Genomic DNA, 57,671 nt, shown 5'->3' on the forward strand with positions numbered 1-57,671 from the left:
CGCTGAGCAGGATCATCGAGCTGATGGCATAGCCGACGTTCAAGGTCATCGACAACAAGTCCCCGGCGGTTTCGCCAAGGGTGGTCGCACAGATCTTCATAACCCAGAACGCCAGGGTAATCTGAGGAAGTTTGTTCATTGTGCAGAAGGCTCCAGAGTTCAGTCTCGAAAGGCCGACTCATGGGGGGTATCGACCTGGCGTGCAGACTGGCCGCAGCCCTGTGAAAAATAGGTGGGTGATGGATGAAAATTCCATGCGGCACCGCCAATCCGGTGGAAATCCTGCCCTTGGGCCTGCACTATTGCGCTTTTCCCCGCCGCAGGAACCCCCGTCCATGCCTGACGATATCCATTTCTACGAACCCGCCAACGGCCACGGCCTGCCCCATGACCCGTTCAACGCCATCGTCGGCCCACGCCCGATTGGCTGGATTTCGTCCCAGGACCGCGAAGGCCGCCTCAACCTGGCGCCCTACAGTTTTTTCAATGCCTTCAACTACATTCCGCCGATCATTGGTTTTTCCAGCGTCGGGCGTAAAGACAGCCTGAATAACATCGAACAGACCGGCGAATTTGTCTGGAACCTGGCCACGCGCCCGCTGGCCGAGCAGATGAACCAGAGCTGCGCCGCCGTGTCACCAGAGGTCAACGAGTTTGAATTGGCCGGGCTGACGCCGGTGGCCTCCAAAGTGATTGCCGTGCCGCGGGTCGGCGAAAGCCCGGTGTCGTTCGAGTGCAAGGTCACGCAGATCATTCAGCTGCAACGGGCCGACAAGGAACTGGTGCCCAGTTGGCTGGTGCTTGGCGAAGTGGTCGCGGTGCATATCGCCAAATGGTTGCTCAAGGATGGGGTGTACGACACTGCGGCGGCCGAGCCGATTCTGCGGGGCGGCGGCCCGGCGGATTATTTCCAGCTGGGGCCGGAAGCGCTGTTCAAGATGTATCGCCCTGGGGCTACCAAACCCTGATTGGATCGAATGCAATTAAAAATGTGGGAGCGGCTTGTGTGGGAGCGGGCTTGCTCGCGAAAGCGTCGTGTCAGCCAGCCAATTTGGAACTGATCCACCGCTTTCGCGAGCAAGCCCGCTCCCACACAAACCCCGCGCCCACAGTTGGGTCGGTGGTGTTCTTTAGTTTGTTGCGGTTGCCCAGGCCAGTTGGCCCTCTTCGTCGATATCGCTCAAGCGCTCCAGTTGCTGGGCCGCCGCATCGTCGGCGTCGTCGGCAGTCTTGAACAGTTGGCCATCGAGGATCTTGTGAAAGCGCGGTGCGCTCATGCCGTCCAGTGCCTTGACGGCAATGGCGGCGCTATAGCCGCCCTGGTCTTCGCGCACTAGGGCGGAAACAGCTTCGTGGTGGGCAAATTCTTTACGTGCCATGTTGCAGGTCCTGGCCAATGGAAAGTCGGCCATTCTAAACCCTAACCGGCCAGTTGCAGGTACTCGCCATAAGCCTTGTCGGCGCAGGCGTCAGTGAAGGTCTGGAAGTCCATGCTGCGCACGACCCTGTCGTTCAACAACTCGGTAAACAGCACCAGCGCCGGCGAGCTGAAGTAGGCACTCATGGCCTGTTCGCTGCTCCAGAAACCTGAAACCAGCCAGACATCGGGGTCAACCTGGGAATGCTGCAACGAGAATTGCAGGCAACCCTGAGCCTGACGGCCCGGTTCGATCAAACTGCTCAAGCGTGCACCCAGTTCGGTGCTGCACCCGCTGCGGGCGCGGATGAAGGCCAGATGGCTCGCGGGAATGGGGGTGGACATGTTCGACTCTCCCGTTGAGAAGTGATGCTCGGCAAGCACTGTGAGGGCGTGTTGCCACACAATCAAAGATACGGGCGCAGGCCCCTGCGCGGTTAGTCGATTCCTGCCGGCTTATTGCACAATCCTGCCAGAAGCGTAGACACCCGGTTCGGCCCCAGGCTTTATTGCAGGGACAAGCGCCTTGTTTCAGGCAGATGACAGGCCGGGGGGCTTGCCTGATTCCAGACGCGCCGCAGGATCAGGCAAGGATTGTGCAGAATCGACATAACACTGCTTGCAGCGCCACCGCTAAGCTGTGCCCATCAAAGAAGCATGCAGAGGACGCTCCATGTCGTCGCCCGAACAGCAGTCCATTCCCCTCGATGCCGAGATGGAAAAACAGCGCGCCGAACTGGCCAGCATTGTGCACCGGCACACTTGGGAGGACGGTTCCTACGGCACCGCGATCACTTCGCTCTACCTGAACCGCCACAATACGCCGCGCGACTTCATGCCGGTGCTGGTGGAACCTGCCCTGTGCATCCTCGCCAACGGCAGCAAGGAAGTGCGCCTGGCCGACGAAATCTTTGCCTACGACCCCCTCAACTACCTGGTGTTCTCGGTCGCGATGCCGGTGGCCGGGCGAGTCATCGACGCCACGGTCGAAGACCCCAACCTATCGGTGCGCATCAATATCGACCCGGCGCAACTGACCGCCCTGATTGCCGAAGCCGGCCCGATGGGGGTGCCCACGCGCCCGACCGCGCGCGGTATGTATGTCGACCGGATCGACACCCAGTTGCTCGACGCCGTCTTGCGCCTGGCACGCCTGCTGGATACGCCCAAAGATATCGCGATGTTGGCGCCGTTGATCAATCGCGAAATCCTCTACCGCTTGCTGCGTGGGCCACAGGGCTATCGCCTGTACGAAATTGCCGTGGCCAATAGCCAGAGCCATCGGGTCAGCCGCGCAATCACCTGGCTGAACGGCAACTACGAACAACCGCTACGCATTGATGACCTGGCCAAGGAAGTGAATCTCAGCGTGTCGACCCTGCACCACCGCTTCAAGGCCATCACGGCCATGAGTCCGTTGCAGTACCAGAAGCAACTGCGCTTGCAGGAAGCGCGGCGACTGATGATCGCCGAAGGCCTGGAAGCCTCGGCGGCGGGGTATCGGGTGGGGTATGAGAGCCCGTCGCAGTTCAGCCGGGAATACAGCCGATTGTTTGGGGCGCCGCCGCTTAGAGATTTAGCCAGGTTGCGCCAGAGCCTCTGACCTACTGCGGACCGCTGTGGGAGCTGGCTTGCCTGCGATGGCGGTGGGTCAGATGTACCGCTATCGCAGGCAAGCCCTCCCCCACATAGGCTCGGCAGCGCTGCTTAGTCCGGGGTGCGGGGCAGTTGCAAGGTCACCCGCAGGCCACCTTCGCGCAAATTCTGCAAACTCACTTCGCCGCCATGGCTATGGGCGATATTGCGTGCAATCCCCAGCCCCAGGCCATAGCCCTGCTGCTGCCCGGCCAGGCGAAAGTGCGGTTCGAAGACCTGCTCCAGACGCTGCTCCGGTACACCGGGCCCCTCGTCATCCACATGCAGGATGAACTGCGCACCATCGTCCTCGATACGCAGATGGGCGTTCTGCCCGTACTTCAAGGCGTTGTCGATCAGGTTGCCAATGCAGCGCTTGAGCGCCAGCGGCTTGCCCGGATAGGCCGTCAACGCCCGGCCGTGCTGGGTCACCCGGCCATTGCCGTTGGGCGCCAGATACGGCTCCACCAGGCAATCGAGCACATGGTTGAGGTCCACCGGCTCGATGTTCTCGTGGATGTCCGTGTCCTTGACGCACTGCAACGCGCCCTTGACCAGCAGTTCCAGCTCATCCAGGTCACGGCCGAACTTGGCTTGCAGCTTTTCGTCTTCCAGCAGTTCCACCCGCAGCCGCAGGCGTGTGATTGGTGTGCGCAAGTCGTGGGAAATTGCGCTGAACAACTGGCTGCGTTCGGTCAGGTAGCGGCTGATCCGCTCGCGCATGGCATTGAACGCGCGGCCTACCTCCACCACTTCGCTGCCGCCGCCTTCGGCCACCGGCTCCACGTCGGCGCCCAGGGACAGGTCCCGCGCCGCCCGCGCCAGGCGCTTGAGCGGCCGGCTTTGCCAGTGCACCAGCAAGCCGATAAACAGCAACAGAAAGCCGCTGGTCAGCACGATAAACCACACTTGCTGGGACGGCAGGCCCTGTTCTTCGAGGCTGGTGTAGGGCTCGGGCAGCAACGAGGCGATATACAGCCATTCGCCGGCGCCCAACTCGATCTGCGTCACCAGCACCGGCGGGTTGACCGGCTCCAGGGTCAGCGCGTAATGCGCCCAGGAACGTGGCAGCTCATCGAGTTTCAGGCCGGCATTGAAGATGCGCAGGTCTTCGGCACTGACAAACTCCACCGAAAAATGCACGTCACTGCCCAGGGTCTGGCGCAGCACTTCGTCCACCGCGCCGAGCACCGCCTGTTTGCGCGGGGTTTGCGGCAAGATCTGCATATCCAGCGGCTTGTCGTTGAGCGTCACCACAAAGCGCGTGCCGCCCATGCTGCGCAACTGGTCGAGCACCAGCGGGCGATAAGCCACCGGCAGGGAACGGAAATAGCTGACGCTGGCGGTCATCGAATGGGCCAGGCTGCGGGCGCTGGTGACCAGGCCCTCAAGCTGGGTGGCGCGCAGCTGCGAGACCCAGATCACGCTGGATAAAGCCTGGGCAAATAGCACCGCCAACAGGGTCAGCAGCAGCATGCGCCCCAACAAGGAACGCGGGACCGGAATGCGCCGGCGCTCAGTGGGCATTGCTGGCAACCACACTGGCCGCCAGTTGGTAACCGCTGCCGCGCACGGTGCGGATCAGCCGTGGCGGTTTCTCGGTGTCGCGCAGGCGTTGTCGCAGGCGGCTGACGGCCATATCGACAATGCGGTCCAGGGGCATCAGGTCACGGCCACGGGTGGCATTGCCAATGGTGTCGCGATCAAGGATTTGCTGCGGGTGATCGAGGAACAGTTTGAGCAGGGCAAAGTCGGCACCGGAGAGGATGACTTCCTCGCCATCAACGTGAAACAAGCGATGGCTGATCATGTCCAGCCGCCACTCATCAAACACCAGCACATCGCCACCGCTGCGCTCCTGGCCAAACTGGCAGCGGCGCAACAGGGCCTTGATGCGTGCCTGCAGCTCACGGGGGCTGAAGGGTTTGCCGATGTAATCGTCGGCGCCCAGCTCCAGGCCGATGACCCGGTCGGCCTCGTCGGAACTGGCGGTGAGCATGATGATCGGCACCTGAGCCTGGCGCGGGTGCTGACGTACCCAGCGGCAGAGGCTGAAGCCGTCTTCGTCGGGCAGCATGACGTCGAGGATCACCAGGTCGCATGGGGCTTCGTCCATGGCTTGGCGAAACCCTGCGCCATTGGGCACGCCCCGCACCTGGAAGCCGGCGCGACTGAGGTAGGTTTGCAGCAACTCGCGGATTTCCTCGTCGTCATCGACGAGAAGAATGGATTTACTGATTACGCTCACGGGGGCCTCCTTGTTGTTATGGGGTGCTCTCTAGGGCCTCTTCGCGGGCAAGCCCACTCCCACATTTTGATTTGTGAACACAATCAAATGTGGGAGTGGGCTTGCCCGCGATGGGGCCATCACTGCCTACGCAAATGCCTGCTCCAACGCCACACCCGCCCCGGTCAACCCGGAATACGGCGCCGTCACCAACCACACCGGGATCCCTTTGAAGTAGTCGCTCATGCAACCTTTGTCCGCAAAGCTCTTGGCAAAGCCACTATTGATAAAGAACTCGGCAAACCGCGGGATCACCCCGCCCACGATATACACACCACCCCGGGCGCCGGTGGTCAGCACGTTATTGCCGGCCACGCGGCCCAGCCAGATGCTGAACTGGTCGAGGACCTCCATCGCCACCGGATCGCCAGCCAACCCTGCCGCAGTAATCGCCTCCGGGGTTTCCAATACCGCCGGATGGCCGTCCACCGCGCAGATCGCCCGGTACAGGCGTGGCAGACCGCTACCGCTCAGGGCGGTCTCGGCGCTGACATGCCCGATCTCGTTGTAGATGTGCTGCCACAACTGGGTTTCCCGTGGGCTGCTCAGGGGCAGGTCGACATGCCCGCCCTCGCCCGGCAACGCGGCCCAGCGGCCGGCGCCCAGGTCCAGCAAGGTGCCCACGCCCAGCCCTGTGCCTGGGCCGATCACCACGGCCGGGCGCCACGGCTCCGGGGTGCCGGCGCAGACCACGCGGTACTCATCGGGTTGCAGGCGGGTCATGCCCAGGGCCATGGCCGAGAAGTCATTGACCAGCAGCAGCTCGTCCACTTGCAGGGCCTTGCAGAACGCGATCTTGCTCAGGCGCCAATGGTTGTTGGTGAACTTGAACTCATCACCACTTACCGGCCCGGCCACCGACAGGCACACCGCGCCGATGGAACCCGGCGCCAGGCCTTCCTCGGCGAGGTAGACCTTGATCGCCTCTTCAGGGCTGGCGTGATCCGCCGTGGCCAGCACCCGGATCGAATGCAGTGCCTGGTCCCGCCATAACGCAAACCGGGCGTTGGTACCGCCGATGTCACCAACCAGCGCAAGTTTCACTTAAGTGTCTCCAGGGCAGAGGTAAAGGCGCTGGCGCCCTGCTCTGCGGAGCTTGCGGCCAGGCGCATAAATGCAAACAGCTCGCGACCGGCCCCCACGTTATTGCCCAACAGGCCCGTGGCAGGCGCGCGCGCTGCAAATTCTTCGGCGTCCACCTTAAGCTCGAGGGTACCTTTGACGCCATCGACGCGAATGATATCGCCATCCTTGACCCGCGCCAGCGCCCCACCGCACTGGGCTTCGGGGCTGACGTGAATCGCGGCGGGAATCTTACCCGAGGCGCCGGACATGCGCCCGTCTGTCACCAATGCGACTTTGAAACCCCGGTCCTGCAACACACCAAGGAACGGCGTCATCTTGTGCAATTCCGGCATGCCATTGGAGCGCGGGCCCTGGAAGCGCATGACCGCGACAAAATCCTTCTCCAACTGGCCGGCCTTGAACGCGTCCGCCAGGTCCTGCTGGTCCTGGAACACCACGGCCGGCGCTTCGACGATTTGATGCTCGAGGGCCACGGCCGAGACTTTCATCACCCCACGGCCGAGGTTGCCTTCCATCACTCGCAAGCCACCCTCCGGGGAGAAGGCACGGGCCACCGGGCGCAGGATGCTTTCGTCGAGGCTTTCGATCGGGCCTTCACGCCAGACCAGTTCGCCATCCACCAGGAATGGCTCCTGGGTGTAGCGGCTCAGGCCATGGCCGGCCACGGTGTTGACGTCTTCGTGGAGCAGGCCGGCTTCCAGCAACTCGCGGATCAGGAACGACATGCCGCCCGCCGCCTGGAAGTGGTTGATGTCAGCTTTACCGTTCGGGTAGACGTGGGACAGGGTCGGCACCACTTCCGAGAGGTCGGCCATGTCCTGCCAGGTGAGGATGATGCCTGCGGCCATGGCGATGGCCGGCATATGCAGGGTGTGGTTGGTCGAACCGCCGGTGGCGTTGAGAGCGACGATGGAGTTGACCAGGGACTTTTCGTCGACGATCTCGCCGATCGGTGTGAAGTTGCCATTGGCCTTGGTCAGGCGCGTGACCTGGTGCGCGGCCTCGCGGGTCAGTGCATCGCGCAGCGGTGTGTACGGGTTGACGAACGAAGCGCCGGGCAAGTGCAGGCCCATCACTTCCATCAGCAACTGGTTGGTGTTGGCGGTGCCGTAGAAGGTGCAGGTGCCGGGGCTGTGGTAGGACTTCATCTCCGATTCCAGCAGCTCTTCGCGGCTGGCCTTGCCTTCGGCATAGCGCTGGCGCACATCGGCCTTCTGTTTGTTGGAGATCCCCGAGGGCATCGGCCCGCCGGGCACGAAGATCATCGGCAGATGGCCATAACGCAGGGCGCCCATCATCAGGCCCGGGACGATCTTGTCGCAGATCCCCAGCATCAGCGCGGCGTCGAACATGTTGTGGGACAGCGCTACCGCCGTGGACATGGCAATCACTTCGCGGCTGAGCAGGCTCAGCTCCATGCCCGGCTCGCCCTGGGTCACACCATCGCACATGGCCGGGGTGCCGCCGGCGAACTGGCCGACCGAGCCGACTTCGCGCAGGGCTTTTTTGATCTGTTCCGGGAAATGTTCGTACGGCTGGTGCGCCGAGAGCATGTCGTTATATGACGAAACAATTGCCACGTTGGCGGCATTCATCATCCGCAGGCTGTTTTTATCTTCAGTGCCGCACCCGGCCACGCCGTGGGCAAAGTTGGCGCATTGCAGCTTGCCGCGCATCGGCCCGTCGCTGGCCGCGCCGCGAATCAGCGCAAGGTACGCCTCACGGGTTGCCCGGCTGCGGGCGATAAGGCGTTCGGTGACCTCAAGTACGCGGGGATGCATGTGTAGAACTCCAGGCTAACGGATGTGGCGACCTGAGTGTCTATGCTGATCAAACGCCCACCGCTCATGGGATGGCAGGGAGTCGTTTGGATCATCGGACCAGTTGATTCAGGTCACTCGTTGTAGATTGAACAAAATATTGCCACTAAAAAGGCTTGTTTTCTATTTTTATGCGAATAATCTTGTAATTCTTACAACAAATCGACGACAGGCGCTTTCAAATGACTCTTCGGATTGCAATCAATGGTTTTGGCCGTATTGGCCGCAACGTCCTGCGCGCACTTTATACCCAAGGTTACCGCCAGGATTTGCAGATCGTCGCCATCAATGATCTGGGCGACAGTTCGATCAATGCCCACCTGCTCAAATACGACACCGTCCATGGCACTTTCGATGCAGAGGTTGCTCACGATCAGGAAAGCCTGACCGTCAATGGCGACCGGATCGCCGTGAGTGCCATTCGCAACCCCGCCGACCTGCCGTGGGCGGCGCACAAGATCGACGTGGTGTTCGAATGCACCGGTCTGTTCACCGACCGTGACAAGGCCGCGGCCCATATTAGCGCCGGCGCGCGCAAGGTCATTATCTCGGCCCCGGCCAAGGGCGCGGATGCCACCGTGGTCTACGGGGTCAACCATGACATCTTGCGTCAATCCCACCAGATCATCTCCAACGCCTCCTGCACCACCAACTGCCTGGCGCCGGTAGCCCAGGTGCTGCACCGCGAACTGGGTATCGAAAGCGGCCTGATGACCACCATCCATGCCTACACCAATGACCAGAACCTGACCGACGTCTACCACACCGACCCGTACCGCGCCCGCTCGGCCACGCAGAACATGATCCCGAGCAAGACCGGTGCAGCCGAAGCGGTGGGCCTGGTCCTGCCGGAACTGGCGGGCAAGCTGACGGGCATGGCGGTGCGCGTGCCGGTGATCAACGTGTCGCTGGTGGACCTGACCGTGCAACTGAAAAAAGAAGCCACGGCCGATGAGGTCAACGCGCTGCTCAAAGAAGCCAGCCAACACTCGAAAATCCTCGGCTACAACACCCTGCCGCTGGTTTCCAGTGACTTCAACCATAACCCGCTGTCGTCGATCTTCGACGCCAACCACACCAAGTCCAGCGGCAAGCTGCTCAAGGTACTGGCGTGGTACGACAACGAATGGGGCTTCTCCAACCGTATGCTGGATAACTGCCTGGCGCTGTGTAACGCCGAGTAACCCGCTGTGGGAGCGGGCTTGCTCGCGAATGCGGTGGGTCAGTAATGAATGTATTGACTGACCCACCGCATTCGCGAGCAAGCCCGCTCCCACATTTGTCTTGCGTGGGTTCAGAGAAATAGCCACTTGCCATTTGTGTTGATGATAAGCATTATCATTAACTGCCAATTGGTCCGGTATCACTGTGAGCCTATCTCGCTTCAATCAAGTCTTCCTCACCCAACGGGTGGTGCTACTGCGCACCTTGCAGCGGATGGTGAATAACCACAGCACCGCCGAGGACCTGTTGCAGGAAACCTACCTGCGCGTCACCCGGGCGCTCAGCGAGCGACCGATTGATCACCTCGAACCTTTCGTGTTCCAGACCGCACGCAACCTGGCCCTCGACCATCTGCGCGCGCGTCGGATCCAGTCCCGCACCTTGCAGGAAGATGTCCCATTGGATGTCCTGCAAAGCGTCGCCTCCCCGGTCACGACGCCCGAAGATGCCGCCCACGCCGAGCAATTGCTGGAGCACCTGAGTGTCAGCCTCGGACAGTTGAGCGCCCGCCAGCAGCAGATCTTTATCCTCAGCCGCCTGCACGGCTGCAGCTATCAGGAGATTGCCGACCAGTTGCAGGTGTCCTTGAGCACCGTGCAAAAGGAACTGAAATTGATCATGGCCATCTGCATAGGTGTGGCCGAACGACTCGATCACCCTTAAGCTTTGTCGGGACAAGCCGACAGAAATGTCGCAAAAATACGCAAGACACTGAATAAAACGTGGCGAAGACCCGAGGAACACCGTGACGGACCCGAACAAACTGCGCCCCCATGAGCTGGCTCATGAGGTGTTGCAACATGCGGCCATGGACCAAGCCCTCGACTGGCTGATCGCTTTGCAATGCCCGCAGCCAGGCCAGCAGGCCGAGTTCCAGGCCTGGCTCGCCGCCGACCCGAGTCACGCCCAAGCCTTCGCCAAAGCCCAGGCCGCCTGGGGCGGTGCGCCAGTACACAGCGCCGCCGTGGCCCTCAATGCACCGCGCAAGCCCAGCGCTTGGCGGCGCATCAAGCCGCACTGGAAGCCCTTGGCCACGGCGGCGGTGTTGCTGCTCGGGCTGTTCAGCTTCAGCAACCTGCCGGTGCGCCTGCAGGCCGACCATTTGACCGTGGTCGGCGAGCGCCAGCGCCTGCAGCTGGATGACGGCTCCAAGGTGCTGCTCAATACCAATTCGGCGTTTTCCAGCACCATCGACGAACATCAGCGCATCGCCCGCCTATACCAGGGCGAGGCGTTTTTCGAAGTAGCGGCCAACCGTGGCCTGCCCCTGCAAATCGACGCCGGCCCAGTGCGCGCCAGTGTCAGCGATACGGCATTCGCTGTGCGTTATCTCAACGGTGAGGCCCAGGTTCAGGTGCAACGCGGAGACGTTGACCTGAGTACCCCCTTCGGCAACAACCGGGTGCGCCTGAGTGCCGGCGAAAGCATCCGCGTCGGCCCCGAGGGCTTCGGCCAACCCTCCAAGCTCGATGCGACCAAGGAGCTGGCGTGGGTCCAGGGCCGACTGGTCTTTGAAAACTGCCCGATGAGTGAAGTGCTGGCAGAGCTGCGGCGCTATTACCCGGGCTGGATCGTCAACACCAACGAGCAACTGGCCAGCGTCGCGGTGACCGGTAATTACCGCCTGGACCAGCCCCTGGACGTGGTGCGCTCCCTGGCGCATATCACCTCGGCCAGGCTCTCGGAGTTCCCCGCGCTAGTCATTCTCAATTGAGAATAATTATTTTTACTCGATAACCTCTGCTGGTACGTCTCGTCTTAGCCAATGCAACTGATTCCTATTTGATTCAGGCTCGCAACTATAAGACTCGTACCTCGGAGCGCTCTCGATGTCCTCTCGTTTCAACCGCCGGTCCTCTTCGCCCACGCTTTGCCTGCTGGCCGCCGCGATCCTGTTGGCAGGCAGCCCGGTCCTGACGGCCACTGCCGCCGAACCCGCTGCGCGCAGCCACGCCAATTACACCTTCAGCATCGAGCAGCAATCCCTGGTGTCGGCGCTCAACGCCTTTACCGCCGTCACCGGCTGGCAGATCGGCCTGCCCGCCGAACTGGGCCAAGGGGTTTCATCCCCCGGTGCACGGGGCTCACTGACACCGGAAAAGGCCCTGGATCGGCTGTTGGTGGGGACCAACCTGAACTACCGCAAACTGGGTAACAACAACATCGTCCTGGAAAAGCGCACGGCGGGCAGTGCTATCACCCTGCAGCAAATGACCATCAGCGCCACCCGTCAGGAACAAGCGGTAGACAGCGTGCCCAGCACCGTCACCGTGCATGAGCGCGAGGAGCTGGACCGCCAGAACGTCAACACCATCCGCGAACTGGTGCGCTACGAACCGGGCGTCTCGGTCGGTGGCGCGGGCACCCGCTCCGGTAACTCCGGCTACAACATTCGCGGGATCGACGGCGACCGCATCCTCACCCAGGTCGACGGTGTAGAGGTGCCGGACAACTTCTTCAACGGCCCGTACGCCAAGACCCGGCGCAACTATGTCGACCCGGAAATCGTCAAGCGCGTGGAAATCATCCGTGGCCCGGCCTCGGCCATGTACGGCAGCAGCGCCATCGGCGGCGCCGTCAGCTACTTCACCCTCGATCCGGATGACATCATCAAGCCTGGCCAGGATGTGGGCGCGCGGCTGAAGACCGGCTACAGCTCGGCGGACGAAAGCTGGCTGACCTCCGGCACCGTCGCCGGCCGGGTGCAGGACTTCGACGGTTTGCTGCACCTGAGTCAGCGCAACGGCCACGAGATGGAGTCTCATAACGGCAACAACGCCACCGGCCTGGCCCGCACCGGCGCCAACCCGGAAGACGTGCGCACTACCAACGTGCTGGCCAAGCTGGGCTGGAACTACGGCGAAGACAACCGCCTGGGCCTGACCTACGAGAAGTACAAGGACGACCGCGACATCAACCAGAAAAGTGCGGTGGGCGGGATCTTCCTCGAGGGCCAGGGCACGAACATGTACCGTGACCGCCGCGGTAACGACACCATCACCCGCGAACGCTTTGGCCTGGAGAACAAGTTTTCACTCGACTCGCCGATTGCCGATCACATCAAGACCAGCCTCAACTACCAGATCGCCAAAACCGACCAGGCCACCAGCGAAATCTATCAGGCCGGCCGCCGCGTGCTGCGTACCCGCGACACCCTCTACGAAGAAAAGCAGTGGGTGTTCGACGCGCAGTTGGACAAGGCCTTCGTCATCGGCGATACCGATCACCTGCTGACCTACGGCACCACGATCAAGCAGCAGAAAGTCACCGGTTCGCGCGAAGGTGCGGCGACCTGCCTGGCTGTAGGCGCGGGCTGCACTGCCATCGGCGCACCGAGCCCAACCCCTGCCGACAGCGTGAAAAAAGCCAGCGATTTCCCCGATCCGACCATCAACAGCTACGCGCTGTTTGCCCAGGATCAGATCAGTTGGAATGACTGGACCTTCCTGCCCAGCCTGCGCTACGACTACATCCAGCTCAAACCCAAACTGACCGAAGCGTTCCTCAATACCACCGACCCGGACCGCAAGTACCCCCACGACGACTCGAACAAAACCTGGCATCGCTTCTCGCCAAAACTGGGCGTGACCTACGCACTGACCGAGCAGTACACCTGGTTTGGCCAGTACGCCGAAGGTTTCCGCACGCCATCAGCCAAAGCGCTGTATGGCCGTTTTGAAAACCTGGGCGAAGGCTATGTCGTCGAGCCCAACTCGAACCTCAAGCCGGAAACCAGCAAGAGCTACGAAACCGGAATCCGTGGCAACTTCGACTCAGGCAATTTCGACGTCGCGGTGTTCTATAACAAGTACCGTGACTTCATTGACGAGGACAACGCCGCGCTGAGCCCAACCGGTACCATCTTCCAGCCCGGCAATATCAAGCGCGCCACCATCAAGGGCATGGAGGTCAAAGGGCGCCTGAACCTGGACGCCTTCGGTGCACCGCAAGGCCTGTACAGCAAAGGCGCGATTGCCTACGCCCACGGCCGCAACGATGAAACCGGCCAGCCGCTGAACAGCGTCAACCCGCTCAAGGGTGTATTCGGCCTGGGCTACGACCAGGACACCTACGGTGCGCTGGTCAGTTGGACCCTGGTCAAGAAACAGAACCGGGTAGACAGCGCCACGTTCTTTACCCCGACCGGCATCAAGGCCAACGGCCCGTTCAAGACCCCGGGCTTTGGCATCGTCGACCTGACCGGCTTCTACAAAGTCACCGACGAGCTGACCGTCAACGGCGGCCTGTACAACCTGACCGACAAGAAATACTGGAACTGGGATGACGTGCGCAGCTACGACGGCGTGGGCGAAGCCGGCGTGACCTCGCCGGCCAGCCTGGACCGCCTGACCCAGCCAGGGCGTAACTTTGCGATCAACCTGATCTGGGATATCTGACCCACGCAACCCCGCCTCGACGGTTTTATCGCCGGCCGGGGTGAGGATTTTTTACTGTGACGCGTCTTCTTGTTCGTCTAGTAATAACAGCCTGGCAACAAGGCGCTTTTCCTTCTCAAGGACATCCAATGACAGCTTCCACCACCACAGAACGCGCAAGCCTGCGCTCCCAGCGCCTGAACCAGATCACCCACGAGCCACACACCAAGCTCGACGCCCTGGTCAAGGCTCACGCCCCGTTTGAAACCCAGGCCAACTTCGCCCGTTTCGTGGTCGCGCAGTACCTGTTCCAGTCGGAACTGGTGGCGCTGTACAACGATCCCGAGCTGATCAAGCTGGTGCCCGACCTGGCCGAGCGCTGCCGCGCCGACGCCGCCAAGCTGGACCTGGCCGACCTGGAAACCGAAGTGCCTGCCCCCGTGGCCGGTGCCGTGCAGAACCCGAGCAAGGCCGAGGCCCTGGGCTGGCTGTTCGTCTCCGAAGGCTCCAAGCTGGGCGCGGCATTCCTGATCAAACGTGCCGTTGGCCTGGGCCTGAGCGAAACCTTCGGGGCCCGCCACCTCGGCGAGCCGGCCGGTGGCCGTGCCGAAGGTTGGAAGCGCTTCACCCGCACCCTCGATAGCCTGGAACTGAGCGCCGAAGAAGAAGCGGCGGCGGAAAAAGGTGCAGTGGATGCCTTTGTACGCTTCACCGTGTTGCTGGAACAGGCGTACGCTAGCGCCCCAGAACTGGCCTGACCCGCTGCTGGCATGCAATGAATGTGGGAGCTGGCGTGTGTGGGAGCTGGCTTGCCTGCGATAGCATCGCCTCGGTCTAACTGATGCACCGAAGCGTCTGCATCGCAGGCAAGCCAGCTCCCACATGTTGATCGCGCTCCATTTGCAGATTTTTCGAAACCCAGACAAATCGTACCTATGACAGCCCCCGCCCCCTCCTCCTCCAAGCTCGCCCGAATCCTGTTCGGCCTGCTGGCCTATGTCAGCCTGGGGATCGGCTTGATCGCGATTGTCATACCGGGCCTGCCCACCACCGAATTCATCCTGCTGGCCGCCTGGGCTGCCACCAAGAGCTCGCCGCGCCTGAGCGCGTGGCTGGAAAACCACCGGCTGTTCGGGCCGATCCTGTTCAACTGGCGCAACGGCAAGATCATCGCGCGCCGGGCCAAGGTCAGCGCCACCGTGAGCATGCTGCTGTGTGCCGGCCTGATGCTGGTGATACTAGATCACGGGTGGCCGATCTACCTCGCGATCGCCGGCATGAGCCTGGGCAACCTGTGGATCTGGTCACGCCCCGAACGCCTGGCGCGAACCCCCGCCTGAGCGCCCTACCGCTCATCGCCTGTTCCTCATGAATTACCCGTCGGTGCCGATGTTCCGGGCATAGCGCCGAATGGACTTGGCCGTTGCCCTGCTTGCACACCAACAAGTCCAATCGCGAGTAAGCCCATGTTCGACACCCTCTCCATCCGCTTGAAAATCGTGCTGCTCTCCGGCCTCTGCCTGTTGGGGGTGATTGCGCTGATCGTCAGCCTGAACATCTACCAGACCAACCAGAACGACCAACTGGTCAGCGCCTCAAGTTCGCAGATGCTCACCACCAGCGTGGAAAACCTGCTCCAGGCCAAGGCCGCCGAGCAGGCGGTGCAAGTACAGAAAGCCTTCGGCGAGAGCCTGTTGGTGGTCACCGCCCTCGCCGATCAGGTCAAGGACTTGCGCAACATGGCCGCCAAGCGTTCGCTGGAAGCAGGGGCCGTGCGCGAGGAGCTCAATCAGCAGATCAAGACCGCCTTCGAGCGCAACACCAAGGTACTGGGGATCTGGTTGTCGTTTGAACCCAACGGCCTGGATGGCAAGGACAGCGAATTTATCGACGACAAGCTGCGCGCCTCCAACGAAGCCGGGCGTTTCTCCAGCTATTGGAGCCGGGCCGGCGGTGAAGGCCTGAACACGATCATGGTGGAAGCGGACCTGACCAAGACCACCCTCAATCTCAGCGGCACGCCCTACAACATCTGGTACACCTGCCCACGGGATACCCGCAGCGTTTGCCTGCTGGACCCGTACGCCGACGAAGTGGCCGGCAAGTCGATGCTGATGACCACCATCTCCCTGCCGCTACTGGCCGACGGCAAGGTGATTGGGGTGATCGGTATCGACATTGCCCTGGACGCCCTGCAAGCGGCGGCCAATACCGCGCAAAAAGAGCTGTTCGACGGCGCCGGAATCATGGAAATCCTCTCCAGCAGTGGCCTGATCGCCGGCTACAGTGGCGAGCCGGACAAGGTCGGCAAGAGCATCGTCGATATGCTTGGCGGCGAAGGCAAAGAGATCGTGCAACTGCTGGCCAGTGAAACGCGCAAGGTCCGCGAGCAGGACGACACGATCCGCGCGGTATATCCGCTCAAGCCGATTGCCGGTGCCAAGCCCTGGGGCGTGTTGATCAAGCTGCCCAAGGACGTGCTGCTGGCCGATTCGGTCAAGTTGCAAGGCGTGCTCGATGACGCCCAGGCCCGCGGCACACTCCAGGCGTTGCTGGTGGGCGCCGTGGCTGGCCTGCTGGGCCTGCTGCTGATGTGGCTGACCGCGACGGGTGTGACTCGCCCGATCAACAGCGTGGCGGCGATGCTCAAGGATATTGCCAGCGGCGACGGCGACCTGACCCAGCGCCTGACTTACACGAAAAAAGACGAACTGGGGGAGCTGGTCAGTTGGTTCAATCGCTTCCTCGACAAGCTGCAGCCGACCATCGCCCAGATCAAGCAGAGCATCACCGAAGCCCGTGGCACCGCGGATCAGTCCTCGGAAATCGCGCGCCAGACCAGCGAGGGTATGCAGGTGCAATTTCGCGAGATCGACCAGGTGGCCACCGCCTCCAACGAGATGAGCGCCACCGCCCATGAGGTGGCCAACAGTGCCTCAAATGCGGCCAGTGCAGCACGCGGCGCCGATCAATCGGCCCGTGAAGGCATGGCGATTATCGAGCGCAGTACCCGCGATATCACCACCCTCGCCGAAGAAGTCAGCAAGGCAGTGACCGAGGTCGAAGCCCTGGCGGTCAACAGTGAGCAGATCGGCTCGGTGCTGGAGGTGATCCGCAGCATTGCCGAGCAGACCAACCTGCTGGCGCTCAACGCGGCGATTGAAGCGGCACGCGCCGGGGAAAGCGGACGGGGTTTTGCGGTAGTGGCAGACGAAGTGCGCAACCTGGCGCGACGCACCCAGGACTCAGTGGAAGAAATCCGCCTGGTCATCGAACGTATCCAGAGCGCGACCCGTGGGGTAGTGACCACCATGCATTCGAGCCAGAGCCAGGCGCAGAACAACGCCGGGCAGATCCAGCAGGCGGTCCAGGCCCTGGGCAAGATCAGCGATGCGGTGACGGTGATCAGCGACATGAACCTGCAAATCGCCAGCGCTGCCGAAGAACAGAGCGCCGTGGCCGAAGAGGTCAACCGCAACGTTTCGGCGATCCGTACCGTGACCGAGACCTTGACCGGTCAGGCCACTGAATCGGCAGCGATCAGCAGCCAGTTGAATGCATTGGCCAACCAGCAGATGAAACTGATGGATCAGTTCCGGGTGTAGACCCAGGTCCGGAAAACGATGAAATACCCCATGTGGGAGCGGGCTTGCTCGCGATAGCGGTGGACCCGTCAATAAATCCGGCGACTGACACTGCGCTATCGCGGGTAGGCCCGCTCCCACATACAGCACCAGCAGATTTGCGGTAAGTCAGACACCGGTCCAGGCGCTGACAAACGCCGTGATGTCTTCTTTCGCCGCCGTCCGCGGCGGGTTTTGCGCAGTGCCCAAATAAAGGAAGCCAATCACTTCCTCACCCGCACTCAACCCCAACCCCTTGGCCACATGCGCCGAATACGACAAATCCCCGGTCCGCCACACCGCACCAATGCCCTGGGCATACGCCGCCAGCAAAATACCGTGGGCCGCACAGGCCGCCGCCAGCAATTGCTCGGACTTGGGCACCTTGAAGTGCTCCTGCAGACGGGCAATCACCACCACCACCAACGGCGCACGCAACGGGCCATTCTGCGCCTTGTCGATCACCGCTTGCGGGGCCTCGGGGTCTTGCAGGCGGGCCGCTTCGGCCAGCAGGGTGCCCATTTGCTCGCGAGCTGCGCCTTCCACGGTGAGGAAGCGCCACGGCCGCAGTTGGCCGTGGTCCGGCGCACGCATGGCTGCCGCGAACAGCACTTCGCGCTGCTCGGCAGTAGGGGCCGGTTCCAGCAGGCGCGGTACGGAAACACGGTTGAGCAAAGCGTCGAGAGCCTGCATTGGCCACCTCCAAAAAAAATGTGCGGTCATTCTAGCGGGAATGCATCAGATTGGAGCAAACGATAATTGCTCTTATTCAATCCGCCCCGCCCTGTTAGACTTTGCCCCTGAATTTCATCCACCCTCGCCCGTCTTCCAGGATTCTTGATGCCCCGTTTGCTTCTTCGCCTGTCTGCACTCTTGATGGCCGTGAGCCTGAGTGCCTGCGATGACGCCCCGCCGCCGACGTTTACCCAGGCCGAGCCCGGTGAAGCCCGTTCGGGGGGCAGCACCACGGTGCGCAAGACCGACCAGAATGCCTTTTCGCTGCCGTCGGCCAACCTGGCACCAACACGCCGCCTGGACTTCAGCGTCGGCAACAGTTTTTTCCGCAATCCATGGGTGATCGCCCCGGCCACCACCACCGCCCGCGACGGGCTGGGGCCGCTGTTCAACACCAATGCTTGCCAGAACTGCCATATCAAGGACGGGCGCGGCCATCCGCCCGCGCCTGAGGCCAACAATGCGGTGTCGATGCTGGTACGCCTGTCGATCCCGGATTCGCCGCCCTATGCCAAGGTCATCGAACAGTTGGGGATCGTGCCCGAGCCGGTGTATGGCGGGCAGTTGCAGGACATGGCCGTGCCCGGTGTCGTCCCGGAAGGCAAAATGCGGGTCGACTACACACCGGTCAACGTTACGTTCAAGGACGGAACGGTGGTGGAGTTGCGCAAGCCGAGCCTGCAGATCACCCAGCTCGGCTACGGGCCGATGCACCCGGATACGCGGTTTTCCGCCCGTGTAGCACCGCCGATGATCGGCCTGGGCCTGCTCGAAGCCATCAGCGACGCGGACATCCTGCAAAACGCCAGCAAACGCCCGGACAAAAACGGCGTGCTCGGCCGCCCGAACTGGGTCTGGGACGATGCCCAGCAAAAAACCGTGCTCGGGCGCTTTGGCTGGAAAGCCGGGCAGCCGAACCTCAATCAACAAAATGTTCACGCGTTCTCTGGTGATATGGGCCTGACCACCAGCCTGCGGCCCATGGACGACTGCACCGACGCACAGGTTGCCTGTAAGCAGGCGCCCAACGGCAACGGCGAAAATGGCGAGCAGGAAGTCAGCGATAACATCCTGCGCCTGGTGCTGTTCTACACCCGGAACCTGGCCGTGCCCGCCCGACGCGACGTCAACGCGCAACAAGTGCTGGACGGCAAGAACCTGTTCTTCCAGGCCGGTTGCCAGGCATGCCACACACCGAAGTTCACCACCGCCAGCAATGCCGCCGAACCGGAGCTGGCCAACCAGGTCATCCGCCCGTACAGCGATTTGCTGCTGCACGACATGGGCGAGGGCCTGGCCGATAACCGCAGCGAGTTCAAGGCCGGTGGCCGCGACTGGCGCACGCCGCCGTTGTGGGGCATTGGCCTGACGCAAAACGTCAGTGGCCACACCCAGTTCCTGCATGACGGCCGTGCCCGCAACCTGCTCGAAGCCGTGCTGTGGCACGGCGGTGAGGCCCAGGCGGCGCAGCAACAGGTATTGTCTTTTAATGCGCAGCAGCGAGCAGCATTGCTCGCATTCCTGAATTCTCTATAAGCTTTGCCCCAATTATTGAAGGGAGCTCGACATGTTCCGTCCCAAGTTATTGTTCACCAGCCTGGCCGCCCTGGCCCTTGGCGCCTGCTCGCCGCAGGATCCGCAAGCGGTCACCTCGGCAGCCATCGCCAAGCAAGTGATCCTGCCGACCTACAGCCGCTGGGTCGAAGCTGACCGGCAGTTGGCCGTCAGCGCCCTGGCTTACTGCCAAGGCAAGGAATCCCTGGAGACCGCCCGCGCCGACTTCCTCCACGCGCAAAAAGCCTGGGCCGAGTTGCAACCGCTGCTGATCGGCCCGCTGGCCGAAGGCAATCGCGCCTGGCAGGTGCAGTTCTGGCCCGACAAGAAAAACCTCGTCGGCCGCCAGGTCGAGCAACTGGCCACCGCCCAGCCACAGATCGACGCCGCCGCCCTGGCCAAGTCCAGCGTGGTAGTGCAAGGCCTGTCGGCCTACGAATACATCCTGTATGACGCCAAGACCGACATCGCCAACGACGCCCAGAAAGCCCGCTACTGCCCGCTGCTGATGGCCATCGGCGAGCGCCAGAAGCAATTGGCCGAAGAGATTCTGGCCAGTTGGAACAGCACCGACGGCATGCTCGCGCAGATGACCAAGTTTCCTAACCAGCGCTACGCCGATTCCCACGAAGCCATCGCCGAACTGCTGCGCGTGCAGGTCACGGCCCTGGATACCCTGAAGAAAAAGCTCGGCACACCGATGGGTCGCCTGTCCAAGGGCATCCCGCAGCCATTCCAGGCCGATGCGTGGCGCAGCCAGTCGTCCCTGCAAGGCTTGCGAGCCAGCCTCGCGGCGGCCCAGACCGTGTGGGTCGGGGTCGACAACAAAGGCCTGCGCGGCCTGCTGCCTGCCGACCAGAAACCTCTGGCCGAAAAGATCGACGCCGCCTACGCCGCCGCCCTGAAGCTGTTCGACAGCAACCAGCGTTCGCTCAATGAACTGCTGGCCGACGACGCCGGGCGCGAGCAACTCAACGCTATCTACGACAGCCTCAACGTGGTCCACCGCCTGCATGAAGGCGAACTGGCCAAGGCGCTGGGCATCCAACTGGGCTTCAATGCCAACGACGGTGACTGATGATGCTCAGGCGACAGGCTTTGGCCATCGGCAGCGTGCTGCTCAGTGCAATCACCCTGGGCGGCTGGACGCTGTTCAAGCGCAAGGGCGACAGCCCGCTGTTGCTGTCGGCCCGGGATGATGCCGACGGCAAGCACTACGCCGTGGGCTATCGCCTGGACGGCAGCCAGGTGTTCGCCACCCAGGTCGGTCAGCGTTGCCACGACATCATCAACCACCCGAGCCTGCCCATCGCGCTGTTCGTGGCGCGCCGCCCCGGCACCGAGAGCTACCTGGTGGACCTGCGCGACGGCACGCTGCTGCAAACCGTGACGTCCCAGGCCAACCGGCACTTTTATGGGCATGCAGTCATCCACAAGAGCGGCGACTGGCTATACGCCACGGAAAACGACACCACCGACCCCGGTCGCGGCCTACTGGGCGTGTACAGGTTCGAAGGTGAGCGCCTGGTACACAGCGGGGAGATGTCCACCCACGGCATCGGCCCGCACCAGGTGTCGTGGATGCCCGATGGCGAGACTCTGATCGTGGCCAATGGTGGCATTCGCACCGAGGCCGAAAGCCGGGTCGAGATGAACCTCAACGCCATGGAGCCGAGCCTGGTGCTGATGCAGCGCGACGGCACCCTGCTGAGCAAGGAAACCCTGAGCCAGCCAATGAACAGCGTGCGCCATATGGGGATCGCCAGCGATGGCACGATCCTCACCGGGCAACAGTTTATGGGGCCTTCCCAGGAGCGTTCCGAACTGTTGGCGATCAAGCGTCCGGGGCAACCGTTCGTGGCGTTCCCGGTGGCCGATGAGCAATTGCAGGCCATGGGGCACTACACCGCCAGCGTGGCCGTACACAGCGAGTTGCGTCTGGTGGCACTGACCGCGCCACGGGGCAATCGCTTCTTTATCTGGGACATGGACAGTGGCGAACTGCGCCTGGACGGGCCGTTGCCTGACTGCGCCGGCGTCGGCGCAGTGGCCGACGGGTTTGTCGTGACCTCTGGCCAGGGTCGTTGCCGTTTCTACGATTGCCGGCAGCCCCAACTGGTGGCCAAGCCCCTGGATCTGCCAGCTGGGTTTTGGGATAACCACCTGCATCTGATCTAAAGCCACTGTCGCGCTCCCGGGCCCACACCTGGGAGCCGACTCACCAGAAAAACCCTACGCAACCTGTGAAAAAACCCCGCCACGGGGACTACTCATCTCACAGACACGTCCGACTTTCCGCCTTATAGCACTCGCCTTTCTGATGAAGACTGCCTGGCTCATCGTGCCAGCGAGCGCCCCTGCGCGCGCCCTCCGCACCCTGTCACCTTCACAAGGAAGCAACTATGCCGGGCCGCCGGATGATTACCATGCTCAGCATCGTACTGCTGGTCGTGCTGATGCTCGCCAGCTATAAAGCGTTCTGGGTTTACCAACAGCTGCAGCTGCTGCATGCGCCAAAGCCGCCCGTCAGCGTGGCGGTGGCAACCGCCCTCGAACAACCCTGGCAGCGCCAGTTGCCCGCCGCTGGCACCCTCAAGGCATTGCAGGGCATCAACCTGAGTATCGAGGTGCCCGGCGTCGTCACACAGTTGCACTTCGACTCCGGGCAAGTGGTCAAGCAAGGGCAAACCCTGCTGCAACTTGAGAATCAGGCCGAGCAGGCCGCGCTGGACGTCGCCCTGGCGGACCGCAGCCTGGCCCGGCAGAACTTCCAGCGCGGCCGCGAACTGGTGGCGATCAACGCCATCTCCCAAGAGGAGTTCGACCGACTGTCCGCCGAGTTCAACCGCAACAATGCCGTCGTTGCACAACGCCGCACGGCGCTGGACAAAAAACGCATCGTCGCCCCGTTCAACGGCACCCTTGGCATCCGCCAAGTCAACATCGGTGACTACCTGCAAAGCGCCACCGTGATCGCCAGCCTGCAGGACGCCAATAGCCTTTACGTCGATTTCCACATCCCCGAGCACGCCGTTCAACTGATCAAGATCGGCCAGTCCGTGCGCATTGAAGTCTCGGCACGCCCAGGACTTTCCAGTCTCGCCACCATTAGCGCCATCGACCCCATCGTCGACACCCACACGCGAAATGTGTTGGTACGCGCCACCCTGACTCATCCGCCCGCCGACCTGTTGCCGGGTATGTTCGCCCACTTGCAGGTGCTGCTGACGAACCCGGGTTTGCATATCGTGATCGAGGAGAGCGCAATCGCCTACAGCCCCTATGGCCAGTATGTGTACGTCGTAGCCCCGCGCAAAAACAGCGAAGGCCGTGACGAGCTGGATGCCGAGGGCAAGCCGCTGCTGATCGCCGAACAACGCCTGGTCGAAACGGGCGAGCGACGCGATGGCACCATCGTGATTGCCAAAGGGCTGGCCAAGGGCGAACAGGTCGTTACTGCCGGCCAGATCAAATTGCAAAACGGTACCCCAGTGCGCATCAGCATCCACCGGAACCAACCTGATGAGCGTCCACTGGCGGCCCAACGGGAGAACGAAAAATGACGTTCACCGACCTGTTTATCCGCCGCCCCGTACTGGCCCTGGTGGTCAGCCTGTTGATCGTGTTGCTGGGCTGGCAGGCCTTTGGGCAATTACCATTGCGCCAATTCCCGCAGATGGAAAGTGCGCTGGTCACGGTGACCACGGTCTCTCCAGGCGCCAGTGCCGAGACCGTGCAGAGCTACATCACACAACCTCTGCAGAAAAGCCTGGCAAGCGCGCAAGGCATCGACTACATGCGCTCCACCAGCCGGCAGAACGTGTCGATTATTTCCATCTACGGGCGGGTCGGGGCCGACAGCGACCGGTTGTTCACCGAGCTGTTGGCCAAGACCAATGAAGTAAGGAACCAACTGCCTCGGGACATAGAGGATCCGGTGCTGAACAAGGTCGCGGCGGATAACACCGCGCTGATGTACCTGGGTTTTTCCAGCGACACCATGAACAATGCGCAAATCACCGACGTCCTGCTGCGTGTGATCCAGCCTCGCCTGGTGACTCTGCCGGGCATGGCCGAGGCCCAGATCATCGGCAACCAAAGCTTTGCCATGCGTATCTGGCTTGATCCGCTGAAACTCGCAGGCTTTGGTTTGAGCGCCAGCGATGTGACCCAGGCCATCAAGCGCTACAACGTACAGTCCATTGCCGGCGACGCTACAGGTGAATTGGTCGTTACCAGTGTCACGGCCAATACCGAACTGCAGTCGGTTGAAGGCTTCCGGGCCATCACCTTGAAAACCAACGGCGACAGCCAGGTCCGCCTCGGGGATGTGGCGCGGGTGGAGCTGGGAGCGCAGAACTACGACAGCTTCAGTTCATTCAATGGCCTGCCCGCGACCTACATCAGCATCAAGCCGACCCCCGACGCCAACCCGCTGGAGCTGGGCAAGCGCGTACGCGAACTGATGCCCCTGCTGCAGGCGCAGTTACCGCCTCATGTGCAAGCCGATATCGCCTACGACTCGACGTTGTACATCAACGCCTCTATCGACCATGTGCTGTCGAGCCTGCTGGAAGCCATCCTGATTGTGGTGTTGGTGGTGTTCCTGTTTCTAGGCTCTTTGCGCGCCGTGGTGATTCCCGTCATCACCATTCCCCTGTCGCTGGTCGGCACGCTGTTCTTCATGCAACTGATGGGCTACTCGATCAACGTCCTGACGCTGCTGGCCATGGTCCTGGCCATTGGCCTGGTGGTGGATGACGCCATTGTGATGATGGAGAACATTCATCGGCATATCGAACGAGGCAAGTCGCCCCTTGAGGCCGCGATCAAAGGCGCGCGGGAGGTGTGCGTGCCGGTCATTTCGATGACCATTACCCTGGCCGCGGTGTATGCGCCCATCGGTTTCCTGCAGGGGTTGACCGGGGCGCTGTTCAAGGAGTTTGCCCTGACCCTGGCCGGGGCCGTGGTGATTTCCGGTATCGTTGCACTGACCCTGTCACCGATGATGTGCGCCCTGTTATTGCGCCCTGAAGAACAGCCACGGGGCCTGTCCCTGGTCCTGGACCGGCTGTTCAACCATCTGAAGCAGCGTTACCAGCGCCGCCTGCATCAGATCATGGAGGCGCAGTCGGTGGTCATCGTGTTCGCCCTGCTGATCCTCGGCCTGATTCCCGCCATGCTCACCTTCACCCTCTCCGAGCTGGCCCCCGATGAGGACCAGGGCCTGATCTTTATCCTCGCCAGCGCACCGCAGCCGAGCAACCTGGCCTACCTCAACCGTTACACCCAGGACTTCATCGCGCTGTTCAAGACCCTGCCCGAGTACCAGGCCTCGTTCCAGATCAATGGCCTCGATGGCGTGCATTCGGGGGTGGGCGGTTTCCAACTGCGCCCGTGGGACCAGCGCGAGCGCACGCAGATGGAGGTGCTGGCGCCGCTGCGCAAAAAGCTCGACAGCATCCCCGGCCTGCAAGTATTTGCCTTTAACCTGCCGTCCTTGCCGGGTACGGGCGAAGGCCTGCCTTTTGGTTTTGTCATCAGTTCCCAGCAGGACCACAAGTCGATGCTGGCGGTGGCCGAGCGCGTCAAACAGCGGGCCATCGACTCCGGGAAGTTTGCCTACGTGGATATCGACCTGGCCTTCGACCGGCCCGAAGTAGTGATCGACATTGACCGGGCCAAGGCCGCGCAAATGGGCGTGTCCATGCAAGACCTGAGCCTTACCCTGGCGACCCTGCTGGCTGAAACGGAAATCAACCGCTTCAGGATTGATGGCAATCTGTACAAGGTCATTGCCCAGGTCGAGCGCACCTACCGCGACAACCCGGACTGGCTGAGTCACTACAACGTCAAAAATGCCAAGGGCCAATTACTGCCCCTGTCGACGTTGATCACCGTCTCCAGCCAACAGGTACGCCCGCGACAGTTGAACCAGTTCCAGCAGCTCAATTCGGTGCTGGTCTCGGCTTACCCGATTGTCGGTATGAGCAACGCCCTGGAGACCGTACAAGCCATCGCCCAGGAAGAGGCTCCGGCGGGCTACACCTTCGACTACAGCAACGCCACGCGCCAGTTTGTGCAGGAGGGCAATGCGCTGTGGGGTACGTTCGGCCTGGCGTTGGCGATCATCGGCCTGGTGCTGGCGGCCCAGTTTGAAAGCCTGCGTGACCCGCTGGTGATCCTGGTGACGGTGCCGCTGTCGATCTGCGGGGCATTGATTGCGCTGTTCCTCGGCTGGTCGACCCTGAACATTTACACACAAATCGGCCTGGTCACGCTGATCGGCCTGATCAGCAAGCACGGCATCCTGATCGTCGAGTTCGCCAACCAGTTGCGCAAGGAGCAGGGGCTGTCGGCGCGTGCCGCCATCGAAGAAGCCGCCGCGATCCGCTTGCGGCCGGTGCTGATGACCACCATCGCTACCGTGCTGGGGGTGATCCCGCTGGTGTTTTCCAGCGGTGCCGGCGCGGTCAGCCGGTTTGATATCGGCATGGTGATCGCCACCGGCATGTCGATCGGGACCTTGTTCACTTTGTTCGTCCTGCCGTCGGTGTATACGGCGCTGGCCAAGCGCGACATGCCCGCACCCTGACCTCATATGGGAAAGGCCTGACACCCCTTTCCCTATTCCCCTACGCCTTAAAACCATTGCGCTTGAGCCTGCCCGCGAACGCTGAAATTTACCAGTTGGAATCCCCCCGAAACTCGGAGTAATGTGCCGAATCGTTCGTCTTCGTCTGCCTCAGTTTTTTCCAAGGAACCGGAATATGCTGCGTCGTCGCATGCTGATCATGTTGGCCGTTGTGCTGCTCATCGTCCTGCTGCTGGGGGGCTATAAAGCCTTTTCCATCTATCAGCAGATCCAGGTCTTTTCCGCGCCCAAACCGCCGATCAGCGTGGCGGTGGCCACCGCGGTCGAACAACCGTGGCAACAGCGCCTGCCGGCGGTGGGTACGCTCAAGGCCTTGCAGGGGGTGAACCTCGCCCTGGAGATTGCCGGCACGGTCAAGGACGTGCAGTTCGAGTCGGGGCAGAAGGTCAAGGCCGGGCAACCGCTGGTGCAACTCGACAGTGCGGTGGAAGACGCCCTGCTGCAAACCGCCCAGGCCGACCTGGGTCTGGCCCAGCTCGATTACGGGCGCGGCAGCCAACTGGTGGGCAGCCAGGCGATCTCCAAGGGCGAGTTCGACCGGCTCTCGGCGCAACTGCAAAAAAACAAGGCCACGGTCAACCAGCTCAAAGCGTCCCTGGCCAAGAAACACATCGTCGCGCCGTTCAGCGGCACTATCGGCATTCGTCAGGTCGATGTGGGCGACTATCTGGCCAGCGGCACGGTGATTGCCACCTTGCAGGACCTGAGCAGCCTCTATGTGGACTTTTATGTGCCCGAGCAGTCGGTGCCCAAGCTGGCCGTGGGCCAGGGGGTACAGGTGCAAGTCTCGGCCTACCCGAAACTGACCTTCCCCGGCACCCTCAGTGCGATCAACCCGAAAGTCGAAAGCAGCACCCGTAACGTGCTGGTTCGAGCGACCCTGGCCAACCCGGACAATAAACTGCTACCGGGCATGTTCAGCAGCCTGCAAGTGCTGCTGCCCGACCCGCAAGCGCAGGTGGTGATACCGGAAAGTGCCATTACCTACACCCTCTACGGCAACTCAGCCTACGTGGTAACACAGAAAAAGACCGAGGACGGCAGCCTCGAAAAAGATGCCAACGGTCAACCGATACTGATCGCCGAACGGCGCTTTATCGAAACCGGCGAACGGCGCGATGGCCTGGTGCTGATCACCAAAGGCCTGAGCAGTGGCGAGCAAGTGGTCAGCGCCGGGCAGATCAAGCTCGACACCGGTGCGCATATCGCCATCACTGCGGATAAAAACCTGCCGCCCGCCCCTGGCCAATTTCCGCGCAACGACGGTTCAAGGAACTGAGCCATGGCGTTTACCGACACGTTTATCCGCCGCCCGGTGCTGGCCATGGTGGTCAGCCTGCTGATCGTGCTCCTGGGTTTCCAGGCCTACAGCAAACTGCCACTGCGCCAATACCCATCCATGGAAAATGCCCTGATCACGGTGACTACCGCTTACCCCGGGGCCAATGCCGAGACGATCCAGGGCTACATCACCCAGCCGTTGCAGCAAAGCCTGGCAAGTGCCGAAGGTATCGACTACATGACCTCGGTCAGTCGCCAGAACTTCTCGGTGATTTCCATCTATGCGCGGATCGGCGCCAACAGCGACCGGCTGTTCACCGAGCTGCTGGCCAAGGCCAACGAGGTCAAGAACAAACTGCCCCAGGACGCCGAAGACCCGGTGTTGAGCAAGGAGGCCGCAGATGCCTCGGCGCTGATGTACATCAGCTTCTCCAGCCAGCAACTGAGCAACCCGCAGATCACCGACTACCTGTCGCGGGTGATCCAGCCCAAGCTGGCGACCCTGCCCGGCATGGCCGAAGCCGAGATCCTCGGCAACCAGGTATTTGCCATGCGCCTGTGGCTGGACCCGGTCAAGCTCGCGGGCTTTGGCCTGAGCGCCAGTGACGTCACCGATGCCGTGCGCCACTACAACTTCCTCTCCGCCGCCGGCGAAGTGAAGGGCGAGTATGTGGTCACCAGCATCAACGCCAACACCGACTTGAAGACCGCCGAGGCCTTCGCCGCCATCACCGTGAAGACCGATGGCGACAGCCGGGTGCTGCTGGGTGACGTGGCCCGGGTGGAAATGGGCGCGGAAAACTACAACGCCATCAGTTCCTTTGGTGGTACGCCTTCGGTGTACATCGGCATCAAGGCCACGCCCAGTGCCAACCCGCTGGATGTGATCAAAGAAGTACGCAAGCTGATGCCGGAGCTGGAATCCCAGTTGCCGCCCAATCTCAAGGCAGAAATCGCCTACGACGCCACGCTGTTTATCCAGGCGTCCATCAACGAAGTGGTCAAGACCCTGTTTGAAGCGGTGCTGATCGTGATCGTCGTGGTGTTCCTGTTTCTCGGGGCGCTGCGCTCGGTGGTGATCCCGGTGGTGACCATCCCGCTGTCGATGATTGGCGTGCTGTTTTTCATGCAACTGATGGGCTACTCCATCAACCTGCTGACACTGCTGGCGATGGTGCTGGCCATCGGCCTGGTGGTGGATGATGCCATTGTGGTGGTGGAGAACATCCACCGCCATATTGAAGAAGGCAAGACGCCACTGGACGCTGCGCTGGAAGGCGCGCGGGAGATTGCCGTGCCGGTGGTGTCGATGACCATCACCCTGGCGGCGGTGTATGCGCCCATCGGTTTCCTCGAGGGGCTGACCGGGGCGTTGTTCAAGGAGTTCGCCCTGACCCTGGCCGGTGCGGTGGTGATTTCCGGCATCGTCGCCCTGACCCTGTCACCGATGATGTGCGCCCTGCTGTTGCGCCACGACGAAAACCCCACGGGCCTGGCCCATCGCCTGGACCGCATCTTCGAAGGCCTCAAGCGCCGCTACCAGACAATGCTGCACGGCACATTGAACACCCGGCCGGTGGTGATCGTGTTTGCCCTGATCGTGCTGTGCCTGATCCCGGCTTTCCTCAAATTCACCCAGTCGCAACTGGCCCCGGATGAAGACCAGGGCATCATCTTTATGATGGCCAGCGCACCGCAGCCGACCAACCTGGACTACCTGAACACCTACACCGACGAGTTCATCACGATCTTCAAGGACTTCCCGGAGTACTACTCCTCGTTCCAGATCAATGGGTTCAACGGGGTGCAATCGGGCATCGGCGGCTTCCTGCTCAAACCGTGGAACGAGCGCGACCGCACGCAGATGCAGATCCTGCCTGAGGTGCAGAAACGCCTGGAGCAGATCCCCGGCTTGCAGGTATTCGGCTTCAACCTGCCATCACTGCCCGGTACCGGCGAAGGCCTGCCCTTCGGTTTTGTGATCAACACACCCAATGACTATGAGTCGTTGCTGCAAGTGGCCGACCGCGTGAAGAAACGGGCCATGGAGTCGGGCAAGTTCGCCTTTGTCGATATCGACCTGGCATTCGACAAACCCGAGGTGGTGGTGGACATCGACCGCGCCAAGGCGGCGCAGATGGGGGTGTCGATGCAGGATCTGGGCAGCACACTGGCGACCTTGCTGGCGGAGGCGGAAATCAACCGGTTCACCATTGATGGGCGCAGCTACAAGGTCATCGCCCAGGTCGAGCGGGCCTACCGGGACAACCCCGAGTGGCTGAACAGTTACTACGTGAAAAACACCCAGGGCGAGTTGTTGCCGCTGTCGACCCTGATCAGCATCAGTGACCGCGCGCGCCCGCGCCAACTGAACCAGTTCCAGCAACTCAACTCGGCGCTGATATCGGGCTTCCCGATTGTCAGCATGGGCGAGGCCATCGACACCGTGCGTCAGATCGCCATCGAAGAAACCCCGGCCGGCTACGCCTTCGACTACAGCGGCGCCTCACGCCAGTTCATCCAGGAAGGCAGCGCGCTGTGGGTCACCTTTGGCCTGGCGTTGGCCATCATCTTCCTGGTGCTGGCGGCACAGTTCGAAAGCTTCCGTGACCCGCTGGTGATCCTGGTGACGGTGCCGCTGTCGATCTGCGGCGCGTTGATCCCCTTGTTCCTGGGTTGGTCGAGCATGAACATCTACACCCAGGTGGGGTTGGTGACCTTGATCGGGCTGATCAGCAAGCACGGGATCCTGATCGTCGAGTTTGCCAACCAGTTGCGCAAGGACAAGGGCCTGACGCCCCGTGAAGCGGTGGAAGAAGCGGCGGCGATTCGCCTGCGCCCGGTGTTGATGACCACGGCAGCGATGGTGTTTGGCATGGTGCCGTTGATCTTTGCCACAGGGGCCGGGGCGGTCAGTCGGTTTGATATCGGGATGGTGATTGCTACGGGGATGTCTGTGGGTACGTTGTTTACGCTGTTTGTGTTGCCGTGTGTTTATACGTTGTTGGCTAAGCGTGAGGTCTTGGCTGCGGTGGATTGATTGAGTACCTATCCGTTTCTGCGGCCCCTGTGGGAGCTGTCTCGCCCTGCGAGGCTGCGATAGCGGTGTGTCAGACAACATAAAGGCTAGCAGTGCCGGCGCCATCGCTGGCAAGCCAGCTCCCACACCCACCGGGGAAAGCGGCTTCGCGCTCCGGTTCTACTGTGGCTCTGCTTTTGATCTTGATCTGAGGCGCCCCGCCAGGGCTGAGCGTATAGCCGCCATCCCAGACCAAGAACGCAGCAACACGCAAAAAACAAAAGGCCCCGCACTGCGGGGCCTTTTACAGGGGCGTCAATCTCTTCAACTCGCAGGCCTCATCCCTTGGGACATCCCAAACATAAACAGCAAAAGCTGATGATCAGGCTGCGTAACCCCCGTGGTCTTGGCGATCCGCGGCACCGGGCATTGCCCGCCGTTGTGCGCCGCGCTGAGGACTTCTGTGCGGGGCTGCTCCCAGGCAGCCAGGGCCAGGGAGGCGATGCCCAAGGCCCCCAACAGAAACAAACCTCGTGCTATTTCTAGCTTCATTAGGTTAAACCCTTGATAGCGCTGCCAAACGCCGCTTCGTAAAAGTAGCTGAGTTTTTGCCAGTCGGCGGCATTCCACGACGAATGGCGCCGCAACTGCTGCATGTCATGGTCAGCGGCCCGGCGGGCGGTCAAGCGTTGGCGACTCTTCTCGAGATCCAGCAGCGCCACTTCGACCGTCGCGCCCTCTGCCGCCCCGCTGACCCGCACAAAAATATGCTTGCTGTACAGGCAGCCATGCTGCCAGCGCCCCTTGTGCATGCGCGCCAGGGTTTGCGCCAACTCAGCTAGCAGGCGCTCATGCACCAGTTCCCCACATTGCGCACGGCCACCGGCGGCGTACCAGCTGTCGATATCCACAAAGCCATCCAAAGCCGCCGTCACCAGCAAAGCCTTCCACTGTTGGTCCGGATCACGACGGGCGCCACAGAACACCAGTTCCGGAACCCCCACATCGAGCAAGCGCAGGCCCCTGAGCGCATCGCGCTCGCGCAACACCGTGGGCCGCCCAAAAGGATGCAGCCAGCTGCGATAGGTGTGACCTGTCTGGCGCTTGCTGTAGAGCAAGCGCCCATTGGTGCCGATTACCCGCTGTACACCGCTTTCGCCCCCTCGACGCCGATTGGGCTCCTCGACCCACTCGCCCTGTTGCCGCCAGAAGTAATCGAAGCGCTCTTCGGGAGCTACGTGACTGCCTGCTACGTACTCAACTGCCATCCTGCTACCTCTTGCGCAATACATACACTCGCCACATGGCGTACAGCGGTATGAAGTCCAAATACTCCTGGACGCGGAAACCAGCTTGCTCAAACTCAGCTTCAACAGTAGCAGCCGGTAACACAAAACGATTTCGGTAACTCTCCTGCTCACTTTTGTTGCGGCGCTGCATTTCCAGGCGCTTGCGTTTCCAGGCCTTGAAGTTGCCATCCACCCACAACGAAATGATCACGCTATCGCGGGTAACCCTTTGAAATTCTTTCAATAACGCCAGCCGATGCGCCGGGTCGCCGATGTGGTGTAGCAGACGCATGCAGAAAATGCTGTCCACTGCGTTGTCTGGCAGGTCGATATCAAACGCTGATGTCTGCAAGGGCCGTACCCGCTTGAGCACATCCGCCGGCTGCGACGCAGTGGCGATGCTTAACATGGCCTCGGAATTGTCCGCGCCGATAATCACCCGGTTGGGCTTTTCGGCCAGCAGTGGCCAGAAGCGCCCGGCACCGCACGGCAGATCCAACACCAGACCAGGCTCACCGGCCATCGCCAGCGCACCGCGGGCCAATTGCTCATCCCGTTTGTGCGACAGCCGCCGCGCCAACTTGCCCTGATGTTTAAGCAGATATTGTTGAGCGTGCCGGTCATCGTACTTGGCGGAAAATTCAAGTTTGATAGGGGTAGCCATCCACGGATCTCCTAGACTGATGCCTGCAACCTTAAGCAGTCGCACGTCATCCGCAGGTCAACCCTTTGTGAAAAAAACGTCCCGTCTAACCCTAAAGAATTACAAGGTTTTACAGGGAAAAAGCATGGCATGAAGCCATCTTCGCCGAACAGGCGGGAATCTGCCCCTGGGGAAGGGGCAGGAAAGGGCTCAGGATTTGACCTGGTTCAATTCAACATGGAAGCGACAACCACTGGGCTCCATGGTACTGAGGCTGACCACCCAGCCCTGGCTCTCGCAGATGCGCTGGACCAGTGACAAACCCAGGCCCAGGCCGTCACCGCGTTTTTCGTTACCGCGTACAAACGGCTCGAACATAGCCTCGCGCTTGTCTTCGGGAATCCCCACCCCGCTGTCTTCCACTACAAAGCCGGTAGGCTCCAGGGTCAGGCGGATAAACCCGTGTTCGGTGTAGTGCAGGGCGTTGCGCAGCAGGTTGCCCATGACCGCATGCAGGAAGGTGGCGTTGTAGCGGGTGTCGAGTGGGTTGCCCGGCAGGTAGAACAACTCGATGCCCTTGCGCTCGATAGGTTCGCGCCAGATCCCCAGCAAGCCCTCCGCAACCTCGGAGAGGCTGACCTGGGGCGACATCGTGGTGTCGTCATGCTGGGCACGGGCCAGCATCAGGAAGGTCTGCACCAGCTCGCGCATTTCCTCGCAGGCCCGGGCGATACGCTCGACCTGTTTACGCCCCCGTGAATCAATCGCCGGGTTTTCCAGCAGCAGTTCGCAGGAGCTGGCCAGCACCATCAACGGCGTGCGCAGTTCATGGCTGACATCGCTGGTGAACAAGCGCTCACGGGTCAGGGCCTGGCGCAGACGGCCAAGGGTGGCGTCGAAGGCCACTGCCAGTTCGCCCACTTCGTCGGCCGCATAGTCCGGCGCCAGCGGCGGCGCCAGCCCCAGTAATTGGTCACGATGCCGCACCTGGCGCGCCAGACGCACCACCGGTGCCATCACCTTACGGGCAAGGACCCAGCCGAGGAATACCGCCAGTGCCAGGCTGAGTACAAACCCTACCAGCACCACTGCAAACAACACGCGCTCGCGCTCTTCGAAATCGCTCTGGTCTTGCAGCAGGACATATCGACGGCCGTCGACGATCTCGACCATGGCATGGTAGGAAAGCGCATCGCGAAATACTTCGTGAAAGCCGGCGTCCAGATGCCGCAAGTCCTTGGGCAGTTGGAAATCCCCGCGTCCGCCGCTGAAATAGAACAGCTGGTCCGGCTCGGGACGGTGGCGCCAGTCTTCGACACTGTCCATCAACAGCAGACGCTGCAGGTCGCCGCCCAGCCCCGCCGAAATCAGTTTTTCTTCCACCAGGTGCACCGTGGCGACGATGCCCATGGCGAAGGCCCCCGCCACCAGCGCGCTCATCAGCGCAAAGGCGATGATGATCCGCTGGGCAAGGCTTTGCTTAAACTCCATCACGCCCCTCGGCCAAGCGATAACCCACGCCATGCACGGTTTGCAGCAAGGGTTTGGCAAATGGCTTGTCGATCACTTGGCGCAGTTGGTGGACATGGCTGCGCAGGCTGTCGCTGTCCGGGCAGTCATCGCCCCACAGGGCCTCTTCAAGCACTTCGCGGCGCAGGACATGCGGGCTTTTCTGCATCAACACCGCGAGCAATTTCAGGCCGACAGGGTTGAGCTTGAGCAGGCGCCCTTCGCGGGTCACTTCCAGGGTGTCGAGGTCGTAGGACAGATCGCCGACTTGCAGCTCGCGCCGGCCGCCACCCTGGGCGCGACGCAGCACGGCTTCGATACGTGCGGCCAGTTCCGACAGGGCAAACGGCTTGAGCAGATAGTCATCGGCCCCCGACTTGAAGCCTTGCAGGCGGTCGTCCAATTGGTCGCGGGCGGTGAGCATGATCACCGGTGTGTCGCGGCGCGCGTCTTCACGCAGGCGTTTGCACAGGGTGTAGCCATCAATCCCAGGCAGCATGATATCGAGCACGATCAGGTCGTAATGCTCGGTGGCCGCTAGGTGCAGGCCAGACAAACCGTCCTGCGCACAGTCCACGGTATAGCCCTTGAGTCCGAGGTAATCCGCCAGGTTGGCCAGAATATCGCGGTTGTCTTCAACCAATAAAATTCGCATGGGCAGTGTCTCCGTACGCGGTAACAGCCGTGTTGGCTCGCGCAGCTTAAGGCCAAGTATGGCTTACCGCTAGGCCTGAACGGTCAACCGATTACTGTTTTCAACCGATTGAGCGGCTTAACGAGTTTTTCACTATAGGTTCACAAGCTGACCACAGTGTCAGGGTGAAGATCGCCGCCCATCGCTCTCAGGAATATAGACATGGGCCCGCCCAAGACTGCGCCAATGCGTTATTTGCTACTGCTGACCTGCACCTGGCTGGCCATTTTTGTGTTGACCCGCAGCGTACTGCTCCTTACCCACCTGGATGAAGTCAGCGGCAACCTGCTACCGGTATTCGACGTGGGGCTGCTCTACGACCTGGGGTTCCTGGCCTATGCCGCGCTGCCCCTGGGCCTGTACCTGCTGCTGTGCCCGCCGGCTTTGTGGCGGCGGCGCGGCCACCGCTGGTTCCTGCAAGGCGTACTGACCGCCAGCCTGTTCGCCATGCTGTTCACCTCGGTGGCCGAATGGTTGTTCTGGGATGAGTTCGGGGTGCGCTTCAACTTTATCGCCGTCGACTATCTGGTGTATTCCGATGAAGTGCTGAACAACCTGCTGGAGTCCTACCCAATCGGCAAACTGTTGGGCCTGTTGGCGATACTGGCAATTGTCTTGAGCCTGGCCTTGCGCAAGCTGTTCAACGCGGCACTCGACTCGCCGCTGCCGGCCATGCGCGGGCGCCTGCTCAATGCCTTGGGATTATTGGTGGTTGCCGGCCTGAGCCTGCAGTTGGTCAGCCAGGACAGCCCGCGCACCCAGGGGGGCAACGCCTATAACAATGAGCTGGCCAGCAATGGCCCGTACCAATTCTTCGCCGCGTTCCGCAACAATGAACTGGACTACAGCCAGTTCTACAAAAGCCTGCCGAGCGATATCGTGGCCCGCCAATTACGCACTGAGCTGAGTGAACCCAATGCCCGCTTCATCGGCAGCGACCCACTGGATATACGCCGTGCCATCGACAACCCCGGCACCCTGCGCAAACCCAATATCGTGCTGGTGACTATCGAAAGCTTCAGCGCCAAATACATGGGCAGCAATGGCGACGACCGCAACCTGACCCCCAACCTTGATGAGTTGCGTAAACACAGCCTGTATTTCAGCAACTTCTACGCCACCGGCACCCGCACCGACCGAGGCCTGGAAGCCATTACCCTGGCCATTCCGCCCACTCCGGGGCGCTCCATCGTCAAGCGGGTTGGCCGGGAAAGCGGCTTTTCCAGCCTGGGCCAACAGCTCGGCGCAATCGGTTATGACAGCGTGTTTGTGTATGGCGGCCGCGGCTACTTCGACAATATGAATGCGTTTTTCAGCGGTAACGGTTACCGGGTGGTCGACCAGAGCAGTGTTGCCGAGGCAGACATCAGCTTTAAAAACGCTTGGGGCATGGCCGATGAAGACTTGTTTAACCAGACCTTGAAACTGGCAGATGCCGACTACGCCAGGCAGCAGCCGTTCCTCCTGCAACTGATGACCACCTCCAACCATCGCCCCTACACCTACCCGGATGGCAGGATTGATATCAAGTCCGGCAATGGGCGCGACGGTGCGGTGAAATACACCGACTACGCAATCGGTCAATTCCTGCAGGCCGCGCGCCAGAAACCGTGGTTCGACAATACGATCTTCGTGTTTGTCGCCGACCACACCGCCGGCAGCGCGGGCAAGGAAGACTTGCCCATCGCCAACTACCAGATTCCGTTGTTTATCTATGCGCCGAAATGGGTCGAGGCCCGTGAAAGCGCGCAACTGGCCAGCCAGATCGACCTCGCCCCGACACTCCTGGGCCTGTTGAACCTGAGCTATGAATCGACGTTTTTCGGACGCAACCTGCTGCAAGACAACCCGCTTCCTCCTCGTGTGGTAGTCGGCAACTATCAGCACCTGGGTTTGTTTGACGGCACCAACCTGGCGATCCTCAGCCCGCGCCAAGGCCTGCGTCGCCATGACCAGGCCCTGGGCGCAAGCCAGGAGTTCCGGGTCGACAGCAATGACCCGCTGATCCAGCGTGCGATCACTTATTACCAGGCGGCCAGTTATGGCTTCAAGCAACACCTGCTGAGCTGGAACCCCCCGAAAACCACCGCCCCTCAACTGAGCCAGCGTTGACCCGGTAAGCCCCCATAAAAAAGCCCCGCCTGATCACTCAGGCGGGGCTTTTATGCATCGGGGGTAAGGCTGGCTTACATCATGCCGCCCATGCCACCCATACCGCCCATGTCTGGCATACCGCCGCCAGCCGAGCCTTCTGCTTTCGGCTTGTCAGCGATTGCAGCTTCGGTGGTCAGGATCAGGCCACCGATGGAGGCTGCAGCCTGCAGCGCGGAACGAGTCACCTTGGTAGGGTCCAGGATGCCCATTTCGATCATGTCGCCGTAGACGCCAGTCGCAGCGTTGTAACCGTAGTTACCTTTGCCGTTCTTGACTTCGTTGACTACAACGCTTGGCTCGTCGCCGGAGTTGGCAGCGATCTGGCGCAGCGGTGCTTCAACAGCACGACGCAGCACAGCGATACCGACGTTCTGGTCAGCGTTGTCGCCGGTCAGGTTGGTCAGGGCTTCCAGAGCACGGATCAGCGCAACGCCACCGCCAGGTACCACGCCTTCTTCAACGGCCGCACGGGTTGCGTGCAGGGCGTCTTCAACGCGGGCTTTCTTCTCTTTCATTTCAACTTCGGAACCAGCGCCAACCTTGATCACTGCAACGCCGCCAGACAGCTTGGCCAGGCGCTCTTGCAGTTTTTCACGGTCGTAGTCCGAGGAAGTCTCGGCAACCTGGGCACGGATCTGGGTGATGCGCGCCTGGATGTCCTGCTCAACGCCAGCACCGTCAACGATGATGGTGTTTTCTTTGGAGATGGTCACGCGCTTGGCGCTACCCAGGTTTTCCAGGGTGGCGCTTTCCAGGCTCAGGCCGATCTCTTCGGAGATTACGGTACCGCCGGTCAGGACGGCGATGTCCTGCAGCATGGCCTTGCGACGATCGCCGAAGCCTGGAGCCTTGACGGCTGCGACTTTAACGATACCGCGCATGTTGTTCACAACCAGAGTCGCCAGGGCTTCGCCTTCAACGTCTTCGGAAACGATCAGCAGTGGACGGCCGGCTTTGGCAACGGCTTCCAGTACTGGCAGCATTTCGCGGATGTTCGAAATCTTTTTGTCGACCAGCAGGATCAGCGGGCTGTCCAGCTCGGCAACCATGGTCTCTGGCTTGTTGACGAAGTACGGGGACAGGTAGCCACGGTCGAACTGCATGCCTTCTACAACCGACAGTTCGTTTTCCAGGCCAGTGCCTTCTTCAACGGTGATCACGCCTTCTTTACCGACTTTTTCCATGGCTTCGGCAATGATGTCGCCGATGGAGCTGTCGGAGTTGGCGGAGATGGTACCTACTTGAGCGATAGCCTTGGTGTCAGCGCATGGCTTGGACAGGTTTTTCAGCTCAGCAACGATGGCGATGGTCGCCTTGTCGATGCCGCGCTTGAGGTCCATCGGGTTCATGCCGGCAGCGACGGCTTTGTAGCCTTCGTTGACGATGGCCTGAGCCAGAACGGTGGCGGTGGTGGTGCCGTCGCCGGCGTCATCGTTGGCACGGGAGGCAACGTCTTTGACCAGCTGCGCGCCCATGTTTTCGAAACGGTCTTCCAGTTCGATTTCTTTGGCGACCGAAACGCCGTCCTTGGTGATGGTCGGAGCGCCGAAGCTCTTCTCGATGATCACGTTACGGCCTTTCGGGCCCAGGGTCGCTTTTACTGCGTCAGCCAGGATGTTGACACCGGTGAGCATTTTCTTACGGGCGGAATCGCCGAATTTAACTTCTTTAGCAGCCATGATCGATATTCCTTAAATACTTTGTAGTAACGGGAAAATGAGCGGGGAATCAGCCTTCCAGTACAGCGAGAATCTCGTTCTCAGCCATAACCAGCAGGTCTTCGCCGTCGACTTTCACAGTGTTGCTGCCGGAGTAAGGACCGAATACAACCTTGTCACCGACTTTAACGGCCAGCGCACGCACTTCACCGTTTTCCAGAGTCTTGCCTGGGCCTGCAGCGACGATCACACCGTGGTTGGCTTTTTCAGCAGCCGAACCTGGCAGAACGATACCGCCAGCGGTTTTCTTTTCTTCTTCGCTGCGACGGATAACGACGCGGTCGTGCAGAGGACGAAGCTTGCTCATTGTCGATCTCTCCTAATTGTAAGTTTCATCGGCCGGTATCAGTACCGGCGGGTGGTATTCCGGCGGTGCCGGTCGCGGTTCGCCAAGCGAAACGCGGAAGTCTGTCTGGTGTCGCCACCAGAAACCTTGCGGTGACCGTTACATAAGGGCGTATATGCTTATTACAAGGGCCGCAGATGAAAATTTTTGTGTCAGCAGGGCACCCGAAGGTGCCCTGCCAGGGATGGCGTTACTTGGAGTCGCGGTGCTCGAACTCACCTTCGATCACATCACCTTCACGCCCCAACGGCTGGCGAGGTGCCGGGCCACCACGAGGCTGCAGGTCATCGGCAAACGCACGCTGGCGGATCGCCGCTTCTTCGGCGCGCTGGCGCAGCTTGCCTGCCAGCAAGCGCCGGGTGAATGGCAGCAGCAGGATCAAACCCAGCACATCACTGACAAAACCCGGCACGATCAACAGGCCACCGGCCAAAGCCATCATCAAGCCTTCAAGCATGGTCTGGGCCGGCAATTCGCCGCGATTCAGGCTTTCACGGGCACGCAGTGCAGTGGCCAGGCCGGCGATACGCAGCACGAACACGCCGAGCATCGAGCCGAGAATAATCAGCAGCAGCGCCGGGAAAAACCCTATAGCCCCGCTGACCTTGACGAATACGAACAGCTCCAGCACCGGAAACAGCAGAAAGAGCAATAAAAAAGGGCGCATCAAATGGTTCCTCAACGCAAGAATGCCTTGCTACTAGACCCTAGATGACGTCGCCCTTTCGTGAATTCAAGCTTGCGAGGTGGCTTTTTTCGGCCAAGCCTCGGCGTGAGCCAGGAAAACCAAGGCCTCGCGCACTTGTGTCGGCGTGTTGCAAGTACCCGCAAAGGGCAACCAGTGCAGGCCCTGACCGATGCGCAGGTGCATGCCTTCGCTGTCGATACCGGCCAGTTGCGCCGGCTCGGACGTCGGCAGGCCCGCCAGTTCGACATAGTGGGCGATGGCCTTGGTGTGATCGCTGTTCATGTGCTCGATCATGCTCAACTCGGCCTTGCCGGCGAACGGATTGGCCAGGGTCAACTGATCGACCCAGTGGATCGCGCCAAAACCGCCGATGTAGCGATGCCGCACCGGCTTGAGCACCCAGAAATCGAAGTCATGGGCCTTGTGGTAGTTGGCCGAGTCCGGGAAATACCGGTAGTAGCGTTCGGCGGCGGCGGCAATGGCCGCCTCGTCCTCGAGCTTTTCGGCTTCGGCGAGATAGGTAAGGCGCCCGACAGCTTGCACATCATCAGCCTCGCGCTCGCCCACCAACAACGAGCACTTGGGGTCTTTTTGCAGGTTGTGGGTGTGCTGGGCAATACGGCTGATCAGGATCAGCGGCCGGCCTTCGGCATCCAGGCAATAAGGCACCACCGAACCAAAGGGGAAGCCGGGCATGGCCTTGGAGTGGGTGGCGAGCGCCCCACGGTATTCCTTGAGCAGTAGTTCTCGTGCATTCTTGGCAACGTGGACGCTCAATTTATGACTCCTTCGATAAATTCCGTCAGAAAACGGACTGGGGCAACCGCTTAAATCTGCTCATAGGACATGCGAATGCATCTCAACGACAAAGTAATCATTATCACCGGCGGTTGCCAGGGCCTGGGCCGCTCCATGGCCGAGTATTTTGCAAGCAAAGGTGCCCATCTGGCACTGGTGGACCTCAATCAGGAAAAGCTCGACGCGGCCGTGGCTGCCTGCCAGTCCCACGGTGTCACCGCACGCAGCTATCTGTGCAATGTGGCAGATGAAGACCAGGTGACTCATACCGTAGCGCAGATCGCCGAGGATTTCGGCGCGATCCACGGTTTGATCAACAACGCCGGGATCCTGCGTGATGGCCTGTTGCTCAAGGTCAAGGACGGCGAAATGACCAAGATGAGCCTGGCCCAGTGGCAGGCGGTGATCGACGTCAACCTGACCGGCGTGTTCCTCTGCACCCGCGAAGTGGCAGCAAAAATGGTAGAGCTGAACAACCAGGGCGCCATTATCAACATCTCGTCGATCTCCCGCGCGGGTAACGTGGGCCAGACCAACTATTCGGCGGCCAAGGCCGGCGTGGCCGCAGCGACGGTGACCTGGGCCAAGGAACTGGCGCGCTATGGTATTCGCGTGGCGGGTATTGCGCCGGGCTTTATCGAGACCGAGATGACGCTGGGCATGAAGCCTGAAGCGCTGGAGAAGATGACGTCGGGGATCCCGCTCAAGCGCATGGGCCGCCCGGAAGAAATCGCCCATTCGGCGGCGTACATCTTCGAGAACGACTATTACACCGGGCGCATCCTGGAGCTGGATGGCGGGCTGCGGTTGTAACTGACACCGCAAAATCTTGTGTAGGGCCGGGCTTGTGTGGGAGCTGGCTTGCCTGCGATAGCATCGCCTCGGTAATACTGAGAAACCGCGGTGATGCTATCGCAGGCAAGCCAACTCCTACATTCCAGTTACCAGGTCACGCCAAACCCTGCGGTGTAACGGGTCTTGCTCAGGCTGCTGTCCGAGGCGCCGCTGATGATGTCGCGCTCGGCCTTGAGATTGAGCGAAGCCCATTCGGTGACTTTGTAGCGCAGGCCCATTTCGGCATCGAGGGCGTAGTCGGCCGGACCGGCCAGGGGTTTGCCCACTTCGCCGTTGGTGAAGAACTCCACGGTCTTGCCGATCAGGTAGCGGTTGTAGTCCCACTTCATGGCCAGGGAATAGAAGTTGTCCTTGCCGCCGTCCTGGTACTCATAGTCAGTGCGGTTGAGCAGCGAGCCCAGGGAGAACGCTCCCAGTTCATCGTCCCAGAACTGATAACCCGGACCGGTACCGACGGTGCGCTGGCGACGCAGGTCTTCAACCTTGTCGTGCTTGTAGGTCAAGCGCCCCTGCCAGAACCACTGGTCGGTAATAAAGCGGTCCAACGCGTACTCGGCGCTCCAGTTATCGGTGGTGACCACATCGTTCTGGAATTCGCGGTTGTATTCGCCTTCGGCAATATGCCGCCACTTGCCGTGACGGGCGGTGGTCTTGAAGTCGATGTCGTAGTCGTCGGTGTCTTTTTCCGCACGCTTGTAGTCCAGCGCCACGTCGACATTGCCCTTCCACACCAGATCCTCGATCACCGGCTTTGGCTTGATGATCTGCTGGATGCTGGCCAACTCCACCGTCTTGGGAGCCTCGCCGTTGGCCAGGATCACCTTGCCATCCTCGGCCGGGTGCAGGGACTTGGCCTTCTCGCCGGTGTAGGCGTCTTGCTTGACCAGCAGTTCCTGGTCGCTTTCCAGGGTTTTCACCTGTTTCCAGTCCACCGGGATCGCCCCGGCGTATTCAGTCTGGATCAACAGCTTGCCGCCGTCGAAAACCTTGATCTTGCCGGTCAGGCGATCACCGTTTTTCAACCAGATGGTATCGGCCAGCACAGGGGTAGAGGCAGTAAAAACAGCGAGGCACAGCAGGGTTCTGGACAACATAAGCGGTTACGGGGCTCAAGTTTGGCGAAAAAAGGGGCATTATCGGCGTAGCTGAAGTCTTAGCAAGGACTGACTCAAGGTTTTCTATTGAGTTCAATTCTCAACGCCATCTTTACAGATGTTTCTTACATAGAAACGACTGATTTCAACCGAGCCAGCCAGAACAGTGAACGAGCCCGCCGAAACGCCGCAAACCCCGTCCGAAATGCGCCGTACTGCGCTGTACCTGACCTTGGCCCAAGTGCCCGAAGGCTGCGTGGTGAGTTATGGCGAACTGGCGCACCTGGCTGGACTGGGGCGTGCCGCACGCTTCGTAGGCCGCACCCTGAGCCAGCTACCAGAGGGTTCGAAATTGCCCTGGCACCGGGTGGTCGCCGCCGGCGGTCGGATAAGTCTGCCGGCGGGCAGCGCTTCAGGTGATGAACAACGTGCGCGTTTGCGCAGCGAAGGTGTCAGTATCCTGAACAATCGCGTTGATATTCAGCGCCATGGCTGGCGCCCGGTAGAGCACAGCGGTTAGAGTGCGCGCTTTGTTTCCGTAAATCTGAGGCAGACTCCAGCCCATGCCCCGTAAAACCTGGCGCGCCGCGCTCGCTGCCTATGCCAGCCCCTCGACGTTAGTGCTGTTATTGCTCGGCTTTGCCGCCGGTCTGCCTTACATGTTGGTGTTCTCGACGCTCTCAGTCTGGTTGCGCGAAGCCGGTGTGGCACGCGAGACCATTGGCTATGCGAGCCTGATCGGCCTGGCATATGCGTTCAAGTGGGTCTGGTCACCCCTGCTGGACCAATGGCGCCTGCCGCTATTGGGCAAGTTGGGTCGTCGTCGTTCCTGGTTGGTGCTGTCCCAATCCCTGGTAATTCTCGGCTTGATCGGTATGGGCTTCTGCGACCCGCAGAAACACCTGTCGTGGCTGATCGCCATTGCCGTTATCGTCGCGTTCGCCTCCGCAACCCAAGACATCGCGGTAGACGCCTATCGCCTGGAAATCGCCGATGACAGCCGCCAGGCCGCGCTGGCCGCCAGCTATATGTCCGGCTACCGCATCGCCGCCCTGCTGGCCACCGCGGGCGCGCTGTTCTTTGCCGAAGGCTTTGGTTCCACCGGCTTCAACTATAAGCATTCGGCGTGGACCGGCACCTACGTGCTGTTCGGCGTTTTGATGATCCCTGCCCTGCTCACCAGCTTTTTCATGCGTGAACCCGACGTGCCCCTGCGCACCCAGTTACAGGCCGGGCGCTACACGTTTGCCCACCAACTGATGTCGGTGTTTGTGCTGATCGTCCTGCTGGTGTCGGTCCCGGCGATGTTCACCCAGTTGTACAACACCGATTTCGCCAGCGTGCTGTTCGAAGGCGTAAGCCTGCTCGACCTGCTGCTGGAAGACCGCGCCTTCCTGCGCGCCATCCTCTATATCACCCTCACCGCCCTGTGCCTCTCGGCCATGGGCCGTCGAGGCCTGGCGCCGGTACTGACGCCGGTCAACGACTTTATCCTGCGCTACCGCTGGCAGGCCCTGTTGCTGCTGGGGCTGATCGCCACCTACCGCATGTCGGACACGGTGATGGGCGTGATGGCCAACGTGTTCTATATCGACCAGGGGTTCACCAAGGACCAGATCGCCAGTGTCAGCAAGATCTTCGGCCTGATCATGACCCTGGTCGGCGCCGGCATGGGTGGCCTGTTGATCGTGCGATTCGGCATCCTGCCGATCCTGTTTATCGGTGGCATCACCTCGGCCGGCACCAACTTGCTGTTCCTGATGCTCGCCGACATGGGCGCCGACCTGCAGATGCTGATCTTCACCATTTCCCTGGACAACTTCAGCTCGGGCCTGGCGACCTCGGCGTTCGTCGCCTACCTGTCGAGCCTGACCAACCTGAAGTTCTCCGCCACCCAATACGCCCTGCTCAGCTCGATCATGTTGCTGTTGCCACGACTGATCGGTGGTTACTCGGGGGTCATGGTGGAAAAGTTCGGCTATCACAACTTCTTCCTGATCACCGCGATGCTCGGTGTGCCGACACTGCTGCTGATTGCCTTGCACTGGTACCAGGAAAGCCGGCGGATCCGTTTGAACCCGCCCGAAGAAGGCTGATACCTGTGGGGGTCGGCTAAAGCCAGCACCCCACAGAAATCCAGTCACCACCTGATGCCTGTACTCTGGCGGCGACCGCCCGTACAATCCCAGGTCACTTCAAGTCCAAGCAACCGACAACGGCCTACCATGCGCACCAGTCAATATTTGCTCGCCACACAGAAAGAAACGCCTTCCGACGCGGTCGTGATCAGCCACCAGCTGATGCTGCGCGCCGGTATGATCCGCAAACTGGCCTCTGGCCTGTACACCTGGCTGCCCATGGGCTTGAAGGTGATGCGCAAGGTCGAAGCGATCGTTCGCGAAGAAATGAACGCCGCCGGCTCTCTGGAAGTATTGATGCCGAGCACTCAGCCGGCTGAACTGTGGCAGGAATCCGGGCGCTGGGAAGAGTACGGCCCTGAGTTGCTGCGCTTCAAGGATCGTCATGGTCGCGACTTCTGCGCAGGCCCGACCCATGAAGAAGTGATCACCGACCTGATGCGCAACGAGTTGAGCAGCTACAAACAGCTGCCCCTCAACCTGTATCAGATCCAGACCAAGTTCCGTGACGAAATCCGCCCACGCTTCGGCTTGATGCGTGGCCGCGAGTTCATCATGAAGGACGCCTATTCGTTCCACGCCGATCAGCCTTCGCTGCAGGTCACCTATGACCGCATGCACCAGGCCTATTGCAACGTGTTCACCCGCCTGGGCCTGAAATTCCGTCCGGTCGAAGCGGACAACGGCTCCATAGGCGGCGCGGGCTCCCATGAGTTCCACGTGCTGGCAGAGTCCGGCGAAGACGATATCGTCTTCAGCGACGGCTCCGACTACGCAGCCAACATCGAGAAAGCCGAAGCGGTGCCACGGGAAACTTCCCGTCCTGCGCCGGCTGAAGAACTGCGCCTGGTCGATACCCCAGACACCAAGACCATTGCGGCCCTGGTCGAAAAATTCAATCTGCCGATTGAAAAGACCATCAAGACCCTGATCGTGCATGCCGAGGAAGAAGGCAAGTTGATCGCTCTGGTGATCCGTGGCGACCACGAACTCAACGAAATCAAGGCTGCCCAGCAACCTGGCGTCGCCAGCCCGCTGGTCATGGCCTCGGACGCCGAACTGCGTGACGCCATTGGCGCCGGCGCCGGCTCCCTGGGCCCACTGAACCTGCCATTGCCGATCATCATCGACCGCTCGGTCGAGCTGATGAGCGACTTCGGTATCGGTGCCAACATCGATGACAAGCACTACTTCGGCGTCAACTGGGAGCGTGACCTGCCGGTTCCAACCGTGGCCGACCTGCGCAACGTGGTGGCCGGTGATCCAAGCCCGGACGGCAAGGGCACCCTGGAAATCAAGCGCGGTATCGAAGTGGGGCACATCTTCCAGCTGGGCAACAAGTACAGCAAGGCGATGAAGTGCGAAGTGCTGGGCGAAAACGGCAAGCCGGTGACCCTGGAAATGGGCTGCTATGGCATTGGCGTTTCCCGCGTGGTGGCCGCTGCCATCGAGCAGAACCACGACGACAAAGGCATTATCTGGAGCGACACCCTGGCGCCGTTCCAGATCGCCCTGGTACCGCTGCGCTACGAAACCGAGCAGGTTCGCGAAGCCACCGACAAACTGTATGCCGAACTGACGGCCGCCGGTTTCGAAGTGCTGCTTGATGATCGCGACAAGAAGACCAGCCCGGGCATCAAGTTTGCCGACATGGAACTGATTGGCATCCCTCACCGGATCGTGGTCAGTGACCGCGGCCTGGCCGATGGCAATCTGGAATACAAGAGCCGGACCGAAGCCGAAGCCCAACCGTTGCCGGTGGCTGACGTGCTGCCCTTCCTTCAGGCGCGTATTCGTCGCTGAAAACCAGATCAAGAGAAGTCATGTTCAAGCGAAACACCAAAGCCCTGGGGGGCGCCGCCTTGTGCGGCGCCCTGCTGGTCAGCGGCTGCGCCAATCACATGTCGCAGCGTAGCGAGCACGAGGAACGGATCGAGCGCAAATTGCTCGACCACAGCCTGCAGATTGATGTCGGCGAACCCAAAGTACTTGAGCTGCCGCAACGCCGCGTGCGTATTCATGAACAGCGGACTTTCGAAGTCACTGAGTTTGAAGTCACGCGCCACTATGATCGCTACACGCCCTACCAGCCCTGGCGCGAACTCTATGAGATCCCGCTGGGTGCCGTGGCAGTGGTCGCGGGCGCCGGGGCCAATGTGGCGAACATCTTTGCCCTGGGCAACCTGCCCGACAGCATGACCCATGACTGGATCAGCTACGGCGTGGCCGGGCTCAACCCGTTCATGAACGTGCAGTCACACGGCCGGGCGCAGCAGAACCTGGCAGGCATCGACGAAATCCAGCGTGACCGCCGCCTGGAATACACCAGCCTGCCGTGGAGCGAGCGACCGGTGCAGGTCAAGGCCGGCAAGCAGACCCACGAGATGACTACCGACCGCAATGGCGTCCTGCGCCTGAACCTGCTGGACAGCCCGTTTGCCGAGCAGGACCTGAGCCAGGTCCGCACCTTGCGGATCAGCATTGAAGATGCCCAGGACGACGTGCACTCGGACTCATCCCTGGCCATCAGCACCACTTTGCGCGGCAAGCTGCTGGAAGCCCATGCCTTGATCTACGACGACCTGGAGGATGACGAAGTCAGCCAATGGGTGCATCGGGTCAAGCGCTTGTCGGAGCTGGGCCTGGAAGAAGAAGCCAGCGAACTGGAACAGAGCCTGATTGAACTGACGCGCAATGATCCGGAGTTGCAGCAGGAATTTCTCAAGGCGCTGACCCAGGATGGCGGCCGTCTGGTGGCTGACCCGGGTACCCGCTGAGGCAGCACTCAATGTAGGAGCGGGCTTGTGTGGGAGCGGGCTTGCCCGCGATAGCGGAGTGTCAGGTTAGATTTATTCGACTGACCCACTGCCATCGCGGGCAAGCCCGCTCCCACATAAGGCCCACCTTCAGCCGTCTACCAGGACAGCTCCAGCTGTTCATTGCCCATGCTCAAATCGAGCAAGCGCACACCAATCCCCAGCAATCGCACCGGCTTACCCCCGCGATTGAACGCCTGGGTCAGCAACTGCCGGTAACTCTCCAGGTCCCGCCCTGCCCCCGCCTGTTCCAGGGTGGTCTGGGTAAAATCATGGAACTTCACTTTGACAAAGGGTTTACCCGGCCGATAACTGCTGTCGATACGCTGCATGCGCCCGGCCAGGGTCTCCATCAGCTCAGGGAGTTTTTCCAGGCAACTGGGCAGGTCCGGTAGATCGACATCGTAGGTATTCTCTACGCTGATGGATTGCCGGCGGCTGTCGTTATGCACCGCACGGTCATCAATCCCACGCGCCAAACTCCATAACCGCTCACCAAAACTGCCGAATTCCCGCACCAGCGCCAACTTGTTCCACTCGCGCAGTTGCAGGCAGTCCTCTATTCCCAGCCGCGCCAGTTTTTCAGCAGTGACCTTGCCGACGCCATGCAACTTGCTCACGGGCAGCGCCGAAACAAAGTCCTCCACCTGATCCGGGGTGATCACAAACAGTCCATTGGGCTTTTTCCAGTCGCTGGCGATCTTGGCCAGGAACTTGTTCGGCGCCACCCCCGCAGAAACCGTGATATGCAACTGATTGGAGACCCGCCGACGGATATCCTGGGCAATACGCGTGGCGCTGCCGCCGAAATGCGCGCAATCGGAAACATCCAGATAGGCTTCGTCCAGCGACAACGGCTCGATCAGATCGGTGTAGTCACGGAAAATCGTGTGGATTTCTTTCGATGCTTCTTTATAGGCATCCATACGCGGCTTGACGATGGTCAGGTCGGGGCACAGTTTCAACGCATGGCGCGAAGACATGGCCGACCGCACGCCATAGGCCCGCGCCTCGTAATTGCAGGTGGCGATCACCCCGCGCCGGTCTGCCGAGCCACCTACCGCCAGGGGCTTTTGCGCCAGGCTCGGGTTATCCCGCATTTCGATGGCAGCGTAGAAGCAGTCACAGTCGACGTGGATGATTTTGCGCTGCGTCATATAAAGAGAGGCGTGATCAGGACATAAAGTGGATGGATCGCCAGTATCGCATTCACACCTGTATATAGCACCAGTACTTTGAATCATCTGACAAAGCGGTAGGAAAAAGCCCGGATGAATTTATTTTCTCAATCGAAGAACACGCCCCAATAGAGCTGGAAGCCACGGCCAGACTGGCCGCAAACCGTCCCAGCAGTTGATTTGGAGAGCTAAGCGATTGAAGCACAAGCGCTTTTCTTTGAATCCGCGGTTGACACAGTGTCATTCCTCTGTAGAATGCCGACACACAGACGCGGGATGGAGCAGTCTGGTAGCTCGTCGGGCTCATAACCCGAAGGTCGTCGGTTCAAATCCGGCTCCCGCAACCAAACATCAAGAAAGGCTACTCGAAAGAGTGGCCTTTTTTGTGCGCGCAGGTTTTTGCCCTGCCGCCTGATGCAATATGCCGACGCAGTGAAAAGTCGTGTTCAATCGAGCACTTAGGCTAATTTGCAGTTATTTGGCCCTTTATGCCATTAACGGTTGACACCTCGTCGTTGCGCTGTAGAATGCCGCCCACAGACGCGGGATGGAGCAGTCTGGTAGCTCGTCGGGCTCATAACCCGAAGGTCGTCGGTTCAAATCCGGCTCCCGCAACCAAACATCAAGAAAGGCTACTCGAAAGAGTGGCCTTTTTTGTGTCTGATGGAAAAGTTCTTTTGAAACAATGGCATGGCATCTTTGATGAAACCGCCCATGGGTTTCAGAGCCCGTCCATTTGCAAGCTATGCTCATGTGTCGAGCCCATTTTTGCGCGACCAATGGACGCTGTCGCCGGACCCGGTGATCCGCGTTACTATTTGTAATTATTTTGTACATAGGGATTGGTAACTTGGCTGGATACCCCCATCCTGTCGCGCACAATCCACGAGGTGATTGATGCGCGCCAATTCGTCTGAACCACAAGACACCGTCACAGCCACACAACCGATCGCCCCCACCCGTCTGCGCTGGCTGGATCTGTTGAGCAAGTATCGCCAACCCATTGGGCTGGCGGTCACTTTGCTGCTGTTTGCCATTGCCTTGATCGCTTGCCGCCACTTGCTGCTAGAGCTGGACCTTTACGCCCTCCACGACTCGATCCTGGAAGTGCCGAAGCCCGCCTTGCTGGGCGCCTTCGCCGCCGCAATTGCCGGTTTCATCATTCTATTGGGCTACGAATTTTCCGGCGCACGCTACGCCGGGGTAAAACTGCCGGCCAAGACTTTGGCCTACGGCGGCTTTACCGCGTTCGCCATTGGCAATGCGATTGGCCTGTCGATGCTGTCCGGCGGCTCGGTGCGCTACCGCTTATATGCACGGCATGGCATCGGGGCTTCGGAAGTTGCCCGGATGACCGTGTTTGCCAGCCTGGCCCTGGGTTGCGCCCTACCGCCGCTCGCCGCCCTGGCCACCCTCAGCAACCTGCCCGCAGCCTCCAATGCCCTGCACTTACCCGCAACGTTACTCGGCGGGATCGCCGGTGTGGTGCTATTACTCTCGGTCGTACTGTGTATCGGGATTTACCGCCGTCGACTGCCAGAACAACCCTACCCCGACAACCTGCTGGTCCGGGCCGGCCGCCGCACCTTGCGCCTGCCAGGGCGCCGACTGACCTTCCTGCAATTGATCATCACCGCCCTGGACGTCGCCGCCGCCGCTACCGTGCTTTATCTGCTGCTGCCAGAAGCGCCGCCATTCGGTCCGTTCCTGCTGGTTTACCTGCTGGCACTTGCCGCCGGTGTCCTGAGCCATGTACCAGGCGGCGTTGGGGTATTCGAAGCGATCCTGCTGGCCGCATTTGCCGATACGCTCGGCGCCGCACCGCTGGCCGCCGCACTGCTGCTGTACCGCATGATCTACGTGGTGCTGCCGCTGTTGATCGCGTGCATCTTCCTACTGATCAGCGAGGCTCAGCGTCTGTTCCAGACCCAGCAGAGCCTGCGGGTGGCCTCGGGCCTCGCGGCACCGGTGTTGGCCGTGCTGGTTTTTTTGTCCGGGGTGGTGCTGCTGTTCTCCGGCGCCACCCCGGAAATCGACTCACGCCTGGAAAACATCGGCTTCCTGATTCCCCACCGTCTGATTGACGCCTCGCACTTTGGCGCCAGCCTGATCGGCGTGCTGTGCCTGTTGCTGGCCCAGGGCCTGCGTCGGCGCCTGTCGGCAGCGTGGATGCTGACCATGGTGCTGCTGCTGGTGGGCGCCCTGCTCTCACTGCTCAAAGGCTTCGACTGGGAAGAAGCCAGCCTGATGACCATAACCGCCGTGCTGCTGGCGATCTTCCGCCGCTCGTTCTACCGTGCCAGCCGCCTGACCGAGTTGCCGTTCTCGCCGCTGTACCTGGTGGCCAGCGTCTGCGTGCTCGGTGCGTCGATCTGGCTGCTGCTGTTTGCCTATCAGGATGTGCCTTATAGCCATCAACTGTGGTGGCAGTTCACCCTCGACGCCAACGCCCCGCGTGGCCTGCGCTCGCTGCTGGGTGCCGCGATCCTGTTGGTGATTGTCTCGCTGACCTGGCTGTTGCGCACCGCCCGCCCGGTGATCCACCTGCCGAGCGCCGATGAGCTGGAGCGGGCCACCAAGATCCTGATGGCCTCGTCGCAACCCGACGGCGGCCTGGCCCTGACCGGCGACAAGGCCCTGCTGTTCCACCCCAACGACGAAGCCTTCCTGATGTATGCCCGCCGTGGCCGCAGCCTGGTGGCGCTGTACGACCCGATCGGCCCGACCCAGCCACGGGCCGAGATGATCTGGCAGTTCCGCGACCTGTGCGACATCCATCACGCCCGCCCGGTGTTCTACCAGGTGCGCGCAGAGAACCTGCCCTTCTATATGGACATCGGCCTGACGGCGATCAAGCTGGGCGAAGAAGCCCGGGTCGATCTCAAGCGCTTTGACCTGGAAGCCAAGGGCAAGGAGATGAAGGACCTGCGCTACACCTGGAACCGCGGGACGCGGGACGGCCTGTCCCTGGAAATCTTCGAGCCGGGGCAGGCGCCCATGGACGCGCTGAAAGTCATTTCCGATGCCTGGCTGACCGGCAAGAACGTGCGGGAAAAGGGCTTCTCCCTCGGCCGCTTCAGCGATGAATACCTCAAGCATTTTCGCATCGCGGTGATTCGCTTCGAGGGGCAGCCGGTGGCCTTCGCCAACCTGCTGGAGACCTACAGCCATGACCTGGCCAGCCTGGACCTGATGCGCGCGCACCCCGACGCGCCAAAGCAGACCATGGAGTTCATGATGATCGGCTTGATCCAGCATTATAAAAGCCACAACTATGCACGCTTCAGCCTCGGCATGGTGCCGTTGTCGGGCCTGCAACCGCGTCGTGGCGCACCGCTGACCCAGCGCCTGGGCTCGATGGTGTTCCGCCGTGGCGAGCAACTGTATAACTTCCAAGGTTTGCGCCGCTTCAAAGACAAGTTCCAGCCTGACTGGGAACCTCGTTATATGGCCGTGCCCGCAGGACTTGATCCGCTGGTGGCACTGGCCGATACCGCCGCCCTGATCGCAGGCGGCTTGACTGGATTGGTGAAACGCTGATGATTCGACGCTCCTGGCGGTATGTATTGGCAGGTCTGGTGGTGCTGGCCCTGATCCTGGGTGGCGGCTACTGGTACTGGAATCGCCCTGCTCCTCAACCGACCCTGGAACAGTTGCCCCAGGCCGACGGCTCGAGCATGACCCGCGTAACACCTGGCACTACCACCAAGGCCCGCGTAGCGGTCGCCGTGATGGCCGACGCCAGCCTGACCGATCACCAACTGATTGCCTTGAGCCAGGGCGGCAGCGCCCAGATCGTGCAAGTGATCCTGCCCAAGGAAGACTGCAAACTGCAGGAACAAGCCCTGCAAGCGGCCCTGGGCCAACTCAAGGGCCCGGCCACCCTGGTCAGCGGCATCGGCCCTGGCGCCGGCCTGGCCTGGCGCTGGCTGGCGACGCAGAACGACGACAAGGCCAACGCCATCTCGGTGGGCTTTGCCCTGGTCCAGGAAGGTTGCACGGACCCACTGCCCAAAACCACCGCCCACGGCAACTGGCTGGTGGCCTGGAACGACAACCCCGACGACGAAAGCGCCAGTTTCGTACGCGACACCCCGCGTGCCACCACCAGCATCAGCGACTACGACATCAACTACCCGCAAGTGCTGAACAATGAACTGCGCAAGCAACTGGTGGGTTCGGACAATGGCGGCCTGGCGATCCCGGTGGTCGAAGTGCCGGCCGGCCAGGCCAAGGACACCGTGACCCTGTTCCTCTCCGGCGACGGCGGCTGGCGCGACCTCGATCGCGACGTGGCCGGCGAGATGGCGAAGATCGGCTACCCGGTGGTCGGCGTCGACACCCTGCGCTACTACTGGCAGCACAAAAGCCCGGAACAGAGCGCCAAAGACCTGACCGAGCTGATGCAGCACTACCGGCAGAAATGGGGCACCAAACGCTTTGTGCTGACGGGTTACTCGTTCGGTGCCGATGTACTGCCAGCTATCTACAACCGCCTGCCGGAAGCCGAACAGCAGCGGGTCGACGCCATTATCCTGCTGGCCTTTGCCCGCACCGGCAGCTTCGAAATCGAAGTGGAAGGCTGGCTGGGCAACGCCGGCAAGGAAGCCGCCACCGGCCCGGAAATGGCCAAGCTGCCAGCGGCCAAGGTGGTGTGCATCTACGGTGAGGAAGAAGTCGACGAGAGCGGCTGCACCGACAAGACCGCCGTGGGCGAAGCCATGAAGCTACCGGGCGGCCATCACTTCGACGAAAACTACCCGGCATTGGCCAAGCGCCTGGTGGATATCATCGAGAAGCGTCAGGTCAAGGCAGAGTAACGTCTGATGGACTCGGTCAATGTGGGAGCTGGCTTGCCTGCGATGACGCCACTAGGCACGCCCCGGGGTGCCAGGTGTTCATCTGTCATCATGAACCCTCGCAGGCAAGCCAGCGCCCACAGTTGATCGCATTGCAGGTTAATAGCCAGCACAACAAAAAGCCCCCGCTGCCGCAAGGCAACGGGGGCTTTTTGTTGGATCTACATTTCTACCTGGGTGCCCAACTCAATCACCCGGTTCACCGGCAGCTTGAAGAAGCGCAGGTTGCCGTTTGCGTTCTTCAGCATGAAAGCAAACAACCCTTCGCGCCAGCGCGCCATGCCTTCGAGCTTGGAGGCGATGACCGTCTCGCGGCTGAGGAAGTAGGTGGTGCGCATGGGGCTGAAGTCCAGGTCGTCCAGATGGCACAGCTTCAGGGCTTCGGGCACGTCCGGCTCATCGGTAAAGCCAAAGTGCAGGATCACGCGGAAGAAACCGTCGCCATAGGAATCCACCTCGAAACGGCGCTGGGTCGGGACGCGCGGGATATCTTCATAGACCACCGTCAGCAGCACCACCTGCTCGTGCAGCACCTGGTTATGCAACAGGTTATGCAGCAAGGCATGGGGCACCGCGTCCGGGCGGGCGGTGAGGAACACCGCCGTGCCCTGCACGCGATGGGGCGGCTGGACGCGGATGCTGCTGATAAAGATTGGCAGCGGCAGCCCGCCCTCGTCCAGGCGCTCTACCAGTAATTGCTTGCCGCGCTTCCAAGTGGTCATCAGCACAAACAGCACGATCCCCGCCAATACCGGGAACGCACCGCCCTGCACTACTTTCGGCACGTTGGCCGCAAAGAACAGGCCATCCACCAGCAAAAAGCCCAGCAACACCGGGACTGCCAGGACCGGCGGCCATTTCCACAGCAGCAACATCACCGCGGAGACGAGGATCGTGGTCATCAGCATGGTCCCCGTCACGGCCACCCCGTAGGCCGAGGCCAGGGCGCCCGAAGACTCGAAGCCCAGCACCAGCAGGATCACGCCAACCATCAGCGACCAGTTCACCGCGCCAATGTAGATCTGGCCTTGCTCGGCGCTGGAGGTGTGCTGGATATGCATGCGCGGGATGTAACCGAGCTGGATCGCCTGGCGCGTCAACGAGAACGCACCGGAAATCACCGCCTGGGAAGCAATCACCGTGGCCAGGGTGGACAAGCCCACCAGCGGCAGCAGTGCCCAGCTTGGCGCCAGCAGGTAGAACGGGTTGCGCGCGGCCTCGGGGTCACCCAGCAGCATCGCGCCCTGGCCAAAATAGTTGAGCACCAGGGCCGGCAGCACCAGGATAAACCAGGCGCGGGCAATGGGTTTGCGGCCGAAATGGCCCATGTCGGCATACAGCGCTTCGGCACCGGTCAGGGCCAGCACCACGGCGCCGAGGATCGCCACGCCGATACCCGGGTGGACCATGAAGAAGCGCACGCCCCACATCGGGTTCATCGCGTTCAGCACTTCAGGGTGCTGGACGATGCCATAGATACCCAGGCCACCCAGCACCAAAAACCAGGTGACCATCACCGGCCCGAACAGCTTGCCGATGCGGTCGGTGCCATGCTTCTGGATCAGGAACAGCCCCACCAGCACCACCAGTGACACGGGCACGACCCAATGCTCCAGGCCGTCGAACGCCAGCTCCAGGCCCTCGATGGCCGACAACACGGAAATCGCCGGGGTGATCATGCTGTCGCCATAGAACAACGCCGCGCCGCACAGGCCGCACACCACCAGGAAACTGCGCAGCCGCGGGTGATTGCCCGCCGCCCGTCGGGCCAACGCCGTCAGGGCCATGATGCCGCCCTCGCCCTGGTTGTCGGCGCGCAGCACGAACAACATGTACTTGATGGACACCACCCAGATCAGCGACCAGAAAATCAGCGCCAGGATCCCCAGCACGCCGTCATGATTGACCTGGACCCCGTAATTGCCGGAAAACACCTCTTTAAGGGTGTAGAGCGGGCTGGTGCCGATATCGCCATAAACCACCCCGACCGCCGCCACCAACATGCCGATTGGCTTTGCGCTGGAATGCCCGGCACCTGCCGCCTGACTATTTACCTGACCCATCAACCACTCCTGCCCTTTTGACCTGAGGTCTTTTATAAACAGCACAGCTATACACTTAAGCCCAACGCTAAGCTATACACAGCGCGTGCTGCTGTACTTCTAGTAACAGATTATTTGTTGACTACCGATCTACCCCCGGTGCAACGGCGCGCAGCATAACGCAGCACTCGTCGTATTTCCCTGCATAAAGCTGGTCAAGCGCGTTTCCCGTCGCTAGAATTGCGCACTTTTTGATCAGAGGCACATCAAGTGCCCATCCGTTGCCCTGTCGTGCCCGACTGGCGACGTCATTCAATACCGAGGTTAGACATGTCCACCACCATCGCAAAAGCCAACCCAAAGGTTGGCTTTGTTTCCCTGGGTTGCCCAAAGGCTCTGGTCGACTCCGAGCGCATCCTCACGCAACTGCGCATGGAAGGCTACGACGTTGTGTCCACCTACCAGGACGCTGACGTGGTGGTGGTCAACACCTGTGGCTTCATTGACTCGGCCAAGGCAGAGTCCCTGGAAGTGATCGGCGAAGCCATCAAGGAAAACGGCAAGGTCATCGTCACCGGCTGCATGGGCGTGGAAGAAGGCAATATCCGCAACGTGCACCCAAGCGTGCTGGCGGTGACCGGTCCGCAGCAGTACGAGCAGGTGGTCAACGCCGTGCACGATGTGGTGCCGCCGCGCCAGGACCACAACCCGCTGATCGACCTGGTGCCACCCCAGGGCATCAAGCTGACCCCGCGTCACTATGCGTACCTGAAGATTTCCGAAGGCTGCAACCACAGTTGCAGCTTCTGCATCATCCCGTCGATGCGCGGCAAGCTGGTCAGCCGCCCGGTGGGCGATGTACTGGACGAGGCCCAGCGCCTGGTCAAGTCCGGGGTCAAAGAGCTGCTGGTGATCTCCCAGGACACCAGTGCCTACGGCGTCGACGTGAAGTACCGCACCGGTTTCTGGAACGGCGCGCCGGTGAAAACCCGCATGACCGAACTGTGCGAAGCCCTGAGCAGCCTGGGTGTGTGGGTGCGCCTGCACTACGTGTACCCGTACCCGCACGTCGACGAACTGATCCCGTTGATGGCCGCCGGCAAGATCCTGCCGTACCTGGACATCCCGTTCCAGCACGCCAGCCCCAAAGTACTCAAGGCCATGAAACGCCCGGCCTTCGAAGACAAGACCCTGGCGCGGATCAAGAACTGGCGCGAGATCTGCCCGGACCTGATCATCCGCTCGACCTTTATCGTGGGCTTCCCCGGCGAAACCGAAGAAGACTTCCAGTACCTGCTGGACTGGCTGACCGAAGCCCAACTGGACCGCGTCGGCTGCTTCCAGTACTCGCCGGTGGAAGGCGCCCCGGCCAACCTGCTGGACCTGGCGGTGGTGCCGGATGACGTCAAGCAGGACCGTTGGGAGCGTTTCATGGCTCATCAACAGGCCATCAGCTCGGCCCGCCTGCAACTGCGCATCGGCAAGGAAATCGAAGTGCTGATCGACGAAGTGGACGAGCAAGGCGCGGTCGGCCGCTGCTTCTTCGACGCGCCGGAAATCGACGGTAATGTATTTATCGACGATGCCAGCGGCCTCAAGCCCGGCGACAAGGTCTGGTGCACGGTCACCGACGCCGACGAGTACGACCTCTGGGCGCAAAAACGCGACTAAGCGGTAAAAAATTGAAAAAGCCCTGCTTCTGGACAAGATGCGGGGCTTTTTTAGGTCTATCGTTTGCCCCATCACCGCCAACAAGCAGCAAGGAGCAGCGGGCATGGGCCAGCACTCGGTTATCCACACCCCGAAAACCAGCGACTACCCGGAATTGACCCGGATCTGGGAGGCCTCGGTGCGAGCCACCCATGACTTCCTGCCGGATAGCTACATCAAGCGCCTGAGACACTTGGTGCTGACGCGCTACCTGGATGCCGTGATGTTGATCTGCACCAAGGACGCGCGCCAACGGATCACCGGATTTGCCGGCGTTGCGGCGGGCAAGGTGGAAATGCTGTTTATCGACCCGCACTACCGGGGCCAGGGCCTGGGGCAGCAGTTGCTGCAGTATGCGGTTACGTCGATGAATGCCGATGAACTGGACGTCAACGAACAAAACCCCCAGGCCCTGGGCTTCTACCTCA

General features: G+C 61.1%; 46 protein-coding genes and 2 tRNA genes (2 of these 48 only partly in view). 28 read left to right on the forward strand and 20 right to left on the reverse strand.

Annotation, left to right across the window (positions count from 1 at the left end):
• On the reverse strand, window positions 1-139 hold the 5' end (the start) of the coding sequence (locus tag PSFL_RS22290) for a hypothetical protein (RefSeq protein WP_115128842.1). Its footprint begins 617 nt before the window's first position; only the first 139 of its 756 coding nucleotides appear in the window; its start codon is at window positions 137-139; the stop codon falls past the left edge of the window.
• 196 nt (window positions 140-335) lie between these two features.
• On the opposite strand from PSFL_RS22290, the gene PSFL_RS22295 reads away from it, so the two are divergent.
• Complete coding sequence (locus tag PSFL_RS22295) at window positions 336-968, forward strand: flavin reductase family protein (RefSeq protein WP_120734035.1); 633 nt, start codon at window positions 336-338, stop codon at window positions 966-968.
• 162 nt (window positions 969-1,130) lie between these two features.
• Here the strand turns inward: PSFL_RS22295 and PSFL_RS22300 are convergent, their stop codons facing one another.
• Both PSFL_RS22300 and PSFL_RS22305 read right to left on the reverse strand, forming a co-directional pair.
• A complete protein-coding gene (locus tag PSFL_RS22300) occupies window positions 1,131-1,412 on the reverse strand; it encodes a hypothetical protein (RefSeq protein WP_057439394.1) in 282 nt (93 codons plus the stop codon).
• An 8-nt stretch (window positions 1,413-1,420) separates the two neighbouring features.
• Complete coding sequence (locus PSFL_RS22305; RefSeq protein WP_057958661.1) at window positions 1,421-1,762, reverse strand: antibiotic biosynthesis monooxygenase family protein; 342 nt, start codon at window positions 1,760-1,762, stop codon at window positions 1,421-1,423.
• Window positions 1,763-2,090: 328 nt separating this feature from the next.
• Here PSFL_RS22305 and PSFL_RS22310 point away from each other — a divergent pair, with 328 nt between their 5' ends.
• Complete coding sequence (locus tag PSFL_RS22310) at window positions 2,091-3,020, forward strand: AraC family transcriptional regulator (protein ID WP_057439392.1); 930 nt, start codon at window positions 2,091-2,093, stop codon at window positions 3,018-3,020.
• 104 nt (window positions 3,021-3,124) lie between these two features.
• Here the strand turns inward: PSFL_RS22310 and PSFL_RS22315 are convergent, their stop codons facing one another.
• From PSFL_RS22315 to edd, 4 genes are all read right to left on the reverse strand, one after another.
• Window positions 3,125-4,579, reverse strand: coding sequence for an ATP-binding protein (locus PSFL_RS22315; RefSeq protein WP_115128843.1), 1,455 nt, complete (start codon window positions 4,577-4,579; stop codon window positions 3,125-3,127).
• Complete coding sequence (locus tag PSFL_RS22320; RefSeq protein ID WP_057439391.1) at window positions 4,569-5,300, reverse strand: response regulator; 732 nt, start codon at window positions 5,298-5,300, stop codon at window positions 4,569-4,571. Before PSFL_RS22320 ends, PSFL_RS22315 begins: the two co-directional genes overlap by 11 nt.
• A 126-nt stretch (window positions 5,301-5,426) precedes the next feature.
• Window positions 5,427-6,383, reverse strand: coding sequence for a glucokinase (locus PSFL_RS22325; RefSeq protein ID WP_397470489.1), 957 nt, complete (start codon window positions 6,381-6,383; stop codon window positions 5,427-5,429).
• Window positions 6,380-8,206, reverse strand: a complete 1,827-nt coding sequence (gene edd / locus PSFL_RS22330; protein WP_057439389.1) for a phosphogluconate dehydratase — start codon at window positions 8,204-8,206, stop codon at window positions 6,380-6,382. The genes PSFL_RS22325 and edd overlap by 4 nt, the downstream gene beginning before the upstream one ends.
• A gap of 221 nt (window positions 8,207-8,427) precedes the next feature.
• Between edd and gap the strand changes: the two genes are divergently transcribed.
• From gap to PSFL_RS22365, 7 genes are all read left to right on the forward strand, one after another.
• On the forward strand, window positions 8,428-9,429 hold the full coding sequence (gap, locus tag PSFL_RS22335; RefSeq protein ID WP_029295415.1) for a type I glyceraldehyde-3-phosphate dehydrogenase: 1,002 nt from the start codon (window positions 8,428-8,430) through the stop codon (window positions 9,427-9,429).
• A 184-nt stretch (window positions 9,430-9,613) separates the two neighbouring features.
• Window positions 9,614-10,132: an RNA polymerase sigma factor gene (locus PSFL_RS22340; RefSeq protein ID WP_057439388.1), complete on the forward strand. Its 519-nt coding sequence runs from the start codon at window positions 9,614-9,616 to the stop codon at window positions 10,130-10,132.
• Window positions 10,133-10,214: 82 nt separating this feature from the next.
• A complete protein-coding gene (locus tag PSFL_RS22345) occupies window positions 10,215-11,183 on the forward strand; it encodes a FecR domain-containing protein (protein WP_115128845.1) in 969 nt (322 codons plus the stop codon).
• A 115-nt stretch (window positions 11,184-11,298) separates the two neighbouring features.
• On the forward strand, window positions 11,299-13,866 hold the full coding sequence (locus PSFL_RS22350; RefSeq protein ID WP_397470490.1) for a TonB-dependent receptor: 2,568 nt from the start codon (window positions 11,299-11,301) through the stop codon (window positions 13,864-13,866).
• 128 nt (window positions 13,867-13,994) lie between these two features.
• Window positions 13,995-14,603 carry a biliverdin-producing heme oxygenase gene (locus tag PSFL_RS22355; protein WP_115128847.1) on the forward strand — a complete coding sequence of 203 codons (609 nt, stop codon included), beginning with the start codon at window positions 13,995-13,997 and terminating at the stop codon, window positions 14,601-14,603.
• Between the two features lie 177 nt (window positions 14,604-14,780).
• Complete coding sequence (locus PSFL_RS22360; protein ID WP_397470491.1) at window positions 14,781-15,185, forward strand: YbaN family protein; 405 nt, start codon at window positions 14,781-14,783, stop codon at window positions 15,183-15,185.
• Between the two features lie 126 nt (window positions 15,186-15,311).
• Window positions 15,312-17,450, forward strand: a complete 2,139-nt coding sequence (locus PSFL_RS22365) for a methyl-accepting chemotaxis protein (RefSeq protein WP_169959679.1) — start codon at window positions 15,312-15,314, stop codon at window positions 17,448-17,450.
• 147 nt (window positions 17,451-17,597) lie between these two features.
• On the opposite strand, the gene PSFL_RS22370 is transcribed toward PSFL_RS22365, so the two are convergent.
• Window positions 17,598-18,161 carry a nitroreductase family protein gene (locus PSFL_RS22370; protein ID WP_057958653.1) on the reverse strand — a complete coding sequence of 188 codons (564 nt, stop codon included), beginning with the start codon at window positions 18,159-18,161 and terminating at the stop codon, window positions 17,598-17,600.
• Window positions 18,162-18,308: 147 nt separating this feature from the next.
• On the opposite strand from PSFL_RS22370, the gene PSFL_RS22375 reads away from it, so the two are divergent.
• The 7 genes from PSFL_RS22375 to PSFL_RS22405 all read left to right on the forward strand — a co-directional run bounded on the left by PSFL_RS22375 (window position 18,309) and on the right by PSFL_RS22405 (window position 30,733).
• Window positions 18,309-19,739, forward strand: coding sequence for a di-heme oxidoredictase family protein (locus PSFL_RS22375; protein ID WP_397470492.1), 1,431 nt, complete (start codon window positions 18,309-18,311; stop codon window positions 19,737-19,739).
• A 31-nt stretch (window positions 19,740-19,770) separates the two neighbouring features.
• Complete coding sequence (locus tag PSFL_RS22380) at window positions 19,771-20,835, forward strand: imelysin family protein (RefSeq protein ID WP_057439384.1); 1,065 nt, start codon at window positions 19,771-19,773, stop codon at window positions 20,833-20,835.
• Window positions 20,836-20,837: 2 nt separating this feature from the next.
• The gene (locus PSFL_RS22385) at window positions 20,838-21,935 is read left to right on the forward strand and encodes a DUF1513 domain-containing protein (RefSeq protein WP_057958650.1); all 1,098 of its coding nucleotides are present in this window, start codon (window positions 20,838-20,840) and stop codon (window positions 21,933-21,935) included.
• A gap of 224 nt (window positions 21,936-22,159) precedes the next feature.
• The gene (locus tag PSFL_RS22390) at window positions 22,160-23,320 is read left to right on the forward strand and encodes an efflux RND transporter periplasmic adaptor subunit (RefSeq protein WP_115128851.1); all 1,161 of its coding nucleotides are present in this window, start codon (window positions 22,160-22,162) and stop codon (window positions 23,318-23,320) included.
• A complete protein-coding gene (locus PSFL_RS22395) occupies window positions 23,317-26,352 on the forward strand; it encodes a multidrug efflux RND transporter permease subunit (protein WP_289140592.1) in 3,036 nt (1,011 codons plus the stop codon). Before PSFL_RS22390 ends, PSFL_RS22395 begins: the two co-directional genes overlap by 4 nt.
• A 175-nt stretch (window positions 26,353-26,527) precedes the next feature.
• On the forward strand, window positions 26,528-27,691 hold the full coding sequence (locus PSFL_RS22400; protein WP_397470493.1) for an efflux RND transporter periplasmic adaptor subunit: 1,164 nt from the start codon (window positions 26,528-26,530) through the stop codon (window positions 27,689-27,691).
• Window positions 27,692-27,694: 3 nt separating this feature from the next.
• Window positions 27,695-30,733 (forward strand): multidrug efflux RND transporter permease subunit, encoded by a 3,039-nt coding sequence (locus tag PSFL_RS22405; protein ID WP_397470494.1) that lies wholly within the window; start codon window positions 27,695-27,697, stop codon window positions 30,731-30,733.
• A gap of 303 nt (window positions 30,734-31,036) precedes the next feature.
• On the opposite strand, the gene PSFL_RS22410 is transcribed toward PSFL_RS22405, so the two are convergent.
• The 5 genes from PSFL_RS22410 to colR all read right to left on the reverse strand — a co-directional run bounded on the left by PSFL_RS22410 (window position 31,037) and on the right by colR (window position 34,808).
• Complete coding sequence (locus PSFL_RS22410) at window positions 31,037-31,264, reverse strand: hypothetical protein (RefSeq protein ID WP_057958645.1); 228 nt, start codon at window positions 31,262-31,264, stop codon at window positions 31,037-31,039.
• Window positions 31,264-31,980 (reverse strand): lipopolysaccharide kinase InaA family protein, encoded by a 717-nt coding sequence (locus tag PSFL_RS22415; RefSeq protein ID WP_057444707.1) that lies wholly within the window; start codon window positions 31,978-31,980, stop codon window positions 31,264-31,266. The genes PSFL_RS22410 and PSFL_RS22415 overlap by 1 nt, the downstream gene beginning before the upstream one ends.
• A gap of 4 nt (window positions 31,981-31,984) precedes the next feature.
• Window positions 31,985-32,665: a class I SAM-dependent methyltransferase gene (locus PSFL_RS22420; protein ID WP_057439380.1), complete on the reverse strand. Its 681-nt coding sequence runs from the start codon at window positions 32,663-32,665 to the stop codon at window positions 31,985-31,987.
• A 189-nt stretch (window positions 32,666-32,854) separates the two neighbouring features.
• On the reverse strand, window positions 32,855-34,135 hold the full coding sequence (locus tag PSFL_RS22425) for a HAMP domain-containing sensor histidine kinase (protein WP_057439379.1): 1,281 nt from the start codon (window positions 34,133-34,135) through the stop codon (window positions 32,855-32,857).
• Complete coding sequence (colR, locus tag PSFL_RS22430; protein ID WP_029295378.1) at window positions 34,125-34,808, reverse strand: two-component system response regulator ColR; 684 nt, start codon at window positions 34,806-34,808, stop codon at window positions 34,125-34,127. Before colR ends, PSFL_RS22425 begins: the two co-directional genes overlap by 11 nt.
• 201 nt (window positions 34,809-35,009) lie before the next feature.
• Here colR and PSFL_RS22435 point away from each other — a divergent pair, with 201 nt between their 5' ends.
• Window positions 35,010-36,959 carry an LTA synthase family protein gene (locus PSFL_RS22435; protein WP_397470495.1) on the forward strand — a complete coding sequence of 650 codons (1,950 nt, stop codon included), beginning with the start codon at window positions 35,010-35,012 and terminating at the stop codon, window positions 36,957-36,959.
• A 74-nt stretch (window positions 36,960-37,033) separates the two neighbouring features.
• On the opposite strand, the gene groL is transcribed toward PSFL_RS22435, so the two are convergent.
• The 4 genes from groL to PSFL_RS22455 form a co-directional block, all read right to left on the reverse strand.
• Window positions 37,034-38,680, reverse strand: a complete 1,647-nt coding sequence (groL, locus tag PSFL_RS22440) for a chaperonin GroEL (protein ID WP_057439378.1) — start codon at window positions 38,678-38,680, stop codon at window positions 37,034-37,036.
• Between the two features lie 49 nt (window positions 38,681-38,729).
• Window positions 38,730-39,026 carry a co-chaperone GroES gene (gene groES, locus PSFL_RS22445; RefSeq protein ID WP_017846112.1) on the reverse strand — a complete coding sequence of 99 codons (297 nt, stop codon included), beginning with the start codon at window positions 39,024-39,026 and terminating at the stop codon, window positions 38,730-38,732.
• A gap of 229 nt (window positions 39,027-39,255) precedes the next feature.
• Window positions 39,256-39,732 (reverse strand): FxsA family protein, encoded by a 477-nt coding sequence (locus PSFL_RS22450; protein WP_057439377.1) that lies wholly within the window; start codon window positions 39,730-39,732, stop codon window positions 39,256-39,258.
• Between the two features lie 66 nt (window positions 39,733-39,798).
• Entirely contained in the window at window positions 39,799-40,530 is a 732-nt protein-coding gene (locus PSFL_RS22455) for a HugZ family protein (RefSeq protein WP_057439376.1), read from the reverse strand.
• A gap of 75 nt (window positions 40,531-40,605) precedes the next feature.
• Between PSFL_RS22455 and PSFL_RS22460 the strand changes: the two genes are divergently transcribed.
• Entirely contained in the window at window positions 40,606-41,364 is a 759-nt protein-coding gene (locus PSFL_RS22460; protein WP_057958641.1) for an SDR family oxidoreductase, read from the forward strand.
• A gap of 128 nt (window positions 41,365-41,492) precedes the next feature.
• Here the strand turns inward: PSFL_RS22460 and PSFL_RS22465 are convergent, their stop codons facing one another.
• Window positions 41,493-42,500: a DUF481 domain-containing protein gene (locus tag PSFL_RS22465; protein WP_115128859.1), complete on the reverse strand. Its 1,008-nt coding sequence runs from the start codon at window positions 42,498-42,500 to the stop codon at window positions 41,493-41,495.
• Between the two features lie 205 nt (window positions 42,501-42,705).
• On the opposite strand from PSFL_RS22465, the gene PSFL_RS22470 reads away from it, so the two are divergent.
• From PSFL_RS22470 to PSFL_RS22485, 4 genes are all read left to right on the forward strand, one after another.
• Entirely contained in the window at window positions 42,706-43,020 is a 315-nt protein-coding gene (locus PSFL_RS22470) for an MGMT family protein (RefSeq protein ID WP_178111897.1), read from the forward strand.
• A gap of 43 nt (window positions 43,021-43,063) precedes the next feature.
• Window positions 43,064-44,596, forward strand: a complete 1,533-nt coding sequence (locus PSFL_RS22475) for an AmpG family muropeptide MFS transporter (protein WP_057958638.1) — start codon at window positions 43,064-43,066, stop codon at window positions 44,594-44,596.
• Between the two features lie 129 nt (window positions 44,597-44,725).
• Window positions 44,726-46,441 carry a proline--tRNA ligase gene (locus PSFL_RS22480; RefSeq protein ID WP_057439372.1) on the forward strand — a complete coding sequence of 572 codons (1,716 nt, stop codon included), beginning with the start codon at window positions 44,726-44,728 and terminating at the stop codon, window positions 46,439-46,441.
• Window positions 46,442-46,461: 20 nt separating this feature from the next.
• A complete protein-coding gene (locus PSFL_RS22485; protein WP_057958637.1) occupies window positions 46,462-47,415 on the forward strand; it encodes a hypothetical protein in 954 nt (317 codons plus the stop codon).
• A gap of 137 nt (window positions 47,416-47,552) precedes the next feature.
• Here PSFL_RS22485 and dinB read toward each other — a convergent pair whose 3' ends face one another.
• On the reverse strand, window positions 47,553-48,611 hold the full coding sequence (gene dinB / locus PSFL_RS22490; protein ID WP_057439370.1) for a DNA polymerase IV: 1,059 nt from the start codon (window positions 48,609-48,611) through the stop codon (window positions 47,553-47,555).
• Window positions 48,612-48,902: 291 nt separating this feature from the next.
• Between dinB and PSFL_RS22495 the strand changes: the two genes are divergently transcribed.
• The 4 genes from PSFL_RS22495 (at window position 48,903) to PSFL_RS22510 (ending at window position 53,452) form a co-directional block, all read left to right on the forward strand.
• Window positions 48,903-48,979 (forward strand) — tRNA-Met (locus PSFL_RS22495).
• Window positions 48,980-49,173: 194 nt separating this feature from the next.
• A tRNA-Met gene (locus PSFL_RS22500) sits at window positions 49,174-49,250 on the forward strand.
• 279 nt (window positions 49,251-49,529) lie between these two features.
• A complete protein-coding gene (gene mprF / locus PSFL_RS22505) occupies window positions 49,530-52,172 on the forward strand; it encodes a bifunctional lysylphosphatidylglycerol flippase/synthetase MprF (RefSeq protein ID WP_397470496.1) in 2,643 nt (880 codons plus the stop codon).
• A complete protein-coding gene (locus tag PSFL_RS22510; RefSeq protein WP_057439369.1) occupies window positions 52,172-53,452 on the forward strand; it encodes an AcvB/VirJ family lysyl-phosphatidylglycerol hydrolase in 1,281 nt (426 codons plus the stop codon). Before mprF ends, PSFL_RS22510 begins: the two co-directional genes overlap by 1 nt.
• Before the next feature lie 200 nt (window positions 53,453-53,652).
• Here PSFL_RS22510 and PSFL_RS22515 read toward each other — a convergent pair whose 3' ends face one another.
• On the reverse strand, window positions 53,653-55,554 hold the full coding sequence (locus PSFL_RS22515; protein ID WP_057439368.1) for a potassium transporter Kup: 1,902 nt from the start codon (window positions 55,552-55,554) through the stop codon (window positions 53,653-53,655).
• A 309-nt stretch (window positions 55,555-55,863) separates the two neighbouring features.
• Between PSFL_RS22515 and rimO the strand changes: the two genes are divergently transcribed.
• Both rimO and PSFL_RS22525 read left to right on the forward strand, forming a co-directional pair.
• A complete protein-coding gene (gene rimO / locus PSFL_RS22520) occupies window positions 55,864-57,204 on the forward strand; it encodes a 30S ribosomal protein S12 methylthiotransferase RimO (protein ID WP_057439367.1) in 1,341 nt (446 codons plus the stop codon).
• A gap of 103 nt (window positions 57,205-57,307) precedes the next feature.
• Window positions 57,308-57,671, forward strand: the 5' portion of a protein-coding gene (locus tag PSFL_RS22525) for a GNAT family N-acetyltransferase (RefSeq protein WP_315492349.1). Its footprint extends 107 nt past the window's final position; only the first 364 of its 471 coding nucleotides appear in the window; the start codon lies at window positions 57,308-57,310; its stop codon lies beyond the right edge, outside the window.

This window comes from Pseudomonas sp. DD1, assembly GCF_044510355.1.
Classification (GTDB): Bacteria; Pseudomonadota; Gammaproteobacteria; order Pseudomonadales; family Pseudomonadaceae; genus Aquipseudomonas; species Aquipseudomonas shahriarae.

Excerpts from the sequence above, each read along its gene's own strand:
- PSFL_RS22410 (WP_057958645.1), bottom strand. The coding sequence starts at position 31,264 with ATGAAGCTAGAAATAGCACGAGGTTTGTTTCTGTTGGGGGCCTTGGGC.
- PSFL_RS22465 (WP_115128859.1), bottom strand. The coding sequence starts at position 42,500 with ATGTTGTCCAGAACCCTGCTGTGCCTCGCTGTTTTTACTGCCTCTACC.
- PSFL_RS22400 (WP_397470493.1), top strand. The coding sequence starts at position 26,528 with ATGCTGCGTCGTCGCATGCTGATCATGTTGGCCGTTGTGCTGCTCATC.
- PSFL_RS22475 (WP_057958638.1), top strand. The coding sequence starts at position 43,064 with ATGCCCCGTAAAACCTGGCGCGCCGCGCTCGCTGCCTATGCCAGCCCC.
- PSFL_RS22420 (WP_057439380.1), bottom strand. The coding sequence starts at position 32,665 with ATGGCTACCCCTATCAAACTTGAATTTTCCGCCAAGTACGATGACCGG.
- groL (WP_057439378.1), bottom strand. The coding sequence starts at position 38,680 with ATGGCTGCTAAAGAAGTTAAATTCGGCGATTCCGCCCGTAAGAAAATG.
- PSFL_RS22460 (WP_057958641.1), top strand. The coding sequence starts at position 40,606 with ATGCATCTCAACGACAAAGTAATCATTATCACCGGCGGTTGCCAGGGC.
- PSFL_RS22395 (WP_289140592.1), top strand. The coding sequence starts at position 23,317 with ATGACGTTCACCGACCTGTTTATCCGCCGCCCCGTACTGGCCCTGGTG.
- PSFL_RS22435 (WP_397470495.1), top strand. The coding sequence starts at position 35,010 with ATGGGCCCGCCCAAGACTGCGCCAATGCGTTATTTGCTACTGCTGACC.
- PSFL_RS22350 (WP_397470490.1), top strand. The coding sequence starts at position 11,299 with ATGTCCTCTCGTTTCAACCGCCGGTCCTCTTCGCCCACGCTTTGCCTG.
- PSFL_RS22305 (WP_057958661.1), bottom strand. The coding sequence starts at position 1,762 with ATGTCCACCCCCATTCCCGCGAGCCATCTGGCCTTCATCCGCGCCCGC.
- colR (WP_029295378.1), bottom strand. The coding sequence starts at position 34,808 with ATGCGAATTTTATTGGTTGAAGACAACCGCGATATTCTGGCCAACCTG.
- PSFL_RS22480 (WP_057439372.1), top strand. The coding sequence starts at position 44,726 with ATGCGCACCAGTCAATATTTGCTCGCCACACAGAAAGAAACGCCTTCC.
- PSFL_RS22405 (WP_397470494.1), top strand. The coding sequence starts at position 27,695 with ATGGCGTTTACCGACACGTTTATCCGCCGCCCGGTGCTGGCCATGGTG.
- edd (WP_057439389.1), bottom strand. The coding sequence starts at position 8,206 with ATGCATCCCCGCGTACTTGAGGTCACCGAACGCCTTATCGCCCGCAGC.
- PSFL_RS22300 (WP_057439394.1), bottom strand. The coding sequence starts at position 1,412 with ATGGCCGACTTTCCATTGGCCAGGACCTGCAACATGGCACGTAAAGAA.
- PSFL_RS22310 (WP_057439392.1), top strand. The coding sequence starts at position 2,091 with ATGTCGTCGCCCGAACAGCAGTCCATTCCCCTCGATGCCGAGATGGAA.
- PSFL_RS22295 (WP_120734035.1), top strand. The coding sequence starts at position 336 with ATGCCTGACGATATCCATTTCTACGAACCCGCCAACGGCCACGGCCTG.
- PSFL_RS22360 (WP_397470491.1), top strand. The coding sequence starts at position 14,781 with ATGACAGCCCCCGCCCCCTCCTCCTCCAAGCTCGCCCGAATCCTGTTC.
- PSFL_RS22515 (WP_057439368.1), bottom strand. The coding sequence starts at position 55,554 with ATGGGTCAGGTAAATAGTCAGGCGGCAGGTGCCGGGCATTCCAGCGCA.
- PSFL_RS22415 (WP_057444707.1), bottom strand. The coding sequence starts at position 31,980 with ATGGCAGTTGAGTACGTAGCAGGCAGTCACGTAGCTCCCGAAGAGCGC.
- PSFL_RS22470 (WP_178111897.1), top strand. The coding sequence starts at position 42,706 with ATGCGCCGTACTGCGCTGTACCTGACCTTGGCCCAAGTGCCCGAAGGC.
- groES (WP_017846112.1), bottom strand. The coding sequence starts at position 39,026 with ATGAGCAAGCTTCGTCCTCTGCACGACCGCGTCGTTATCCGTCGCAGC.
- rimO (WP_057439367.1), top strand. The coding sequence starts at position 55,864 with ATGTCCACCACCATCGCAAAAGCCAACCCAAAGGTTGGCTTTGTTTCC.
- PSFL_RS22390 (WP_115128851.1), top strand. The coding sequence starts at position 22,160 with ATGCCGGGCCGCCGGATGATTACCATGCTCAGCATCGTACTGCTGGTC.
- PSFL_RS22380 (WP_057439384.1), top strand. The coding sequence starts at position 19,771 with ATGTTCCGTCCCAAGTTATTGTTCACCAGCCTGGCCGCCCTGGCCCTT.
- PSFL_RS22385 (WP_057958650.1), top strand. The coding sequence starts at position 20,838 with ATGCTCAGGCGACAGGCTTTGGCCATCGGCAGCGTGCTGCTCAGTGCA.
- PSFL_RS22510 (WP_057439369.1), top strand. The coding sequence starts at position 52,172 with ATGATTCGACGCTCCTGGCGGTATGTATTGGCAGGTCTGGTGGTGCTG.
- mprF (WP_397470496.1), top strand. The coding sequence starts at position 49,530 with ATGCGCGCCAATTCGTCTGAACCACAAGACACCGTCACAGCCACACAA.
- PSFL_RS22370 (WP_057958653.1), bottom strand. The coding sequence starts at position 18,161 with ATGCAGGCTCTCGACGCTTTGCTCAACCGTGTTTCCGTACCGCGCCTG.
- PSFL_RS22375 (WP_397470492.1), top strand. The coding sequence starts at position 18,309 with ATGCCCCGTTTGCTTCTTCGCCTGTCTGCACTCTTGATGGCCGTGAGC.
- PSFL_RS22355 (WP_115128847.1), top strand. The coding sequence starts at position 13,995 with ATGACAGCTTCCACCACCACAGAACGCGCAAGCCTGCGCTCCCAGCGC.
- PSFL_RS22425 (WP_057439379.1), bottom strand. The coding sequence starts at position 34,135 with ATGGAGTTTAAGCAAAGCCTTGCCCAGCGGATCATCATCGCCTTTGCG.
- PSFL_RS22450 (WP_057439377.1), bottom strand. The coding sequence starts at position 39,732 with ATGCGCCCTTTTTTATTGCTCTTTCTGCTGTTTCCGGTGCTGGAGCTG.
- PSFL_RS22365 (WP_169959679.1), top strand. The coding sequence starts at position 15,312 with ATGTTCGACACCCTCTCCATCCGCTTGAAAATCGTGCTGCTCTCCGGC.
- dinB (WP_057439370.1), bottom strand. The coding sequence starts at position 48,611 with ATGACGCAGCGCAAAATCATCCACGTCGACTGTGACTGCTTCTACGCT.
- PSFL_RS22485 (WP_057958637.1), top strand. The coding sequence starts at position 46,462 with ATGTTCAAGCGAAACACCAAAGCCCTGGGGGGCGCCGCCTTGTGCGGC.
- gap (WP_029295415.1), top strand. The coding sequence starts at position 8,428 with ATGACTCTTCGGATTGCAATCAATGGTTTTGGCCGTATTGGCCGCAAC.
- PSFL_RS22315 (WP_115128843.1), bottom strand. The coding sequence starts at position 4,579 with ATGCCCACTGAGCGCCGGCGCATTCCGGTCCCGCGTTCCTTGTTGGGG.